Origin of the sequence: Pseudomonas fluorescens, from assembly GCF_902497875.1 — a bacterium.
GTDB classification, from domain to species: Bacteria; Pseudomonadota; Gammaproteobacteria; order Pseudomonadales; family Pseudomonadaceae; genus Aquipseudomonas; species Aquipseudomonas fluorescens_BR.
The window spans coordinates 1-57671 of sequence record NZ_CABVHY010000018.1 but is presented as its reverse complement, the minus strand read 5'-3'; the positions used below and the strand labels follow the sequence as shown (position 1 = coordinate 57671).

Here is a 57671-nt window from a genome sequence, read left to right as displayed (position 1 = left end):
AGCCACAATGCCAGTTGCGCCGGGGTTTCAGAAAAACCCCAAGGCGCAACCAGGCGACCGGCGCGCAAGTCCTCGGTCACCAGCGGCTCAGGGGCAATCGCCACCCCAAGCCCGGCCACCGCTGCTTCCAGCAAATAATACAAATGCTCGAAACCCTGACCGTACTTCAATGCGCCGGCAGAGAGGGCGCTTTGCCGTGCCCAACTGGGCCAGGCTTGCGGGCGCGAGGTGGTGTGCAATAACGCCTCACTCAACAACGCCTCGGCCGGTGCCTCGCGCAGCCGTTCATAACCGGCGAAACGCGGGCTCATGACCGGGCCGATGCGCTCGCTGGCCAGTTCATACACCTGCATGTCCGCCGGCCACGGTGGCTCGGCGAACACCAGCAAGGCGTCCAGCCCCGGTCGCCGAGGATCGAGATCACCTTCCCCCGCCGACAGGTGCAGGCGCAGGTCCGGCAAGTCGGCATTCAAGCGCCCCAGGCGCGGGATAAACCAGCGCGCCAGCAAGCTGCCCGAACAGCCGAGCACGAATGGCGCGTCAGCCGTGCTTTGCGTCAGTTCGGCGCACACCGTGCGTAAACGCTCGAAAGCTTCAGTGCTGGCATCGCGTAGTCGCACGCCGGAATCTGTGAGTTTAAGGCCGCGCCCGTCCTTGATGAAAAGGCTCACGCCCAAGTGTTCTTCCAGCACTTTCAACTGCCGGCTAACCGCACCATGGGTCACGTGCAGTTGTTCAGCCGCTTGGCTAACACTGTTCAGCCGGGCCGTGGCTTCAAAGGCGCGCAAGGCATTCAGCGGAGGGAGGTCATGGCTCATTTGATCTGTGAGTTTTCCTGACAGGTTGTGGCGATCTTATCGGTTTTCAGGTTCGTACGTCAGGGGTAGAGTGAACGCCATTGCCTTTCCATGAATTCAGCTGGAGCGCCCCATGACCCAGACTACGACCCCATCCAATCTGCGCAACGGCCCCGATGCCAACGGCCTGTTTGGCGCGTTCGGCGGCCGTTACGTCGCCGAAACCCTGATGCCGCTGGTCCTCGACCTGGCCCGCGAATACGAAGCGGCCAAGGAAGATCCGGCTTTCCTCAAGGAACTGGCCTACTTTCAGCGCGACTATGTCGGCCGTCCAAGCCCATTGTATTACGCCGAGCGTCTGACCGAATTCTGCAGCGGGGCGAAGATCTACCTCAAGCGTGAAGAGCTGAACCACACCGGCGCGCACAAGATCAACAACTGCATTGGCCAGATCCTGCTGGCGCGGCGCATGGGCAAGAAACGCATCATCGCCGAAACCGGCGCCGGCATGCACGGCGTGGCCACTGCCACCGTGGCTGCGCGTTTCGGCCTCGATTGCGTGATCTACATGGGCACCACCGACATCGAGCGCCAGCAAGCCAACGTGTTCCGCATGAAGCTGCTGGGCGCTGAAGTGATTCCAGTTGTCGCCGGCACCGGCACCCTGAAAGACGCGATGAACGAAGCCCTGCGCGACTGGGTGACCAACGTCGACAGTACCTTCTACCTGATCGGCACCGTGGCCGGCCCGCACCCGTACCCTGCGATGGTTCGCGACTTCCAGGCGGTGATCGGCAAGGAAACCCGCGACCAACTCCAGGCGCAAGAAGGCCGTCTGCCCGACAGCCTGGTGGCATGTATCGGTGGCGGTTCCAACGCCATGGGCCTGTTCCACCCGTTCCTTGATGACACCAGCGTGCAGATCATCGGCGTTGAAGCGGCCGGCCACGGCATCGAAACCGGCAAGCACGCCGCCAGCCTCAATGGCGGGGAGCCGGGCGTGTTGCACGGCAACCGGACTTTCCTCCTGCAGGACGACGACGGCCAGATCATCGACGCCCACTCGATTTCCGCCGGCCTCGACTACCCCGGCATCGGCCCTGAACACGCCTGGTTGCACGATATCGGCCGCGTCGAATACACCTCGGTGACCGATAACGAAGCGCTCGATGCGTTCCACAAATGCTGCCGCCTGGAAGGCATCATCCCGGCCCTGGAAAGTGCCCACGCCCTGGCCGAAGTGTTCAAACGCGCGCCGACCCTGCCTAAAGATCACCTGATGGTGGTCAACCTGTCCGGTCGTGGCGACAAAGACATGCAAACCGTGATGCACCACATGGAACAGTCCCAGCAGGAGAAACACTGATGAGCCGCCTGCAAACGCGTTTTGCCGAACTCAAAGAACAGAACCGCGCCGCCCTGGTGACCTTCGTCACTGCCGGCGACCCGAGCTATGACACCTCGCTGGCGATCCTCAAAGGTTTGCCGGCGGCTGGCGCCGACGTGATCGAACTGGGCATGCCCTTCACCGATCCGATGGCTGATGGCCCGGCGATTCAGCTGGCCAACATCCGTGCATTGGGTGCCAGGCAAAACCTGGCAAAAACCCTGCAAATGGTCCGCGAGTTCCGCGTCGACAACAGCGACACTCCGCTGGTGCTGATGGGTTACTTCAACCCGATCCACCACTATGGTGTGCCGCGCTTCATCGCCGAAGCCAAAGAAGCTGGCGTCGATGGCCTGATCGTGGTCGACCTGCCGCCGGAACATAACAGCGAACTCTGCGACCCGGCCCAGGCCGCGGGCCTGGACTTCATCCGCCTGACCACGCCGACCACCGATGACGCGCGTCTGCCGACCGTCCTCAACGGCAGCTCCGGTTTCGTTTACTACGTGTCGGTAGCCGGTGTGACCGGTGCCGGCGCGGCAACCCTGGAACATGTCGAAGAAGCCGTTGCGCGCTTGCGTCGTCATACCGACCTGCCGATCAGCATCGGTTTCGGCATCCGCACTCCGGAGCAAGCGGCGGCCATCGCTCGCCTGGCCGACGGTGTGGTGGTGGGTTCGGCGCTGATCGACCACATCGCCAATGCCACTACGTCCGAGCAGGCCGTGGATGGTGTGCTGAGCTTGTGCGCGGCGTTGGCTGAAGGGGTGCGGGGTGCTCGCGTTGGCTAAGTAAGCCAGGTCATGGAGAAGGGGGTTCCGACTGAATGTCTGAACCCCTTTTTTTGGTTTGGGTTTTTGTGTTGCCTGGGCTGGCGCTATCGCGAGCAAGCTCGCTCCCACATTTGATCGGGGTAAAACCACCATCGTGTAATCGACTCGGACCCTGTGGGAGCGAGCTTGCTCGCGATGAACGGTAACGCGGTCCGTCAGTGCACCGGGTTTTCCAGGTCCAACGCCCGGTTCACCAGCAACTGACCCAACTCGACCATTTGCTGGATCGCCAACGCCACATGGCGGCGCGAACCTTCGAGGTCAAAGGCCAGATCACCGGCCATGACACTGGCCGAAGTGAGGGTCTCGTAGGCGTTGGCCAGCAAGGTTTCGTTGCTGGCGTCGGGGGATACGCTGAAGAGGGCGCTTGGGCGGGTGTCGGCGAAGCGTTGGGGGTCGGGTTTAGGGCCCAGATGATGATCAAGGGCGCGCTCGGCGGCTTCGTTGAGCCTGGTTGGGTCGAGGGCGTCGTAAGGGGAAATGCTGGGGGTTGCGGGGGGATTGGGTGATAACTTGAACATTTTTTGGTGGCCTTTACTAAAGGGCTGACACCATTCACTTGCACGCAAAGAGGGTGGCAGCCATGCGCGAGTGTGCAAGACCGGGGGAGGCACACCAAAAACCCGGCAGATCTCTCTTTCGAAAAATCTCCCGCGCACAGCCGCCATAAAACAATCATCGAGCTTAAGAAATGCTCGTTGAATGGTTGATGGCATTTGCCGGTGACCTTTTACCCGGACTTGCACGTCCGTGTCACCGATTTTGCGGTGACGGATGCAGATTAGTGCGCGAATTGGGGCTCCACAAGTTCATGCATGGCGCTAGAAGTTGAAGGAAATATCCGAGGGCTTAGCCGTATTACGGTGGTGTTCGGTCTGACGCTATCGCGAGCAAGCTCGCTCCCACATGGGATCTGGATCAGCCCACCATGGTGTGATCGACTCGGACCCTGTGGGAGCGAGCTTGCTCGCGATGAGGCCCTGACTGTCACCACAGAATTTGAACCCTGCTCAAAACATCGACACATCCAACGGCCGCACCGCCCCCATCCAGATCGCATGCTCGGTATGGTCGACCAGGTCATCCCCGGTATCCGGGTGCACAAACACCACCAGGCCTTTGCGATTCAGTGCCAGCCACGGCACGACCACGCCGAACTGTTCGGGCTCGAAGGCTAGCTGGCAGCTCCAGTCCGGGTGCGGGCCCACTGGCCGCTCATGCACACGTCCCATCTTCAGCGGGAACAGCTGAGCGGCTTGCTCGCACAGGGCCCGGGCCTGGTCGAGGGTATTGGCGTCAAAGTAGACATGGGCGTGGTAGCCCTTGATAGGTTGCATCTGAAACCCTCGCGACACGGTCGAACCCTTGCGCCTGCCCATGGGTCAAAATGGATATACGCAGGCAATAAGGAAGTTTCGCCATGAAAAACGCCGAAACGCCGGTGGTCAAACTGGTGCTCTATGGTGCCATGAGTAGCCTTGGCAGTGCGCTGATGGCTGAGATGCTGCGGCGCCAACATGAAGTCATCGCGATTCTCGATGACCTGACGGCCCTGGCGCCACGTCCCGGTTTACGTACCAAAAGCGGAAACCTGTTCGATGCCGAACGGGTCAAGCAAAGCGTTGCCGGTTGCTCTGCGGTGATCTGCCTGCTGGATGCGCCGGGGCTGCCGATGAACCATGAGCATGTGGAAAAAGCCCTGGTTCCCGGGCCTGTCGAGCAAGTCCTTGCCGTCGACGCGTTGATCGCCGGCATGCAGGCGATGGGCATCCATCGGCTGTTTCTGGTGGGTGATTTTGCCGTGCTCGATGAGCCCGAAGTCGAGGACCGTCTGCAATGCCACGCCGCCGAAGAAATCCTCGATGCCCTGCAAACCAGCACCTTGCACTGGACCCTGGTCAACGCGCCGCATAGCATTGCCGGGCTGACCATCGAGCATTTCAGCCATGTCAGCAGCAGCCTTGAAGCGGGTCTGGCCGAGGTGCTTGAGCGGCTCAATCGCGTCGCGGTCGGGATTGCCGATGAGCTGCGGCTGAACCTGCACATCGGTCAGCACGTCACTTTTGTCGCGACGGACCCTACACCGCAATAGAGGGGAGAGGGACACCGATCAGCGATTCAGCACTGCTGGCCTGCTCGGCCATCAGCCAGTCGACGAATTGCTGAATCAACGGACCGCGGCGCTTGCGCTGAGGCAACACCACGTAATAACCGAAGCCCGACATCGCCGTTTCGGCGATCGGACGACAGAGCCAGCCCTGCTCCAACAAGTTATCCACAAGGTGCCGCCAGCCGATGGCCACGCCCTGGCCGGCAATCGCCGCTTGAATCAACAGCGTGTAGTTGTCGAAGCGCACAGGCCCCGGGGCGGGCGCCGATGCAATACCCAGTTGGCGAAACACCCCTGTCCAGTCAAACCAATGGCTGCTGTTTTCTCCGCGCAAATGCAGCAAGGGAAACTCCAGCAGCGAATGAGCTGGCAAGGGCGTCGGACGATCCTTCAGCAGCTGCGGGCTGCACACCGGGAACACTTCTTCGCTGAACAACCAGTGGCTTTCACCCTGTTTGAAGCGGCCATCACCGAACCACACGGCAACGTCGATATCGGGGCGCAGCATGTTGTGGTTGCGCTCGCTGGTCACCAGGCTGACGTCGACCTGTGGGTTCGCTGCGTGAAAGCGGTGCAGGCGCGGCATCAACCAGTAAGCCGCAAAGGCGAAGTCGGTGGCGACCTGCAACACCTCATGCTGATGCTGAGTGCTGATCGCAATCAAACCGGCATCCATGCTCTGCAATCCAGCCTGCACCTGTTCGAACAGAATCATCCCGGCTTCGGTCAGTTCAATACCGCGGTAAATCCGGTCAAACAAGCGCGTGCCCAGCTGCTCCTCGAGCCGTTTGATCTGCTGGCTGACAGCCGGCTGGGTGGTCCCGAGCTCTACCGCCGCCGCAGTAAAGCTGCGGTGGCGGCCGGCGGCTTCGAAAGCGCGGAACAGGTCGAGGGATAAATCACCAAGAGCGTCATACATAAGCTGTGCTTATCCTAGTCATTGCCGTGCATGGGCTTTACCACCCGCTTCGTGGGCTCCATTCTCGATCACAGCACTTTCGCATAAATATTCACTATGGAATGCCGCGATCACATGAAGCGCAAGAACATTCTTTTTATCATGGCCGATCAAATGGCCGCGCCAATGTTGCCTTTCTACGGCCCATCGCCCATCAAATTGCCCAACCTGAGCCGCCTCGCCGCTGAAGGCGTGGTGTTCGATGCCGCCTACTGCAACAGCCCGCTCTGTGCGCCTTCGCGCTTTACCCTGGTCAGTGGCCAGTTACCGAGCAAGATCGGCGCCTACGACAACGCCGCCGATTTCCCCGCCGATGTACCGACTTATGCCCACTACCTGCGGCGCCTCGGCTACCGCACCGCGCTGTCGGGCAAGATGCACTTCTGCGGCCCGGATCAGTTGCACGGTTATGAAGAACGCCTGACCAGCGACATCTACCCGGCCGATTACGGCTGGTCGGTGAACTGGGACGAGCCGGACGTGCGCCCGACCTGGTATCACAACATGTCCTCGGTGCTGCAGGCCGGGCCGTGTGTGCGCACCAACCAGCTGGATTTCGATGAAGAGGTGGTGTTCAAGGCCCAGCAGTACTTGTTCGATCACATCCGCGAAGACAGCGATCAGCCGTTCTGCCTGACCGTCTCGATGACCCATCCCCACGACCCCTACACCATTCCCAAAGCGTTCTGGGACCTGTACCAGGATGAGGATATTCCGCTGCCGCAGACACCCGCGCAGAGTGATCTCGATCCGCACTCCCAGCGTTTGCTCAAGGTCTATGACCTGTGGGACAAGCCGCTGCCTGTGGATAAAATTCGCGACGCCCGCCGCGCCTATTTCGGAGCGTGCAGCTATATCGACAGTAACGTCGGCAAACTCCTGCAAACACTCGAGGATACCGGGCTGATCGACAACACCATCATTGTCTTCTCCGGCGACCATGGCGATATGCTTGGCGAACGCGGGCTCTGGTACAAAATGCACTGGTTCGAAATGGCCGCCCGCGTGCCCTTGCTGATCAGCGCGCCGGGGCAGTTCGGCGCAGGCCGGGTCAGCGCCGCAGTCTCCACCGCCGACCTCTTGCCAACCTTCGTGGAACTGGCCGGCGGCGAACTGGAACCGGGTCTGCCCCTGGACGGTCGCTCGCTGGTTTCGCACCTGCAGGGGCAGGGCGGTCACGACGAAGTCTTTGGCGAATACATGGCCGAAGGCACCATCAGCCCGCTGATGATGATTCGCCGTGGCAACTACAAATTCATCTACAGCGAAGACGACCCGTGCCTGCTCTTCGACGTCCACAACGACCCCCGCGAGCAGGAAGAACTCAGCCAGTCGCCGCAGCATCGGCAGCTGTTTGAAGACTTCCTGGCGCAAGCCCGGGCGAAATGGGATATCCCGGCGATCCACCAACAGGTGCTCGCCAGCCAGCGGCGCCGGCGTTTTGTCGCCGAGTCGCTGGCCATTGGCAAGCTGAAGAGCTGGGACCACCAGCCGCTGGTCGACGCCAGTCAGCAGTACATGCGCAACCACATCGACCTCGACGATCTGGAGCGCAAAGCACGTTATCCACAACCCTGCCAAAACTAATAATGTAAGGGGAAGAGCATGCAAAGGTTATCCACAGTACTGACCGCAGGGCTATTGGCTCTGGGCAGCGGGTCGGCTTACGCCGAACAAAGCTGCAACACCGTGAAAATGGCGGACCCGGGCTGGAGCGATATTGCCGCGACCAATGCCGTCACCGGTTTTCTGTTGGACGGCATGGGCTACAAGGCCAAGGTCGATACCTTGGCGGTACCGATTACCTTTGGCGGGCTCAAGGACGGCCAGGTGGATGTCTTCCTTGGCAACTGGATGCCCGCACAGCAAGGCTTCTACGACAAGTTCGTGGCCAGCGGCGATGTCACCCAACTGGCGAAGAACCTGGACGGCACCGAATTCACTCTGGCAGTGCCGGACTATGTCTGGGACGCGGGTGTGCGTAACTTTTCCGACTTGAACAAATACGCTGACAAGTTTGATAAAAAGATCTTTGGCATCGGCTCTGGCGCGCCGGCAAACATCTCGTTGCAAGACATCATCAAGAAAAACGACTTCGAACTGGGCCAGTGGAAACTGATCGAGTCCAGCGAACAGGCGATGCTGGCTGAAGTGTCCCGGGCGGTGAAGAAACAGAAGTTCGTGACCTTCCTCGGCTGGACTCCGCACCCCATGAACGTGCAGCTGAAAATGCACTATCTGAAAGGCGGCGAGAAATATTTCGGCGACACCGGCAGCGTCTACACCCTGACCCGCAAAGGTTATGCACAGGCCTGCCCGAACGTCGGCAAGCTGCTGACCAACCTGAGTTTCACCCAGGACATGGAGAACAGCATCATGGCCGAGGTGGTGAACAACAAAGTCAGCAACGCCGACGCCGCCAAAGCCTGGATCAAGGCTAACCCGGCGGTGCTGGATAAGTGGCTGGACGGGGTGAAGACGGTGGACGGGAAGGATGCTTTGGCGGCGGTGAAGGCGAAGTTGTAAGGCCTGTAGCGAGGGAGTTAGCTCCCGCCGGCCGGCCTGCGCTCGGGCGAAGCAGTCGCAAATCCGGCTGATGCGTTGTGTCTGACCACACGCGATTGCAGATTTGAGGACCGCTACGCGGTCCAGCGGGAGCAAGCTCCCTCGCCACAATGGTTGCGCGACCTTGCGCCGACCGTGCTGAAACCCCACCCTTACGCTTTTTCCACATTCCAACCGAGAGGACCCATGGCCTGGCCCAATCGCCATAAACTCTTTCCCTTCCTGAGCTGGCTGCCCCGGCAAACCCGCGCCAGCGTCGGCCGCGATCTGATCGTCGGCTTGAGCGGGGCGATTCTGGCGTTGCCGCAGTCCATTGCCTACGCGCTGATTGCTGGCTTGCCGCCCGAGTACGGTTTGTATGCGGCGATTGTTCCGGTGCTGATTGCCTGTCTTTGGGGCTCATCCTGGCACCTGATCTGCGGTCCGACGGCGGCCATTTCCATTGTGCTGTACGCCAGTGTCAGTCCGTTGGCCGTCCCCGGCTCCCAGGACTACATCACGCTGATCCTGTTGCTGACCTTTCTTGCCGGGATTTTCCAGTGGCTGCTGGGTATGTTGCGCTTCGGCGCGCTGGTGAATTTCGTCTCCCACTCGGTGGTGCTGGGCTTCACCCTTGGCGCCGCGGTGGTGATCGCCCTTGGGCAATTGCCCAATCTGCTGGGGCTGGATCTGCCGAGCCAGGCCACCGCCCTGAACAGCTTGCTCTCGCTGATCAACCATATCGGCGCTCTGGATAAACCTTCGCTGGCCTTGGGAGTTGGCACTCTGGTGCTGGGCATCATCCTTAAACTCCTGCTGCCCCGCTGGCCGACCCTGTTGATTACCTTGACGCTGAGCGGCCTGTTGGTCTGGTTGTGGCCGGCGATGTTCGGCCATGTGAAGCTGGTCAGTTCATTCGTCGGCAAGCTGCCGCCCTTCAGCCCGCTGCCACTGGATCTGGAGCTGGTGCTGCGTCTGCTACCCAGCGCAGTCGCGGTGGGGATGCTTGGGCTGGTCACCAGTCTGTCGATTGCCCGCTCGTTGTCTGCACGTTCGCAGCAATTGCTCGACGCCAACCAGGAAGTTCGCAGCCAGGGGCTATCGAATATCGTCGGTAGTTTTTTCTCGGGCTCACTGTCGGCCGGCTCTTTTACCCGTTCTGGCCTCAGCTATGAAGCCGGTGCCTGCTCGCCGTTGGCCGGGGTATTTTCGGCATTATGGGTGGCGTTGTTTGCCGTGACCGGCGCGACGCTGATCGCCCACATCCCGATCCCGGCGATGGCTGGCAGTATTCTGCTGATCTGTTGGGGGCTGGTTGACCATCGCGGTATCCGGTCGTTGTTCCGGGTCAGCCGCTCCGAGTTCGCAGTCATGGCGCTGACCTGCGTCGCTACCCTGTTGCTGGAACTGCAAACGGCGATCTATGCCGGGGTGCTGGCATCGCTGTTCTTCTACCTCAAGCGCACCTCGCAACCGCGGGTGCAGCAGTGGCGCGACGGAGACGAAGACATTCTGCGAGTCGGCGGCTCGATCTTCTTCGGCGCCAGCCATTACCTGCAGGTGCGTTTGCAACGCATGCACGGTGAACGGGTAGTGATCGATGCGCAGCAGATCAACTTCATCGACTATTCCGGGGTGGAAATGCTCCATCAGGAAGCGCGACGGCTGTTGCAGCAGGACCGTAGCCTGACCCTGCGCCGGGCACGGCCGCAGGTGGTGGAAGAGTTGAGGAAGCTCGAAGGCGCGGAGAAGTGTCCGATTCGGTTTGAGGATTAACCACGGCGCGACCGAAAAGATCGTCCGAACGCGGCCCGAACCTGCGGCAGCTCCTACGGGATGTGTGTCTACCTGCGAAATTGCAGGTATATAGGGTCGGCGTAGGAGCTGCCGCAGGCTGCGATCTTTTTGCGGCCAACTCGTATTACAACGCCAACTGCCTACGCAACTCCGCCAGCACCGGCGCAGTATCCGGCCGCACGCCGCGCCACAGGAAGAAGGCTTCGGCGGCCTGTTCCGCGAGCATTCCCAGACCATCCATTGCCACCGCGGCGCCGTGCTCACTGGCCCAGCGGCAGAAGGCGGTCGGTTCCTTGCTGTACATCATGTCGTAGCACAGGGTCTTGCCCGGCTCGATCAGGCTGCCGGCAATCGGCGGCACATCGCCTGTCAGGCTCGCCGACGTCGCATTGATGATCAGATCCACCGATTCTTGCAGCCAGCCAAAACCGCTGGCGGACACCGGGCCTAAATCGTCAAACAGCCCAGCCAGCAATTCCGCCTTTTCCACTGTGCGGTTGGCGATGACCACCGACGACGGGTGCTCGGCCAGTAACGGCTCCAGTGCACCGCGCACCGCGCCGCCGGCACCCAGCAGCAGAATGCGTTTGCCCTTGAGGCTGAACCCGGCATTGACCGTCAGATCCCGCACCAGCCCGGCGCCATCGGTGTTATCCCCCAGCAGGCTGCCATCCGCGAGTTTGCTCAGGGTGTTGACCGCCCCGGCCCGCTGCGCCCGGGCCGTCAGGCTGTCGGCGAGGCGATAGGCGTCTTCCTTGAACGGCACCGTGACGTTGGCGCCCCGGCCCTCGAGAAAAAATGCCCTGGCGCAGCCGGAAAAGTCGTCGAGCGGCGCCAGCAAGGCGCTGTAGTCCAGTTGCTGAGCGGTCTGCTCGGCAAACAGGCGATGGATCAGCGGCGATTTACTGTGGCCAATCGGGTTACCGAATACGACGTAACGGTCCATCAACATTCCTCATTCGTGTAGGAGTTGCCCTGACGACGCAGAACTCAAACAGTCCATCAGCCCTTCGCCAACCAGTCACGGTCCTGCAGGAAGTAGTCGGTCAGGCGCGCTTCTTCACTGCCCGGCTCGGCTTTCCAATCGTAGCTCCAACGCACTTGCGGTGGCAGCGACATCAGGATCGATTCGGTACGCCCGCCCGACTGCAAGCCGAACAAGGTGCCACGGTCGTAAACCAGGTTGAATTCGACGTAGCGACCCCGGCGAAACTCCTGGAATTCCCGTTGTTTCTCGGTGTACGCATCCGCTTTGCGACGCTGGACGATCGGCAGGTAGGCTTCGATGTAGGCATCACCGATGGCGCGAATAAACGCAAAGCAGGTGTCGAAGTCCCACTCGTTCAGGTCATCGAAGAACAGGCCGCCAATACCCCGCGGCTCGTTGCGATGCTTGATGTAGAAATAGCTGTCGCACCAGGCTTTGTAACGCGGGTAGACATCCGGCCCGAACGGCGCACAGGCTTTTTCGGCGACCCGATGCCAGTGTACGCAGTCTTCTTCGACGCCGTAGTAGGGGGTCAGGTCGAAACCGCCGCCGAACCACCAGACCGGTTCTTCGCCTTCTTTCTCGGCGATGAAAAATCGCACGTTGGCGTGGGACGTCGGCACATGAGGGTTGTGCGGGTGAATCACCAGCGACACGCCAAGGGCTTCAAAACCGCGACCGGACAATTCTGGGCGATGAGCACTGGCGGACGGTGGTAAACCGCTACCAAAGACGTGGGAAAAGTTGACGCCGCCCTTTTCGATGAGCTGACCGTTCTCGATCACCCGGGTGCGACCGCCACCACCGGCAGGCCGGGTCCAGGCGTCTTCGACGAAGCGAGCGCTGCCGTCTTCGGCTTCCAGAGCAGTGCAGATACGGTCTTGCAGGTCGAGCAGGTAGGCTTTTACGGCCTCGGTGCGGGTAGTCATGGCATCACCTTGAATCGGGCAAAGCTACGCGGCACTTCGAACGGAGCGTGAGGCCGGCGCAAATGGGCGCGTAGCATAACACCGCAACCAGCACCCTCGCAGTTGACGAAGGTCAAGCTTAGGAGTCCGATAGGGCCTTTCGCGCAAAGACCCAAGGAGATTGCAGATGGCCAAACGAATCCAGTTCCGTGCCCATGGCGGCCCCGAAGTACTTGAGTATGTCGATTACCAACCGGCAGCGCCGGGTCCGCAACAGGTTCGCGTCAGCAACAAGGCCATCGGCCTGAATTTCATCGACACCTATTTGCGCAGCGGCCTCTATGCGCCGCCGACCTTGCCCTCGGGACTGGGTGCCGAAGGCGCCGGCGTGGTCGAGGCGGTCGGCAGTGAAGTCACTCAATTCAAAGTCGGCGACCGTGTCGCTTATGGCAGCGGTCCGCTGGGCGCCTACAGTGATGTGCATGTGTTGCCGGCGGCCAATCTGGTGCATCTGCCCGACGCCATCAGCTTCGAACAAGCGGCGGGCGTGATGCTTAAAGGCCTGACAGTGCAGTATCTGCTGCGTCAGACCTATGAGCTCAAGGGTGGCGAAACCATTTTGTTCCACGCCGCTGCTGGCGGTGTCGGCTCCCTTGCCTGCCAATGGGCCAAGTCGCTGGGGGTAAAGTTGATCGGTACGGTCAGCTCGCCTGAAAAAGCCGCCCTCGCCAAATCCCTTGGCGCGTGGGAGACCATCGATTACAGCAAGGAAAACGTCGCCCAGCGGGTGCTGGAATTGACTGACGGCAACAAGTGCCCGGTGGTCTACGACGGCGTCGGCAAAGACACCTGGCTCACCTCGCTGGACAGCGTGGCGCCACGCGGCCTGGTGGTGAGCTTCGGCAACGCCTCGGGCGCGGTCGACGGGGTAAACCTGGGGATTCTGGCGGCCAAGGGCTCGTTGTACGTGACCCGACCGACTCTGGCGACTTACGCCAACAACGCCGAGAACCTGCAACGCATGGCCGATGAGCTGTTCGGGATGATCATCAGCGGCAAGATAAAGGTGGATATCAACCAGCGTTATCCATTGGCTGAGGCGGCCAAGGCGCAGACTGAGTTGTCGGCGCGGCGCACAACGGGGTCGACGATTTTGTTGCCGTAAGGCTGAACAAATGAGGTGTCTGTAAGGATGCCATCGCGAGCAAAATCGCTCCCACAAGGGATTTGCGTCGATCACAGATCCAATGTGGGAGCAGCCGGTCGACGCTCGATTGCTCGCGATGAAGTTCACACCGAACTCACGCCGGACGCACGATTTTCCCGCTCGCCAGATCACGAATCAGGCTCGGGTTCTTGCGCCCGCCCAGGTTGCCGCCGAGTACCAGGTCGATCTGCCCGCGGAAGTATTGCTCGACGCGAATCCGGGTGCGCGCCGCCGGCCGGCCCTGGGGGTTGGCCGAGGTCGACACCAGCGGGCCTACCAGTGCGCATAACTCGCGGACTTGCGGGTGATCACTGACCCGCAAGGCCACGGTGTCGTGAACCCCGGTGATCCACTCCGGCAGCATGCCCTGGTGTGGCACCAGCCAGGTATTGGGCCCCGGCCAGGTACTGGCCATGCGGTCCATCCAGCTTTGCGGGAAGTCTTCGAAAAGAAAATCGAATTGCCGGATGTTGTCCGCGATAAGGATCAGACCTTTATCCACAGACCGCGACTTGATCGCCAGCAGGCGATCCACCGCTTCTTCGTTCCATGGATCGCACCCCAGGCCCCAAACGGCTTCGGTTGGATAGGCAATTACCGCCCCTGCGCGAATTTCTCGTGCGGCTTGTTGCACACGCCAACTGCTGACCATTGCTGACTCTCCGGAATAAGGCTGAGGCCAGTTTACCGCTGTTCATTATAAAACCTAGGGTGTGCTCTCAATAGATGGCGGATCGCGTGGGGGCGCCCCCTAACTTACCCGTGCAAACCAGCGCCCGCTTTCACAGACTGCCCGGCCGTCCATCTCCAGCTCCGTCAGCGCCGCCAGGACCTTGGGCAAGGCCCAGCCGCTGGCGCCAGCCAGGGCTTCACTGGTATGCGGCGCGGCATGCAACAAGCGCAACAAAGGATGATCGGCCTTCGCTGGCGCAGCCACTGCGGCAGGTGGCAGCCTTTGCCAGCCGCGCAAGGCTTCGAGGATATGTTCGATGGTCTCGACCAGCACCGCGCCATCGCGGATCAACTGATGGCAACCGCGGGCGCCGGGATGATGGATGGATCCTGGAATCGCATACACCTCGCGGCCTTGCTCTGCTGCCAGCCGCGCGGTGATCAACGATCCGCTGGCCACACTGGCCTCGACCACCAGCACTCCCAGGGACAAACCACTGATGATTCGATTGCGCCGAGGGAAGTTGCTGGGGTGCGGCCCGGCGTCCAGCGGGAACTCGGAAACCACGGCGCTGCCCTGGGCAATCATCGCCTCGGCCAGCTGGCGATTGCGCTGTGGATAAAAATTTTCCAGCCCGGTGCCCAACACGCCGACCGTCTGCCCGCCAATGTCCAGAGCGGCCTGATGCGCGGCGCTGTCGATCCCCAGCGCCAGGCCGCTGGTAATCACAAAACCAGCGCCGGCAAGGCTGCGGGAAAATGCCGCGGCAGTATCCATTCCAGGACGCGAGGCCCGACGGCTACCGACCATCGCCAGCTGCGGTTTTTCCAGAATGCCCGGATCACCCGCCACGAATAATAACGGCGGGGCGTCGTCCAGTTCCGCCAGCAGCGCCGGGTAGCCGGGCTGGTCCAGCATCAGTAAATGCTGGCCCGGGCGCTCAAGCCAAGCCAATGCATGGCTAGCGCCATCACGGATCTCGGCACTGCGTCGGGCCTCTGCACACGCAGCCGGCAAGCCCAATGCGCGCCAGGCACTGGCCGGCGCGCTGATGGCTGCCGAGGCCGAACCAAAGGCTTCGAGCAACTTTTGAAAACGTCGAGGGCCGAGTTCCGGCAGACGATGCAAACGCAAACGGGCTTCCAGTTCCGCAGGCGAAACCTGGGCAATAGCAGACAGCGACATAGATCATCCTTGATCGTTATAAGGCCTGTCGAAACAGGAATAAGCTGTGGATAAGTCTGTTGGTAACTTGTTGAGAATTACCGTCTTTTCTATGGGTTTCGGACCTTGTCCAGCACCGCCAGAGAGCGCGATGCATTCAGCACCAGACCATAACTGAGCTTTTCGTAAGTGCGGAACACCATCAGCAACCCGGCGCGCTCATCGGGGATTTTCACTTCGCTGCCGGTCACCCGGTCACGCACGGTTTCCCCGGTTTTCATCACCGCCAGCACGTTGCCTTCGGCCAAGCCATCACGTCGGCCCTTGTTCAGGGTTACCACGTCGAGCACGCCGATCTGCGTCACCCCGCGTGGCACATCGATGATCAAGCCGTTGATCTCGGTGTGTGGCGAACTGGGCATGAAGGTCGAGTTGATCGCCCGTTCCTCGCTGCTGAACAACCGGTCGCCGAGACGCACCTCTTGGGTGGTGCGTTGCAGCGCCAGCGTAGCGACATCACCTTCGGTGGCAACGATTTCCCCGCCGCCGATATCGTCGGCATTGATCCCGAGGAACTCCTTGCTCTGCGGGTCGGTGTAGACCTTGCCCTGCCGGAAGATGCCGTAGACCGACTGGTCCGCGGCGAACGTACCGCGAGCGTAGATGCGATCACCCGTGCCACTGAGCACCCGCTCGGCTTCGCCGGCGACGATGTACGGTGCCTTGTCGAAATCCTCGACCTTGTCGACGATGCGGTTACTCAGCAAGAAACTGTTGATCGCTTGCAGCGGAATGCTCGGGATGGCATCGGCCACTGGCGTGCTGCGGATTCGTGGCGACAGTTTGATGGTGCCCCGCGAGGCCCCGCGATTGAGAGTCAGGCGTGGCTGGCCGTTGACGTAGACCAGCGACAGCGAGTCGCCCGGGTAGATGAGATTGGGGTTTTCGATGTGCGGGTTGACCTGCCAGATTTCCGGCCACTTCCAGGGCTCCCGGAGGAATTTCCCGGAAATGTCCCACAGTGTGTCGCCCGCCACCACGGTGTAATGCTGTGGAAAACCGTCCCTGAGTTGCACTTGCGCGTGCGCGATACCAACCGAGGCCAACAGCAGCAGGGCGAGTAGTGATTTCCTCATCCAGTGAATCCCTTTATTATGTACGTTCGCGTGAAACGCCAGAGTCCCTGCGGCTCGCTCCCTTCCAGGAGAACGTTTTGCAACGGTGGCCTGACCTGTCCGGCAACCGACCCTGACTTTACCTCACACGTGCAGCAATTACGCTTATGGCCATTTTAGACATCCTCGAATTCCCTGACCCGCGCCTGCGCACTATCGCCAAACCTGTGGCCGTAGTGGACGACGAAGTGCGTCAGTTGGTCGATGACATGTTTGAAACAATGTATGAAGCACCTGGCATCGGCCTGGCTGCGACCCAGGTCGACGTGCACAAACGCATCGTGGTCATGGACCTCTCTGAAGACCGCAGCGAACCACGGGTGTTCATCAACCCCGAGTTTGAAGTCCTGACCGACGAGATGGGCCAGTATCAGGAAGGTTGCCTCTCGGTACCGGGCTTCTACGAAAACGTCGATCGACCGCAGCGCGTGAAGATCAACGCGCTGGACCGTGACGGCCAGCCCTATGAGCTGATCGCCGAAGGCCTGCTGGCGGTGTGCATTCAACATGAATGCGACCACCTTAATGGCAAATTGTTCGTCGATTACCTGTCCACGCTCAAACGTGACCGGATCAAGAAGAAGCTGGAAAAACTGCATCGCCAGCACGCTTGATTCCCTTCTTCCAAAGGCTTGCTGTAGCAAGCCTTTTTCTTTTCCGAGTGCTTTCAACCGAGAATCCCCATGACTGAGCCATTGCGCATCGTCTTTGCCGGCACCCCCGAATTCGCCGCCGAACACCTCAAGGCCTTGCTCGACAGCCCGTATGAGATCGTGGCGGTCTACACCCAGCCGGATCGTCCGGCGGGGCGCGGGCAAAAGCTGATGCCGAGCCCGGTCAAGCAACTCGCCGAGCAGCACACCATCAGCGTTCTGCAGCCACCGACCCTGCGAGACGCAGCGGCCCAGGCGGAACTGGCAGCGCTCAAACCCGACTTGCTGGTGGTGGTGGCCTACGGCTTGATCCTGCCGCAAGCGGTGCTGGATATTCCGCGCCTGGGCTGCATCAACAGCCATGCTTCGTTGTTGCCGCGCTGGCGCGGTGCAGCACCGATCCAGCGCGCCGTCGAAGCGGGTGACGCCGAAAGCGGTGTGACGGTGATGCGCATGGAACTGGGTCTGGATACCGGGCCGATGCTGCTGAAAGTCACGACCCCGATCAGCGCCGACGACACTGGCGGCAGCCTCCACGACCGTCTCGCCGAAATGGGGCCGCCTGCCGTGGTCCAGGCCATTGCCGGTCTGGCGGCAGGAACCCTCGAAGGCGAAGTGCAGGATGACAGCCTCGCCACCTACGCCCACAAGCTGAACAAGGACGAAGCCCGCATCGACTGGAGCCGCCCGGCCGTCGAGCTGGAACGCCTGGTCCGCGCGTTCAATCCATGGCCGATCTGCCACAGCACCCTCAATGGCGAAGCGCTGAAGGTCCTCGCCGCGAACCTCGCCGATGGCCAGGGCGCTCCGGGTGAAGTGCTCAGCGCCAGCAAGGACGGTCTGATCGTCGCTTGCGGTGAGCAGGCCTTGTGCCTGACCCGTCTGCAATTGCCTGGCGGCAAGGCGCTGAACTTCAGCGACTTGTTCAACAGCCGCCGCGAGAAATTCGCCGTCGGCACGGTGCTGGGTCAAGCGATGGACGCACAATGAATCCGCGTCTGGCCGCCGCCAAGGCCCTGGCTGCAGTACTCAACGGTAAAGCCTCGCTCAACAGTTCATTGCCGACGCAGCTGGATAAGGTCGAGCTGCGTGATCGTGGTTTCACCCAGGATCTGGCCTTCGGCACTGCCCGTTGGCAGCCGCGGTTGTCAGCGCTGGCGGCCAAGCTGCTGCAAAAACCCTTCAAAGCAGCCGACGCCGATGTCGAAGCGTTGCTGTTGGTCGGTCTCTACCAGCTGCTCTACACCCGCGTACCGGCCCACGCCGCCATCGGCGAAACTGTCGGTTGCGCCGAGAAGCTGAAAAAGCCTTGGGCCAAGGCCTTGCTCAACGCCGTGCTGCGCCGTGCCCAGCGGGAAAGCGAAGCGTTGCTCAGCGAGCTGGAACACGACCCGGTGGTCCGTACCGCGCATCCGCGCTGGCTGCAAAAATCCCTCAAGGCATTCTGGCCTGATCAGTGGGAAGCCATCTGCGCGGCGAATAATGCCCATCCGCCGATGATCCTGCGGGTCAATCGCCGCCACCATGCTCGTGATGCTTACCTGAAATTGCTGAGCGATGCCGGTGTGGCGGGCAATGCTTGTGTCTACAGCCAGGACGGCATCGTGCTTGACGAGCCGGGCGATGTACGCAACCTGCCAGGCTTCGCCGAAGGCTGGATCAGCGTGCAGGACGAAGCCGCACAACTGGCCGCCGACCTGCTGGATCTGGCGCCGGGGCAACGGGTGCTCGACGCCTGCTGCGCGCCGGGCGGCAAGACCTGCCACATTATGGAGGTCGAGCCGGCACTGGCCGGCGTGGTCGCGGTGGACCTGGAAGCCAAGCGGCTGGTGCGGGTACGGGAAAATCTCCAGCGGCTTGGCCTGAGCGCCGAACTGATCGCCGCCGATGGCCGCGATACTGCCACCTGGTGGGACGGCCAGCCGTTCCAGCGGATCCTGCTGGACGCGCCATGCTCGGCCACCGGGGTCATCCGCCGTCATCCGGACATCAAACTGACTCGCCAGCCCGACGACATTGCCGCCCTGGCCGTGCTGCAGGGTGAACTGCTGGACGCCCTGTGGCCGACCCTCGAAGTCGGCGGCATCCTGCTGTATGCCACGTGTTCGACCTTGCCGACCGAGAACACCGAAGTCATCGAAGCCTTTCTGGCCCGGACGCCAGGCGCCCGCGAGCTCGACATTGCCGGTCAGCTCGGGCAGCCTGCGGCCGGGATCAAGCAAGCTCATGGCCGCCAGTTACTGGCCCAGGAGGGCGGGCATGACGGTTTCTACTACGCCAAGTTGATCAAGATCGCCGCCGCGCGCGGTTAACCGGTTTTAAGGGAGTGACTGGATGAAAATCATCATCCTCGGCGCAGGGCAGGTCGGCGGTTCGCTGGCGGAACACCTGGCCAGTGAAGCCAATGACATCACGGTGGTCGACACTGACGGCGAACGTCTGCGCGATCTCGGCGACCGGCTCGATATTCGCACCGTTCAAGGCCGCGGCTCGCTCCCGACCGTGCTGCGTCAGGCCGGCGCGGACGATGCGGACATGCTGGTGGCGGTCACCAACAGTGACGAAACCAACATGGTTGCCTGTCAGGTCGCCCACACCCTGTTCCACACCCCGACCAAGATCGCCCGTGTGCGCGAAGCGGCTTATCTGACCCGCGCCGGCCTGTTCGACAACGATGCGATTCCGGTCGATGTGCTGATCAGCCCGGAACAGGTGGTCACCAACTACATCAAGCGCCTGATCGAACACCCCGGTGCCTTGCAGGTGATCGACTTCGCCGAAGGCAAAGCCCAGCTGGTAGCAATCAAGGCTTACTACGGCGGGCCGCTGGTGGGTCATCAATTGCGGCAGTTGCGCGAGCACATGCCGAATGTCGAGACCCGCGTTGCCGCCATCTTCCGCCGCGACCGACCGATCCTGCCCAAAGGCGATACGGTGATCGAAGCCGACGATGAAGTGTTTTTCATCGCTGCCAAAGCGAACATTCGTGCAGTGATGAGCGAAATGCGCCGCCTCGATGAAAGCTACAAGCGCGTAGTGATCGCCGGTGGCGGGCAGATCGGCGAGCGCCTGGCCGAAGCCATCGAAAGCCGCTACCAGGTAAAGATCATCGAGATGAACCCGGCGCGTTGCCGCTATCTTTCGGACAACCTCGACAGCACCGTGGTATTGCAGGGCAGTGCGTCAGACCGCGACCTGCTGATGGAGGAAAACATCGCCGACGCCGATATTTTCCTGGCGCTGACCAACGACGACGAAGCCAACATCATGTCCTCGCTGCTGGCCAAACGCCTGGGCGCGAAGAAGGTCATGACTATCATCAACAATCCAGCCTATGTCGATCTGATCCAGGGCGGTGACATCGATATCGCCATCAGCCCGCAGCTGGCGACCATCGGCACCTTGCTGGCCCACGTGCGACGCGGCGATATTGTCAGCGTGCACTCGTTGCGCCGCGGCGCAGCGGAGGCCATCGAGGCGATTGCCCATGGTGATGCGAAATCGAGCAAAGTGATCGGCCGCTCCATCGAAGACATCGGCCTGCCACCGGGCACGACGATCGGGGCGATCATCCGTGATGAAGAAGTGATCATCGCCCACGATGACACAGTGATCATGGCGGGTGACCACGTGATTCTGTTCCTTGTGGATAAAAAGCATATTCGGGATGTGGAGAAGCTGTTTCATGTGGGGTTGAGCTTCTTCTGATCCAGAACATTGCCAAGATCGCAGCCTGCGGCAGCTCCTACGCCGACCTGTGTAGGAGCTGCCGCAGGCTGCGATCTTTTGATCTTCGACTCAACATCCTGAAAGGAATCCACCGATGCTCGAATCCCTGGAAAAAATGCTCGCCAAGGGTGTGGATAACTCGCTGCTGCGCTTCGGCCTGGGCAAGGGTTATCTGGATCTGGGCGAGAACGCCAAGGCGGCGGAGCATTTTCAACGCTGTGTCGATTTCGATCCGAAGTATTCCGCGGCCTGGAAGCTGCTCGGCAAGGCGCATCTGGCGCTGGCTGACTATCCGGCTGCCCGCCATGCCTGGGAGCAGGGGCTCGAAGCGGCACGCGGGCATGGTGACAAGCAGGCGGAAAAGGAAATGACAGTGTTTCTGAAGAAGCTGGATCGTCAGGCTAATTGACCTGTTGCACCCTTGATTGAACGGTTGTGAATAACCCTGTAGGCGCAGGCTGCGATCTTTTGATCTTTTTTCCAGGGTTATCCACAGGCATGCTTCAGTACCAGCGCTCCTCGCCCGGCGGACGTTTCTTGAAACGCTTCATGCTCCACATGTACTGGCTCGGATAAGCGCGCACATATTTCTCGACGACCTGGCTCATTGCCGCACATGAAGTCTCGGTATCGGTGCTGTACATCGCCTCTGGCGCGGCTTCGAGGATCACTTTGTAACCCGAACCGTCAGGCAGGCGCAGGGCATGCAGGAACACCCCGACGGCTTTGCCGCCGGCGAGCATGTTCGGTACGAATTTGCTGGTCAGGGCTTTGGTGGCAAAGAACGGCACGAAAATCCCGGCCGATTCGGACGGTTCCGGGTCAGCCGGGATACCCACTGCCCCCCCTTTGCGCACTTCCTTGATGACACTGAGAATGCCTTCCTTGGTGGATGCGGCGACGCGGTTACCCAATTGCACCCGCTGCTTGCGCAACAAATCGTCCACCGCCTTGAGCTTGGGCGGACGATAGAAAATGATCGGTTTGCACTGGCTGCAATAGAAGTGGTTCAACACTTCCCAGTTGCCGAGGTGACTGGTGATGCCGACAACCCCTTTACCGGAGGCCAACGCGTCCTTGAGCACGTCCAGACCTTCGACTTCCCGCACCAGGTCGATGGAGCGCTGGGCCGGCCAGATCCAGGCGCAGGCACTTTCGGTCAGCGACTTGCCGATATCCATCAGGCTCTTCCCGACCAGACGCTCGCGCTCGGCGGCGTCCATTTCAGGAAAGCATTTCGCCAGGTTGATTCGCACCACATCGCGGGAGCGGTTGGGCAATTTCCACATCATCCAGCCGATGGCCGAACCCACCACTTGCACCGCGCGCCAGGGCAGCAGGGCAAACAACCGCAGAGCGCCTACCAGCAAGGCGCCTTTCAACTTATCCACAGGTCACTCCTGATCTAAACCGACGTCATGAACCTTGTCGCGAGCCCGCTATTCTAACCGCCCGCTGCGCAAGATGGCGTAGCGATCACAATCGGTGGTGTGATCCATGACCATCCCGGATGCTTGCATCAAGGCATAACAGATGGTCGGGCCAACGAAAGTGAAGCCGGCCTTCTTCAAACCTTTGCTCATTGCCGCGGCCTCGGGTGTTATTGCCGGCACCTCGCTGCGATCCTTGAAATGATTGATCCTGGGCTGGCCGCCGACGAACGACCACAGCAACGCCACCGGATCCTCCAGTGCCAGCCAGGCCTGGGCATTGCGCCGGGCGGCGTTGAGTTTCAGGCGATTACGGATGATCCCCGGATCGAGCATCAAATCGTCGATTTCGGCATCGCTCATCTGTGCCACGCGCTGTACGTCGAAACCAAACAGCACCTCACGATAACGCTCGCGTTTCCTTAGCACAGTGATCCACGATAGGCCGGCCTGGAACCCTTCAAGCAAAAGCAACTCGAACAAGCGCTGCGCATCGCGTAGCGGCACGCCCCACTCCTGATCGTGATAGGCCATGTACAGCGGATCTTCGGAACACCAAAAGCAGCGTGGCATAAGGCTCCAGGGGGTGGAGGCGCGACCGAATCGGGTATACTCCCGCTCTTTAAATCGCAGCCCAAGAAACAGGTGAATTTCGTGAGCCAGCCTACGCCAGCCGTGCGTACCTTCCAAGACTTGATCCTCGCCCTCCAGCAATACTGGGCCGAGCAAGGTTGTGTGGTACTTCAGCCCTACGATATGGAAGTAGGCGCCGGCACCTTTCATACCGCCACGTTTCTGCGCGCCATCGGCCCGGAAACCTGGAACGCCGCTTATGTGCAGCCCAGTCGTCGCCCGACTGACGGCCGCTACGGCGAAAACCCGAACCGTTTGCAGCACTACTACCAGTTCCAGGTGGTATTGAAGCCAAACCCGGACAACTTCCAGGAACTGTACCTGGGCTCGCTCAAGCACGTCGGTCTCGACCCGCTGGTGCACGACATCCGCTTCGTCGAAGACAACTGGGAATCGCCGACCCTCGGTGCCTGGGGTCTGGGCTGGGAAGTCTGGCTCAACGGCATGGAAGTGACTCAGTTCACTTACTTCCAGCAGGCGGGCGGCATCGAGTGCTACCCGGTGACCGGCGAGATCACTTACGGTCTCGAGCGTCTGGCCATGTACCTGCAGGGCGTGGATTCGGTCTACGACCTGGTCTGGGCTGACGGCCCGTTCGGCAAAGTGACCTACGGCGACGTGTTCCACCAGAACGAAGTGGAGCAGTCGACCTACAACTTCGAACAGGCCAACGTCGAGAAGCTCTTCGAGCTGTTCGACTTCTATGAAAGCGAAGCCAAGCGTCTGATCGAACTCGACCAGCCGCTGCCATTGCCAAGCTACGAAATGGTGTTGAAGGCCTCCCATACCTTCAACCTGCTGGATGCTCGCCGGGCGATCTCGGTCACTGCGCGTCAGCAATACATTCTGCGTGTACGCACCCTGGCGCGTTCCGTCGCCCAAGCCTATCTGCTGGCTCGCGCCAAGCTGGGCTTCCCGATGGCGGCTCCGGATTTGCGTGATGAAGTGTTGGCTAAGCTGGAGGCTGCACAATGAGTGCTCAAGATTTTCTGGTCGAACTGGGCACCGAAGAACTGCCACCCAAAGCCCTGAATACTCTGGCTGAGGCGTTCCTTGCCGGTATCGACAAAGGCCTGCAAGCCGCTGGCCTGAACTACGAGACCAAAACCGTCTACGCCGCGCCGCGTCGTCTGGCCGTGCTGATCACTGCATTGGCCACTCACCAGCCGGATCGCAGCATCAACCTCGACGGCCCGCCGCGTCAGGCCGCGTTCGATGCCGAAGGCAATCCGACTCAGGCCGCCCTGGGTTTCGCCAAGAAGTGCGGCGTTGATCTGAGCGAAATCGATCAGAGCGGCGCGAAACTGCGTTACAGCCAAAGCATCGCTGGCAAACCGACCGCCAGTTTGCTGCCGACCATCGTCGAAGATTCCTTGAATGACTTGCCGATTCCCAAGCGCATGCGCTGGGGCGCGCGCAAGGAAGAGTTCGTGCGCCCGACCCAGTGGCTGGTCATGCTGCTCGGTGACCAGGTCATCGATTGCACCATCCTCGCCCAGAAAGCCGGTCGCGACTCCCGTGGTCACCGTTTCCATCACCCGGAAAGCGTGCGCATCACCGCGCCGGCCAACTACCTGCAAGACCTGCGCGCGGCTTACGTGCTGGCGGACTCCAACGAGCGTCGCGAGCTGATCAGCAAGCGCACTGCCGAGTTGGCGGCGCTGCAGGAAGGTACGGCGATTGTTCCACCGAGCCTGCTCGACGAAGTCACGGCGCTGGTGGAATGGCCGGTGCCGCTGGTCTGCTCGTTCGAAGAGCGGTTCCTCGAGGTGCCGCAGGAAGCCCTGATCACCACCATGCAGGACAACCAGAAGTATTTCTGCCTGCTCGATGCCGACGGCAAGTTGCTGCCACGCTTCATCACCGTGGCCAACATCGAAAGCAAAGACCCGCAGCAGATCATCTCGGGTAACGAGAAGGTGGTCCGTCCACGCCTGACCGACGCCGAGTTCTTCTTCAAGCAAGACAAGAAGCAGAAACTCGAAAGCTTCAACCTGCGCCTGCAGAACGTGGTGTTCCAGGAAAAGCTGGGCAGTGTCTTCGACAAAGCCGAGCGGGTTTCCAGACTGGCAGCGTTCATCGCTCAACGCATCGGCGGCGATACATCCCGTGCAGCTCGCGCCGGCCTGCTGTCCAAATGCGACCTGGCGACCGAGATGGTCGGTGAGTTCCCGGAGATGCAAGGCGTCGCCGGTTACTACTACGCCCTCAACGACGGCGAGCCGCAAGACGTGGCCCTGGCGCTGAACGAACAATACATGCCACGCGGTGCCGGCGCTGAACTGCCGACCACTGTAACCGGCGCGGCCGTAGCGATCGCCGACAAGCTCGACACCCTGGTGGGTATTTTCGGTATCGGCATGCTGCCGACCGGGAGCAAAGACCCTTATGCCTTGCGCCGTGCTGCCCTTGGCATACTACGGATCCTGATCGACAAGAAACTCGATCTGGACCTGACCGATGCGGTGGCATTCGCCGTCAACGCATTCGGCGCCAAGGTCAAGGCGGCCGGTCTGGCCGACCTTGTACTGGAGTTCATCTTCGACCGTCTGCGTGCACGTTACGAAGACGAAGGCGTGGATGTGGGCACCTACCTGTCGGTTCGCGCCCTGAAACCGGGTTCGGCACTGGACTTCGATCAACGCGTGCAAGCCGTCGAGGCATTCCGCAAATTGCCGGAAGCCGCGGCCCTGGCGGCGGTGAACAAGCGTGTATCGAACCTGCTGAGCAAGGCCGAAGGCACGATCCCGAGCATCGTCGAAGCCAAGTACTTCGACAATGCCAACGAGTTCTCGCTGTACTCGGCGATCCAGCAGGCTGATCAGGCGGTCCAGCCAATGGCTGCGGCGCGTCAGTACCGCGAATCGCTGGCCCGTCTGGCAGCGCTGCGCGAGCCGGTCGATGCGTTCTTTGAAGCGGTGATGGTCAACGCTGAGGATGCCAAGGTACGTGCCAACCGTTATGCGTTGCTGGCGCGTCTGCGTGGGCTGTTCCTCGGTGTCGCCGATATTTCGCTGCTGAGCTGATTGGTTTAAGGGGCGGAGTGTGAAACTGCTGATTCTCGATCGGGACGGGGTGATCAATTACGACTCCGACGCTTACATCAAGTCGGTGGAGGAGTGGATTCCGCTCCCTGGCTCGATCGAAGCCATCGCGCGGTTGAGCAAGGCCGGCTGGACGGTAGCGGTCGCTACCAACCAGTCCGGTATCGCTCGCGGCTACTACGATGTCGCGACCCTGGACGCCATGCACGAGCGCCTGCGCTCGCTGGTGGCGGAGCAGGGTGGCGAGCTCGGGCTGATCGTCCATTGCCCCCACGGACCCGATGATGGCTGCGATTGCCGCAAGCCCAAACCCGGCATGCTGAAAACCATTGCCGCGCATTACGACGTGGCGCTGACCCATCTATGGTTTGTCGGCGACACGCTCGGTGACCTGGAAGCCGCAAAAGCCGTCGACTGTCAGCCAGTTTTGGTAAAAACCGGTAAAGGCGAAAAGACTCTGGGTAAAACCCTACCGGTAGGCACCTTGATTTTTGACGATCTGGCGGCAGTTGCCGCTGAACTTATCCACAATTAGAGCGCTTCTGACGACATCCTGACCAAGGACAGTTCGGGAGTGCGCTTTTAATAGGCAAATGCCGCTATGTCGATCTTGCAGGCAATCAGGACCTTTCTCTTTTACCTGCTGCTGGGCACCACCTCGTTGCTCTGGTGCAGCCTGAGCTTTTTTATTGCGCCTTTTTTACCGTTCAAGGCCCGTTATCGTTTTATCAACGTGTACTGGTGCCATTGCGCGCTGTGGCTGAGCAAAGTGTTCCTCGGTATCCGTTATGAAGTGCAGGGCGCCGAGAACGTACCTGAACAGCCCTGTGTGATTCTGTCGAACCACCAGAGCACGTGGGAGACATTCTTTCTCTCGGCCTACTTCGAGCCGTTGAGCCAGGTGCTCAAGCGCGAACTGCTCTATGTGCCGTTCTTCGGTTGGGCAATGGCCATGCTGCGACCGATCGCCATTGATCGTGACAACCCCAAGGCGGCGCTCAAGCATGTGGCGAAGAAGGGCGATGAACTGCTCAAGGACGGCGTCTGGGTATTGATCTTCCCGGAGGGCACTCGGGTTCCTTTTGGCAAGGTCGGCAAGTTCTCCCGAGGCGGTACCGCACTGGCGGTCAACGCCGCGCTGCCGGTACTGCCGATTGCCCACAACGCCGGCAAGTTTTGGCCGAAGGCTGGCTGGGGCAAAAAGCCCGGCACCATCACCGTGGTGATCGGCGCGCCGATGTTTGCCGAAGGCACCGGACCGCGTGCCATCGCGGAGCTCAATGACCGGGTTGCCGCCTGGAACGAGCAAGCTCAGCGGGACATGGGTTCATTGCCGCCCATCACTGCGGAACCGGAAAAAGTGGCGATCTGAGATTCTGTGGATAACCTGTGTGCAATTTCATTCAAAACCGTCAAATATCCTATGTAAGCTTATGATTTATATATATATTTCTTAAAGCCATAAAATAACAAAAACCGTGCATAAGTTTTTTATGACGATAAAAAAACCGGCCTTTATAGCCGGTTTTTTTCTGCCTGTTGAAAAGAGCTGGAGCAAGGTAAAAGATCAAAAGATCGCAGCCTTCGGCAGCTCCTACAGGAACCGAGCACGCCACACATTTCGCGACTACCGTCTCCCCGTAGGCTGCGATCCTGGCGTACAGATAGACACCCCATACGTCTGCAAATATTGAACAAAAAAAGGCCAACGCTTAGCGTTGGCCTTTTTTATTTCAGCAGGTCACACCCGATCAGAAGTCCAGGTTGGACACCGCCAGAGCGTTGGTCTCAATGAACTCACGACGTGGCTCGACCGCATCACCCATCAGGGTGTTGAAGATCTGGTCGGCACCGATGGCGTCTTCGATCGTTACTTTGAGCATCCGGCGTACGCTTGGGTCCATGGTGGTTTCCCAGAGCTGGTCCGGGTTCATCTCACCGAGACCTTTGTAGCGCTGGATGGTGTGGCGCTTGGTGCTTTCGGCCATCAACCATTCAAGGGCTTCCTTGAACTCGGTGACGGGCTTCTTGCGCTCGCCGCGTTGAATGTAAGCGCCTTCGTCCAGCAAGGTGCTCAATTGAGCGCCAAGGGTGACGACGGTCTTGTAGTCATTGCTGCCGAAGAAGTCGCGGTTGAAGGTGATGTAGTTCGACAGGCCGTGAGAGATCAGTTCGACCTCCGGCAGCCAGACGTTACGTTCACGGTCTTCACGCAGGCTGGCTTTGTAGACCAGGCCGGATTTTTCCACGAGACGCAGGCGGGCTTCGTACTGGGCCAGCCAATCCTGCATCGCTACGTGATCGGACAGCTGTTCCATGCTGACGGCAGGCAGGTAGATGAAGTGCTCGGTCAGTTCCTGTGGATACAGGCGCGACAAACGCTTGAGGGTCTTCATCACCATGCGGAAGTCATTTACCAGACGTTCCAGCGCCTCACCGGAAATACCCGGGGCTTCATCGTTCAGGTGCAGGCTTGCATCTTCAAGGGCCGACTGCGTCATGTACTCTTCCATGGCGTCGTCGTCTTTGATGTATTGCTCTTGCTTGCCTTTTTTCACTTTGTACAGCGGAGGCTGAGCGATGTAGATGTAGCCGCGCTCGATCAGCTCAGGCAGCTGACGGAAGAAGAAGGTCAGCAACAAGGTACGGATGTGCGAACCGTCGACGTCAGCATCGGTCATGATGATGATGTTGTGATAACGCAGCTTGTCGATGTTGTATTCGTCGCGACCGATGCCGCAGCCCAGCGCAGTGATCAAGGTGCCAACCTCTTGCGAGGAAATCATCTTGTCGAAGCGGGCTTTCTCAACGTTAAGGATTTTACCTTTCAGTGGCAGAATCGCTTGAGTCTTGCGGTTACGTCCCTGCTTGGCGGAACCGCCAGCAGAGTCACCTTCCACCAGGTACAGTTCGGAAAGGGCAGGGTCTTTTTCCTGGCAGTCCGCCAGTTTGCCCGGCAGGCCGGCAATATCCAGCGCGCCTTTACGACGGGTCATCTCACGGGCTTTACGCGCTGCTTCACGAGCCCGCGCAGCGTCGATCATCTTGCCGACGACCAGCTTGGCTTCGTTCGGGTTTTCCAGCAGGAAGTCGGAGAAGTACTTGCCCATTTCCTGTTCGACAGCGGTCTTCACTTCGGAAGACACCAGCTTGTCTTTAGTCTGGGAGCTGAACTTCGGATCCGGCACCTTCACCGAAATGATCGCCGTCAGACCTTCACGGGCATCGTCACCGGTGGTCGCGACTTTATGCTTCTTCGCCAGACCTTCCGCTTCGATGTAGGTGTTCAGGTTACGCGTCAGCGCCGAACGGAAGCCCACCAGGTGAGTACCGCCGTCACGCTGCGGGATGTTGTTGGTGAAGCACAACAGGTTCTCGTTGAAGCTGTCGTTCCACTGCAGAGCGATTTCTACGCCAATGCCGTCTTCGCGCTGGACGTTGAAGTGGAACACCTGGTTGACCGGAGTCTTGTTGGTGTTCAAGTATTCAACGAACGCACGCAGGCCACCTTCGTACTTGAACAGTTCTTCCTTGCCGCTGCGCTCGTCCTTGAGGACGATACCGACACCGGAGTTGAGGAAGGACAGTTCACGAATCCGCTTGGCCAGGATGTCCCAGCTGAAGTGGATATTCTTGAAGGTCAGGTCGGACGGTTTGAAGTGAATCTGGGTACCGGTGGTTTCAGTCTCACCGACGATTTTCATCGGTTCCTGAGGAACACCGTGGACGTAGGTCTGTTCCCAGACCTTGCCGCTACGACGAACCGTCAACACCAGTAACTCGGACAGCGCGTTCACTACCGACACGCCTACACCGTGCAAACCACCGGAGACTTTGTAGGAGTTGTCATCGAACTTACCGCCAGCGTGCAGCACGGTCATGATGACCTCGGCAGCGGAAACGCCTTCTTCTTTGTGTACGTCTACCGGAATGCCGCGACCGTTGTCGCGCACGGTGATGGATTCATCCGGGTGGATGATGATACTGATGTCGTCGCAATGGCCAGCCAAAGCTTCGTCGATCGAGTTATCAACCACCTCGAATACCATGTGGTGCAGACCGCTGCCATCGTCGGTGTCACCAATGTACATACCGGGACGTTTGCGTACGGCATCCAGGCCTTTCAGCACTTTGATGCTGGTTGAGTCGTACGTATATTCTTCGCTCATGCCTTCACTCCCGATGGTCGTGGGTCTGGGTGATACGGCCCTGTTCCACGTGGAACAAAGCGACTGGCGTTTCCGTCTGCCAGCCTTCCCTCAATAATTCGTGATCTACACAGGTGATAAACACCTGGCAGCGTAAGTCTTCCAACAAGCGGCAAAGTGCGCGGCGGTGCTGCTCGTCCAGTTCGGACGGCAAGTCATCCACTAGATAAATACACTGGCCACGCCGGGCTTGGCTGACCAGATGCCCTTGGGCGATCCGCAATGCACAGACCACTAACTTCTGCTGACCGCGGGACAAGATGTCCGCGGCATTGTGTGCACCTAATCTAAGACGCAAATCAGCACGTTGTGGTCCGGCCTGGGTATGGCCCATTTGCTGATCCCGGTGAAGGGACGTGGCGAGCACTGCACTCAGCTCTCGCTCTTTATCCCAACCCCGGTAATAGCTAAGCGTTAAGCCTTCAAGCTCAACCAATTCGCTCAGGGTCTGTTCAAAGACTGGTTTCAAGGCTTTGATATAAGCGCGGCGGTATTCATCAATTTCAGCGCTGGCTTGACACAGTTCCCTGTCCCAAACCGCTTGCGAAACGGCGTCAAGTGTACCATGCCGAAGCCATGAGTTCCGCTGCCTAAGGGCCTTCTGCAGCCGCTGCCACGTGGACATGAAACGGGGTTCCACGTGGAACACACCCCAGTCCAGAAACTGTCGACGGATTTTCGGAGCACCTTCCAGCAATCGGAAGCTGTCGGGGTTGATCAGTTGCAGGGGCAGTATTTCGGCCAACTGCGCCGCGCTCCGGGCGTTCTGCCCATCAATGCGAATCTGAAACTCCCCCTGGCGATCCCGTGAGATCCCCAAAGCGCTGTGTCCGCCTTGCGCCAGTTCAACCTGGCCGAATACGGTACATGCCAATTGCTCGTACTGAATGACCGGTAATAAGCGGGCACTGCGAAACGAACGGGCAAGCCCCAGCAGGTGGATGGCTTCCAGAACACTGGTTTTGCCGCTGCCGTTGGCGCCGTACAGGATATTGATGCGAGGAGAAGGGGAGAAGGTCACCGGGTGCAAATTGCGCACCGCGGTGACTGAGACGCGACTGAGGGACATCTAGCTTCTGCTGAGCATGTTTACAGGCGCATCGGCATTACAACGTAAGCCGAATCGTCGTTGTCTGACTCCTGCACCAATGCGCTGCTGTTGGAGTCGGACAGAATCAGGCGGACCTGTTCGGTAGTCATCACGCCCAGCACATCGAGCAAGTAGCTTACGTTGAAGCCAATCTCCAGCGGGCCGCCGTTGTATTCGACTCCCACTTCTTCTTCGGCTTCTTCCTGTTCCGGGTTATTCGCCTGGATCTTCAGCTGACCGTTGGCCAGTTGCAGACGAATGCCACGGTACTTCTCGTTGGAGAGAATAGCGGTACGGCTGAAGGCTTCGCGCAGCGCCTGACGATCGCCGAGTACCAGCTTGTCGCCGCCTTTAGGCAGCACGCGCTCGTAATCCGGGAACTTGCCGTCAACCAGTTTGGAGGTAAAGGTGAACTCGCCGGTGGTGGCACGGATGTGATGCTGCCCCAGGACGATGCTGACCTGACCGTCTGGCTCGGTCAGCAGGCGTGCCAGCTCCAGGATACCTTTGCGCGGCACGATGACCTGATGACGGTCCGGCTGGCCGATATCGGCCTGCATCGAGCACATTGCCAGGCGGTGGCCATCGGTGGCTACCGCGCGGATGATGCCAGCAGACACTTCCAGCAGCATGCCGTTGAGGTAGTAGCGCACGTCCTGCTGAGCCATGGCGAAGCTGGTGCGTTCGATCAAACGACGCAGTTTGCTTTGCGCAAGCGTGCAGGTCAGCGAACCCGGGCCTTCCTCGACCGTCGGGAAATCGTTGGCGGGCAAGGTGGACAAGGTGAAGCGGCTACGGCCGGCTTTCACCACCAGCTTCTGCTCATCGACCTTGATGTCGATCAGGGCATCGTTTGGCAGGCTCTTGCAGATGTCCATCAGCTTGCGCGCCGGAACAGTGATTTCGCCTGGCTCGGCAGGCTCTTCGAGTTGCACACGACCGACCAGCTCGACTTCCAGGTCAGTACCGGTCAGCGACAATTGCTGGCCCTCGACAACCAACAGCACGTTGGAAAGCACCGGCAAGGTCTGGCGGCGCTCGACGACGCCTGCGACCAGTTGCAGGGGTTTCAACAGGGCTTCGCGTTGAATGGTGAAATGCATGGTCTCGTCCCTTGCCTTAATAAGCTGCGCTGGTGTTCATCAAGTGGTCAGTGTACGCAGCAGGTTCTTGTAGTCCTCGCGGATGTCCGCGTCGGATTCCTTGAGCTCGTTGATCTTGCGGCATGCGTGCAAGACCGTGGTGTGATCTCGGCCACCAAACACATCGCCGATTTCCGGCAGGCTGTGGTTGGTCAGCTCTTTGGACAATGCCATCGCTACCTGACGTGGACGGGCGACCGAGCGCGAACGGCGCTTGGACAGCAAGTCGGAAATCTTGATCTTGTAGTACTCGGCGACCGTGCGCTGAATGTTATCCACAGAGACCAGTTTATCCTGCAGTGCCAGCAGGTCCTTCAGGGATTCGCGGATCAACTCGATGGTGATGTCGCGGCCCATGAAGTGCGAGTGGGCGATAACACGTTTAAGTGCACCTTCGAGCTCACGCACGTTGGAGCGAATACGTTGGGCAATGAAGAACGCCGCATCATGGGGCAGATCGACTTTGGCCTGGTCTGCCTTCTTCATCAGAATCGCAACCCGGGTTTCAAGTTCCGGCGGCTCGACGGCGACCGTCAGGCCCCAGCCAAAGCGGGATTTGAGGCGCTCTTCAAGGCCTTCGATTTCTTTCGGATAGCGGTCACTGGTGAGAATGACCTGCTGGCCACCTTCAAGCAGAGCGTTGAACGTGTGGAAGAACTCTTCCTGGGAACGTTCCTTACGGGCGAAGAACTGAATGTCATCGATCAGCAGCGCGTCGACCGAACGGTAGAAGCGCTTGAATTCATTGATCGCATTGAGCTGCAACGCTTTGACCATGTCCGCCACGAAGCGCTCGGAATGCAGGTACACGACCTTGGCATTCGGATTCTTCTTTAATAGGTGGTTACCCACAGCGTGCATCAAGTGAGTCTTACCCAGGCCAACCCCACCATAAAGGAACAGCGGGTTGTAACCATGCTTGGGATTGTCGGCCACCTGCCAGGCCGCAGCCCGGGCCAACTGGTTCGACTTACCTTCGACGAAGTTCTCGAAGGTGAAGGTGCGGTTCAGGTAGCTGGTGTGCTTGAGCGCGCCCTCAACCTGCACGGTGCGCTGCTCAGCGCGTACCGGGGCCTGTTGCGAGCTGGCGCCGGCCATGGGGTCGAAACTGTCGCGAGAGGGCTCTTCGCTGACCTCGGCGGCCTTTTGCGTGGCCCGTTTGGCAGGCGCACTCGGTGCCGGCGCATTGGCCACGGGTGCAGCAGCCGCCTGCGCTTGAGAAGCCGCGGCGGCCAAAGGCGCATTAGGTGCAGCACGAGGTGCCGAACTGCGCTTGCTGCCTATTAATAAGGAAAGCGAAGGCGCCAGGCCGTTGCCGTGCTCATCGAGCAACTCGAGCACGCGGCCCAGGTATTTTTCGTTGACCCAATCGAGAACAAAACGATTCGGTGCGTAAACACGCAACTCGTCGCCCTCGGCTTCGACCTGTAGTGGACGGATCCAAGTGTTGAATTGCTGGGCAGGCAGCTCATCGCGCAGAAGCTCCACGCACTGCTGCCAAAGTTCCACTGACACGGATATCCCCTAAGTTGAAAGCCGGTGAGGCAAAAACAGCCGCCATTGTAGCGACCGAGCGTCCACTTATCCACATGTAGGTTGTTCAGGGAGCACGAAGAATCAACGCCTTAACTGAAAAAAACACGACCAATGGTATGTGGATAAGCCCTGTGGATAAGCCTACCTAAGCTCATTGTACAAGTGGGGGGTAAACTCGGTGGATAACCTGCCTGTGGATAACCTGCCATTCCACGCACAGCTTATCCGATAGCGCAGCACAGGCTGACCACCGTTTTCCACCATGGTTGTCATTCTCTGTACAGCGCGGATTAGAAGGTCTAAAGGCACTTATCCACAGAAGATGCCGACCCTAGCTTTTATAAGCATTACAGAAAAGCTTTAAATAATTCCCTTCTTTATTTCTATATCTAGCGATCCCGTGTCCGACGGCAAAACCCCTCAGATATCTAATTGAAGGAAAAGCTGGTTGGAAATTGACCTAGAGGCGTGCTTTCTCTAGAATCGCCGGTCTCTTAAAACGGGGGCCATTCCGGCCCGTTGTGGACGAACCAGGTAACACGACATGAAACGTACTTTCCAACCAAGCACCATCAAACGCGCCCGTACTCACGGCTTCCGTGCTCGCATGGCTACCAAAAACGGCCGCGCAGTCCTGTCGCGTCGTCGCGCCAAAGGTCGTGCGCGTCTGGCAGTTTGATAATCCGGTACTGGTGGTGAGTCAGGACTTCAGTCGGGAAAAGCGTTTGCTGACTCCCCGGCATTTCAAGGCAGTCTTTGACTCCCCCACCGGCAAGGTTCCGGGGAAAAATCTCCTGCTCCTTGCGCGAAACAACGATCTTGATCACCCCCGATTGGGGTTAGTGATCGGGAAAAAGAGCGTAAAGCTCTCCGTTGAGCGCAATCGCCTCAAACGTCTGATGCGCGAATCGTTTCGCCTCCACCAGGATTCTCTGGTCGGTTGGGACATCGTTATCGTCGCGCGCAAAGGTTTGGGTGACGTAGAAAACCCCGAATTGATTCAGCATTTCGGCAAACTCTGGAAGCGTCTGGCACGCAGCACGCCAGTACCAGCAGTCAAAACCGAAACTGTAGGGGTAGACAGTCCCGATGCGTAAACTGGCACTCGTTCCGATCCAGTTTTATCGCTATGCCATTAGTCCTCTGATGGCCAGTCACTGTCGTTTCTACCCCAGTTGTTCCTGCTACGCGTATGAAGCCATAGAAAATCATGGCCTTCTGCGCGGTGGCTGGCTGGCCTTTCGTCGTTTAGGTCGCTGTCATCCGTGGAATCCCGGTGGTTATGACCCGGTTCCATCTATCCCTACCTCCCGTTCTTCTTCGATGGCCGAGTAATCATGGATATTAAACGCACGATCCTGATCGTCGCCCTGGCAATCGTGACCTACGTTATGGTCCTTAAATGGAACCAGGACTATGGCCAGGCTGCCCTGCCGACTCAGAATGTTGCCGCCAGCTCTACCGCTCCGGGCCTACCGGAAACGGCGACTGGTAAAAGCGCTTCCGTCAGTGACGACATTCCTCGCGCGGCAAGCGATACCAGTGCCCCCGCCGAAGCACCGGTCGCCGTAAGCAAAGATCTCATCCAGATCAAAACGGATGTGCTCGATCTGGGTGTCGATCCACAAGGTGGTGATATCGCCCAGCTGAAGCTGCCGCTTTATCCTCGTCGTCAGGATCACCCGGAAATTCCATTCCAGCTGTTCGACAACGGCAATGAACGGACCTACCTTGCGCAAAGCGGTCTGATCGGCACCAATGGACCGGATGCCAGTCCAGCGGGTCGCCCGGTATTCTCGTCCGAGAAGAAGACTTATCAACTGGCTGACGGTCAGGACCAATTGGTCGTGGACCTGAAGTTCAGCAAGGACGGCGTCAACTACATCAAGCGTTTCACCTTGCAACGCGGTAATTACGATGTAGGTGTTTCCTACATCATCGACAACCAGAGCGCTCAGCCCTGGTCCGGTGCAATGTTCGCGCAATTGAAGCGCGACGCCAGTTCCGATCCTTCTTCCAGCACTGCCACCGGCACCGCGACTTACCTGGGCGCCGCCCTGTGGACAAGTAACGAGCCGTACAAGAAAGTGTCGATGGGTGACATGGACAAGGCCGCGCTGAAAGAAACCGTTCAAGGTGGCTGGGTTGCCTGGTTGCAACACTACTTCGTGACTGCGTGGATTCCGGCGAAGGGCGAAAACAATCTCGTCCAGACCCGTAAAGACAGCAAAGGCAATTACATCATTGGTTACACCGGCCCGGCGTTGACCATCGCGCCAGGTGCCAAGGCTGAAACCACTGCTACGCTTTATGCCGGTCCGAAAAGCCAGGACATACTCAAAGAGTTGTCCCCAGGTCTGGAACTGACCGTCGACTACGGCATTCTGTGGTTCATTGCCCAGCCGATCTTCTGGTTGCTGCAAAATATCCACGCGCTGGTGGGTAACTGGGGCTGGTCGATCATCTTCCTGACCATGCTGATCAAAGGGATCTTCTTCCCGCTGTCGGCAGCCAGTTACAAATCCATGGCTCGCATGCGTGCAGTAGCGCCGAAACTGGCGGCTCTGAAAGAGCAACATGGCGACGATCGGCAGAAAATGTCGCAGTCGATGATGGAGCTGTACAAGAAAGAGAAGATCAACCCGCTGGGTGGATGCTTGCCGATTCTTGTGCAAATGCCGGTTTTCCTCTCGCTGTACTGGGTTCTCCTGGAAAGCGTGGAAATGCGTCAGGCCCCGTTCATGCTGTGGATTACTGACCTGTCGATCAAGGATCCGTTCTTCATTCTGCCGATCATCATGGGTGCAACCATGTTCATCCAGCAGCAGCTGAACCCGACTCCTCCGGATCCGATGCAGGCGAAGGTCATGAAAATGATGCCAATCATCTTCACCTTCTTCTTCCTGTGGTTCCCGGCTGGTCTGGTGCTGTACTGGGTAGTGAACAACGTTTTGTCGATCGCCCAACAGTGGTACATCACCCGTAAGGTCGAAGCCGCTACCAAAAATGCCGCTGCGTAACTTACTCTGTTGATAACCACTCAAAACGCCCCCTAGTGGGGCGTTTTGCTATCTGTCACTTTTGTCTGGATATTGGTTTATGAATGTCCCTCGTGAAACCATCGCCGCCGTTGCTACTGCTCAAGGTCGCGGCGGCGTGGGCATCGTCCGTATCTCCGGGCCGCTCGCAAGTATCGCAGCGAAAGCCATCAGCGGCCGTGAACTGAAACCGCGTTATGCCCATTACGGTCCGTTTTTCAGTGAGCACAATGAAGTCCTCGATGAGGGGATTGCCCTGTATTTCCCGGGGCCGAATTCATTTACCGGCGAAGATGTACTCGAACTTCAGGGCCACGGTGGTCCGATCGTGCTCGACATGTTGCTGCAGCGTTGTCTGCAATTGGGCTGTCGACTGGCACGCCCGGGGGAATTCAGCGAGCGTGCGTTCCTCAACGATAAACTCGACCTGGCTCAGGCCGAAGCCATTGCCGACCTGATTGAAGCCAGTTCGGCACAGGCAGCGCGCAATGCGCTGCGCTCGCTGCAAGGGGCTTTTTCCCAGCGTGTGCATAACCTGACCGAGAAACTCATCAGTCTGCGCATCTATGTCGAGGCGGCAATCGACTTTCCGGAGGAAGAAATCGACTTCCTGGCGGATGGGCATGTTCTGAATATGCTCGATAACGTGCGCGAAGAGTTATCCACCGTGTTGCGTGAAGCCGGGCAGGGGGCATTGCTCCGTGACGGCATGACCGTGGTGATCGCCGGTCGGCCGAATGCCGGCAAGTCCAGTCTGCTCAACGCCCTGGCCGGTCGTGAGGCAGCCATTGTTACGGAAATTGCCGGGACTACCCGGGATATCCTCCGTGAACATATCCACATCGACGGCATGCCGTTGCACGTGGTCGACACCGCAGGCTTGCGCGATACCGATGATCAGGTCGAAAAGATTGGTGTAGAACGGGCGCTCAAGGCCATTGGCGAGGCTGATCGGGTCTTGCTGGTGGTCGACGCAACGGCACCTGAAGCCCTGGATCCGTTTGCCCTGTGGCCGGAATTCCTCGAACAGCGACCGGATCCAGCCAAAGTGACCCTGATCCGCAACAAGGCTGACCTTACCGGCGAAGCAATCGCCCTGGAAGTCAGTGAGGATGGCCACGTGACGATCAGCCTCAGTGCCAGGTCCGCCGGCGAAGGCCTGGAGTTGCTGCGCGACCACCTCAAAGCCTGCATGGGATATGAACAGACCTCGGAAAGCAGCTTCAGCGCTCGCCGACGCCACCTGGAAGCCCTGCGCCATGCCAGTACCTCACTCGAGCACGGTCGTGCGCAATTGACCCTTGCCGGCGCTGGTGAGCTGCTGGCCGAGGATTTGCGTCAGGCGCAGCAGTCTTTGGGCGAGATTACCGGCGCATTCAGCTCCGATGATCTGCTTGGACGGATCTTTTCCAGCTTCTGCATCGGTAAGTAACCCCTCTGTTGTCCACAGACAGGCCGTTGGCGCCTGTCTGTTCTCCTTCTTCCTGAGCCTTTTTCTGAACTGCCTGGTGGAATTTATCGACCTCGGCGGATTTTCTGTGGTCGGGATTTGCCTTGCCAGCGGTTTTTCTGTGAATTAAGCCCTGTGAATAACTACCCTTAGGCCCAGTTGATAACAGGGCCTCAAAACTGAGGAAAACCCCGCCTGTGGATAAGCACCTCTTTTACCCACAGGCTTAAACCGGTTATCCAACGGCCTCATACCCACATGACCACAGACTTTTGAACCTCTGTACACATTGTATATAAAGGCCTGTAGCAATCTATCCACAGAAATGTGCCTCAGTAGAAATAAACATAAAAACAAAGATTTAATACTTTTCTCTCTTTTAATTTCTATTATCCGTGATTATCCACAGCTGGTTAAATTTTGTGCAAAGGGTTCTTTAGGAGAGGCGAAGTCCCTATACTTGCCGCCTAGCCCAATAACCCATCCCTTTTTACCCATTCAGAAGCAGGCACGAGGTGCGTGGTGGATTTCCCTTCCCGTTTTGAAGTGATCGTCATCGGCGGCGGTCATGCCGGTACCGAGGCAGCACTAGCGTCAGCACGCATGGGGGTGAAAACCCTGCTGCTTACGCATAACGTGGAAACCCTCGGGCAAATGAGCTGCAACCCGGCGATTGGCGGCATTGGCAAAAGTCATCTGGTCAAGGAAATCGACGCCCTTGGCGGCGCGATGGCCATGGCGACCGACAAGGGTGGTATTCAGTTTCGCGTACTGAACAGCCGCAAAGGCCCAGCCGTGCGCGCTACCCGTGCTCAGGCCGACCGGGTTCTCTACAAGGCGGCTGTTCGCGAAATCCTCGAGAACCAGCCCAACCTGTGGATATTTCAACAAGCCTGCGATGACCTGATCGTTGAACAGGATCAAGTCCGCGGCGTTGTGACCCAGATGGGCCTGCGAATCCTTGCCGACTCGGTGGTATTGACTACCGGGACTTTCCTCGGTGGACTTATCCACATCGGGATGCAGAACTATTCCGGTGGCCGAGCGGGTGATCCACCCTCGATTGCCCTGGCACAACGTCTGCGTGAACTGCCTTTGCGGGTCGGACGCCTGAAAACCGGCACCCCGCCGCGAATTGATGGTCGTTCTGTGGATTTCTCGGTGATGACCGAGCAACCGGGCGACACGCCGATTCCAGTGATGTCGTTCCTCGGTTCCAAGGAACAGCATCCCGCGCAAGTCAGCTGCTGGATTACCCATACCAATGCCCGAACCCACGAAATCATTGCCGCGAACCTCGATCGTTCGCCGATGTATTCCGGGGTCATCGAAGGTATCGGCCCGCGTTACTGCCCTTCGATCGAAGACAAGATCCACCGCTTTGCCGACAAGGAAAGCCATCAGGTCTTCATCGAACCGGAAGGTCTGACGACCCACGAGCTGTACCCGAACGGGATTTCCACTTCGTTGCCGTTCGATGTGCAGATCCAGATCGTGCAGTCGATTCGCGGGATGGAAAACGCGCATATCGTTCGTCCTGGCTACGCCATCGAATACGATTACTTCGATCCGCGGGATCTGAAGTACAGCCTGGAAACCAAAGTGATCGGTGGTTTGTTCTTTGCCGGACAAATCAACGGCACCACCGGTTACGAAGAAGCCGGCGCCCAGGGTTTGCTCGCCGGAACCAACGCCGCACTGCGTGCACAAGGCAAAGACAGCTGGTGTCCGCGTCGGGATGAAGCGTACATCGGGGTGTTGGTCGACGACCTGATTACCCTCGGGACTCAAGAACCGTACCGGATGTTCACTTCCCGCGCCGAGTACCGGCTGATCCTGCGCGAAGACAACGCTGACCTGCGTCTGACCGAAAAAGGTCGTGAACTGGGCTTGGTGGATGACGCGCGTTGGGCAGCTTTCTGTACCAAACGCGAAAGCATCGAGCGGGAAGAACAGCGTCTGAAAAGTACCTGGGTTCGCCCGGGCACCGAGCAGGGCGATGCGATTGCCGAAAAATTCGGCACGCCCCTGACTCACGAATACAACCTGCTGAACCTGCTGACGCGTCCGGAAATTGACTACGCCGGGCTGATCGCGATCACCGGTAACGGCGCAATCGATCCACAGGTGGCCGAACAGGTCGAAATCAAAACCAAGTATGCCGGTTACATTGATCGTCAGCAGGACGAGATCGCTCGCCTGCGGGCCAGTGAAGACACCAAATTGCCTGTGGATATCGATTACACGAATATCTCCGGTCTCTCGAAAGAAATTCAGAGCAAGTTGGGGATAACTCGACCTGAGACGCTGGGTCAGGCTTCGCGGATCCCTGGGGTCACGCCGGCGGCGATTTCCCTGTTGATGATTCATTTGAAAAAACGCGGCGCGGGCCGTCAGTTGGAGCAAAGCGCTTGAGTTCGTTGGTCACCTCGCAACATGCCGAAGAGTTATCCACAGGTGCTCGCCAGCTCGGTGTCACCCTGACAGAAAGCCAGCATGCTCAACTGCTGGCGTATCTGGCCCTGTTGATCAAATGGAATAAGGCGTACAACCCCACGGCGGTGCGCGACCCGGACGAAATGGTTTCGCGGCATTTGCTCGACAGCCTGAGTGTCATGTCCTTCATCGAGAATGGTCGTTGGCTGGATGTTGGCAGCGGTGGCGGGATGCCGGGGATTCCCTTGGCGATCCTGTTCCCCGAGTCGCAAGTGACGGTTCTGGACAGCAACGGCAAGAAAACCCGCTTCCTGACCCAGGTCAAACTCGAACTCAAGCTGGATAACCTGCAAGTTATCCACAGTCGTGTCGAAGCCTTCCATCCTGAACTACCCTTCACCGGGATCGTCTCCCGAGCGTTCAGCAGTCTGGAAGATTTCTCCAACTGGACGCGGCATCTGGGCGACCTCGATACACGTTGGTTGGCAATGAAAGGCCTGCATCCGGCGGATGAACTGGTAGCATTGCCGGCAGACTTCCACCTCGATAGCGCGCACGCGTTGGCCGTACCCGGTTGCCAAGGCCAACGCCATCTGCTGATACTGCGCCGCACGGCATGATTGGGAACACAAGCAAGAATGGCTAAGGTATTCGCGATTGCGAACCAAAAGGGTGGTGTGGGCAAGACCACCACCTGTATCAACCTCGCAGCATCGCTGGTCGCTACCAAGCGTCGGGTGCTGTTGATCGATCTTGATCCACAAGGCAACGCCACCATGGGTAGCGGTGTGGATAAACACAACCTGGAAAATTCGGTCTATGACCTGCTGATCGGCGAATGCGATCTGGCCCAGGCCATGCACTATTCCGAGCATGGCGGTTATCAACTGCTGCCAGCCAACCGCGATCTGACGGCGGCAGAAGTCGTTCTGCTGGAAATGCAGATGAAAGAAAGCCGTCTGCGCAGCGCTCTGGCGCCGATTCGTGAAAACTACGATTACATTTTGATCGATTGTCCACCGTCGCTGTCGATGCTTACGCTCAACGCGCTGGTCGCTGCCGACGGGGTAATTATCCCCATGCAGTGCGAGTACTTCGCACTCGAAGGTTTGAGCGACCTTGTGGACAACATCAAGCGCATCGCTGAACTGCTGAACCCGAACCTGAAAGTCGAAGGCCTGCTGCGGACTATGTACGACCCGCGGCTGAGTCTGATGAACGACGTTTCGGCGCAGCTCAAGGAACACTTCGGTGAGCAATTGTATGACACCGTGATTCCGCGCAACATCCGTTTGGCCGAAGCACCCAGTTATGGCATGCCGGCGTTGGCCTACGACAAGTCATCGCGGGGCGCTATTGCCTATCTGGCATTGGCGGGCGAGCTGGTTCGTCGTCAACGTCGCAACTCACGCACCGCCGCCGCTCAGGCAACTTAAGGAATCCCCATGGCCGTCAAGAAACGAGGTCTCGGACGTGGACTGGATGCACTGCTGAGTGGTCCGACCGTCAGCTCGCTGGAAGAGCAAGCGGTGCAGGCCAATGAGCGTGAGCTGCAGCACCTGCCACTGGACCTGATTCAACGTGGCAAGTACCAGCCACGACGGGACATGGACCCACAGGCGCTCGAAGAGCTCGCTCAGTCGATCAAGGCCCAGGGGGTGATGCAACCGATCGTGGTTCGTCCGATCGGCGGGGGGCGCTTTGAGATCATTGCCGGTGAACGCCGCTGGCGTGCCAGCCAGCAGGCTGGCCAGGAAACCATCCCGGCGATGGTTCGCGATGTGCCGGATGAAACCGCCATTGCCATGGCGCTGATCGAGAACATTCAGCGCGAAGACCTCAATCCGATCGAGGAAGCGGTGGCGCTGCAGCGCTTGCAGCAGGAATTCCAGCTGACTCAGCAGCAGGTTGCCGAAGCCGTGGGTAAATCCCGGGTGACCGTGGCCAACTTGCTGCGCCTGATTGCGTTACCTGAAGTCATCAAAACCATGCTGTCTCACGGTGACCTGGAAATGGGTCACGCACGTGCATTGCTCGGTTTGCCGGAAAATCAACAAGTCGAAGGGGCGCGACACGTTGTCGCACGAGGTTTGACTGTGCGCCAGACTGAAGCCCTGGTTCGCCAGTGGTTGAGTGGCAAACATGAGCCCGCCGAACCCACCAAACCCGACCCGGATATTGCCCGTCTCGAACAGCGTCTGGCCGAGCGCCTGGGCTCTGCGGTGCAGATCCGCCACGGGAAGAAGGGCAAAGGGCAGTTGGTCATTGGTTATAACTCCCTGGATGAATTGCAGGGCGTTCTTGCGCACATCCGCTGAAACAATTCCATATGTAGCAGCAGTCAAAAAACACTACCTGGCAGTTGAATAGGGGCGGAACCGCCCCTATACTCTGCGCGCATTTTGTCGGCACAAATTATGCCAATTTATAGCGTTCTGGCAGCCGATTCTTGGGGAGCAATATCGATGGAGAGCCGCATGCCAAACCGCTTGCCGTTCCATCGCCTGGCCGTATTTCCGGTGCTACTGGCTCAATTTGTCGTTTTGGTACTGGCCGCTTTGGCGCTCTGGTACTGGCATGGAGTCGTAGCCGGATACTCGGGTCTCTGCGGAGGCCTGATAGCCTTGCTGCCCAACGCGTATTTTGCTCATCGGGCATTTCGGTTTTCCGGCGCCCGGGCAGCTCAAGCCATCGTCCGGTCATTTTATGCCGGCGAGGCAGGCAAACTGATTTTGACGGCAGTGCTCTTTGCATTGACGTTCGCAGGTGTGAAGCCATTGGCGCCGCTAGCTGTATTCGGCGTCTTCGTGCTGACCCAACTGGTCAGCTGGTTCGCTCCCCTGCTGATGAGAACAAGACTTTCGAGACCTTAGGGCGTTTGAGGCAAACATGGCAGAAACCACCGCTTCGGGCTATATCCAGCATCACTTGCAGAACCTGACCTTCGGGCAGCTACCTAACGGCGGCTGGGGCTTTGCCCACACCGCAGCAGAGGCCAAAGAAATGGGCTTCTGGGCATTCCACGTCGATACCCTCGGCTGGTCTGTTGCGTTGGGTCTGATTTTCGTTCTGATTTTCCGCATGGCGGCGAAGAAGGCGACTTCAGGTCAACCTGGTGCTTTGCAGAACTTCGTTGAAGTCTTGGTCGAATTCGTCGATGGCAGCGTGAAAGACAGCTTCCATGGCCGAAGCCCGGTGATTGCACCACTGGCACTGACCATCTTCGTCTGGGTCTTCCTGATGAACGCCGTCGACCTGATACCGGTCGACTGGATTCCTCAGCTGGCCATCCTGATCACTGGTGATTCGCACATTCCATTCCGTGCGGTGTCGACCACTGACCCGAACGCGACCCTGGGCATGGCCCTGTCGGTGTTCGCGCTGATCATTTTCTACAGCATCAAGGTCAAGGGTATCGGCGGTTTCATCGGCGAACTGACCCTGCACCCGTTCGGCAGCAAGAACATCTTCCTTCAGGCTCTGCTGATTCCGGTGAACTTCCTGCTGGAGTTCGTGACGCTGATTGCCAAGCCGATCTCGCTGGCCCTGCGTCTGTTCGGCAACATGTATGCCGGCGAACTGGTCTTCATTCTGATCGCCGTGATGTTCGGCAGCGGTCTGCTCTGGCTTAGCGGCCTGGGCATAGTTCTGCAGTGGGCGTGGGCTGTGTTCCACATCCTGATCATCACCCTGCAGGCGTTTATCTTCATGATGCTGACCATCGTCTACCTGTCGATGGCGCACGAAGAGAACCATTAAGACCAGTCTCGACTGGTCTGATGTCCCTCTCGGTCAAACGAGAGGGTGCCCGAACAGGGCTATGAAACGATTTGTTTTACCGCTTTAAAAATTAAAAAACCTAAACCATACGACGTAAAAGTCGGGAGGAAAGATGGAAACTGTAGTTGGTCTAACCGCTATCGCTGTTGCACTGTTGATCGGCCTGGGCGCACTGGGTACCGCAATTGGTTTCGGCCTGTTGGGTGGCAAGTTCCTGGAAGGCGCAGCGCGTCAGCCAGAGATGGTTCCAATGCTGCAAGTCAAAATGTTCATCGTTGCCGGTCTGCTCGACGCCGTAACCATGATCGGCGTTGGTATCGCTCTGTTCTTCACCTTCGCGAACCCCTTCGTTGGTCAACTCGCTGGCTAATCACTCGAATTTTCGAGTTGATTAGGGTGATGGACAACGAACGAGCGAGGTGTTGGCGTGAACATTAATGCAACCCTGATTGGCCAGTCCGTTGCGTTCTTCATTTTTGTACTGTTTTGCATGAAGTTCGTGTGGCCTCCGGTCATCGCGGCTTTGCACGAACGTCAGAAGAAGATCGCGGATGGACTGGACGCTGCCAGCCGTGCAGCTCGCGACCTGGAGTTGGCCCAAGAGAAAGCGGGTCATCAACTGCGCGATGCTAAAGCACAGGCAGCTGAAATCATTGAGCAAGCCAAGAAACGCGGTGCTCAGATCGTCGATGAAGCCCGAGATCAGGCTCGCGTCGAAGCTGAACGTGTGAAGGCTCAGGCTCAGGCCGAGATCGAACAGGAACTGAACAGCGTCAAAGACGCCTTGCGTGCCCAACTGGGTAGCCTGGCTGTCAACGGCGCAGAGAAGATCCTGGGTGCCACAATCGATCAAAACGCGCACGCGGAGCTGGTTAACAAACTGGCTGCTGAAATTTAAGCGAGGGCGATCATGGCAGAATTGACCACGTTGGCCCGACCTTACGCTAAGGCAGCCTTCGAGCACGCCCAGTCCCACAAGCAGCTGGCCTCTTGGTCAGCCATGCTCGGCCTGGCTGCAGCAGTGTCGCAAGACGACACTATGCAGAGCGTGCTCAAGGCCCCGCGACTGACGAGCGCAAACAAGGCCACCACGTTTATCGACGTGTGTGGCGACAAGTTTGATGAGAAAGCAAAGAATTTCATTCACGTCGTTGCTGAAAACGACCGTCTCCCGCTGATGCCGGAGATCGCCGCTCTGTTTGACCTGTACAAGGCCGAACAAGAGAAATCGGTAGACGTGGACGTAACCAGTGCTTTCGCATTGAACCAAGAACAGCAAGACAAACTCGCCAAGGTTCTCAGTGCACGGCTCGGCCGGGAAGTGCGCCTGCACGCGTCGGAGGATGCCAGCCTTATTGGTGGCGTCGTAATCCGCGCCGGCGACCTGGTTATCGATGGCTCGATTCGCGGCAAACTCGCGAACCTTGCCGAAGCATTGAAATCTTGAGTTTGAAGGGGCAGCAGAGCAATGCAGCAACTCAATCCTTCCGAAATAAGTGAAATTATCAAGGGCCGCATCGACAAGCTCGATGTGACCTCCCAAGCCCGTAACGAAGGCACTGTCGTCAGCGTATCTGACGGCATCGTGCGGATTCACGGTCTGGCCGACGTCATGTACGGCGAGATGATCGAGTTTCCGGGCGGCGTCTTCGGTATGGCCCTCAACCTTGAGCAAGACTCTGTAGGCGCCGTTGTATTGGGCTCCTATCAGTCTCTGGCTGAAGGCATGAGCGCCAAGTGCACCGGCCGCATCCTCGAAGTTCCGGTTGGTAAGGAACTGCTGGGTCGCGTAGTCGACGCACTGGGTAACCCAGTTGACGGCAAAGGTCCGCTGAACAACACCGAGACCGATGCGGTCGAGAAAGTTGCTCCAGGCGTGATCTGGCGTAAGTCGGTAGACCAGCCTGTACAGACTGGCTACAAGGCTGTCGATGCCATGATCCCTGTCGGCCGTGGCCAGCGTGAGTTGATCATCGGTGACCGTCAGATCGGTAAAACCGCTCTGGCGATCGACGCGATCATCAACCAGAAGAACAGCGGCATTTTCTGTGTATACGTAGCGATCGGTCAGAAGCAATCGACTATCGCCAACGTGGTTCGCAAGCTGGAAGAAAACGGCGCGTTGGCTAACACCATCGTCGTTGCTGCCAGTGCTTCCGAATCCGCAGCGCTGCAGTTCCTGGCACCGTACTCCGGTTGCACCATGGGCGAATACTTCCGCGACCGCGGTGAAGACGCGCTGATCGTTTATGACGATCTGTCCAAGCAAGCAGTGGCTTACCGCCAGATTTCCCTGCTGCTGCGCCGTCCACCAGGCCGTGAAGCTTACCCAGGCGACGTGTTCTATCTCCACTCCCGTCTGCTGGAGCGCGCATCCCGCGTTTCGGAAGAATACGTAGAGAAGTTCACCAACGGCGCAGTGACCGGCAAAACCGGTTCCCTGACCGCACTGCCGATCATCGAAACCCAGGCTGGCGACGTTTCCGCGTTCGTTCCGACCAACGTGATTTCCATCACCGACGGTCAGATCTTCCTGGAATCGGCCATGTTCAACTCCGGGATCCGTCCTGCAGTGAACGCCGGTGTTTCGGTATCCCGTGTGGGTGGTGCCGCTCAGACCAAGATCATCAAGAAGCTCTCCGGTGGTATCCGTACCGCTCTGGCTCAGTACCGTGAACTGGCAGCATTTGCCCAGTTCGCTTCTGACCTGGACGAAGCGACCCGTAAGCAACTTGAGCATGGTCAGCGCGTTACCGAGCTGATGAAGCAGAAGCAATACGCACCAATGTCGATCGCTGACATGGCGCTGTCGCTGTATGCCGCTGAGCGTGGGTTCCTGACTGACATTGAAATCGCCAAGATCGGCAGCTTCGAACAAGCGCTGATTGCTTTCTTCAACCGCGATCACGCCGAATTGATGGCGAAGATCAACGTGAAGGGTGACTTCAATGACGAAATCGATGCTGGCATGAAAGCCGGTCTCGAGAAGTTCAAGGCCACCCAAACCTGGTAAGCCGCAGCGGGAGCCGCAAGGCTCCCGCTTGCTAACCTGATAGGTGTTACATGGCAGGCGCAAAAGAGATTCGCAGTAAGATTGCGAGCATCAAAAGCACGCAAAAGATCACCAGCGCCATGGAAAAAGTGGCGGTCAGCAAAATGCGCAGGGCACAAATGCGCATGGCTGCTAGCCGTCCTTACGCGGAGCGCATCCGCCAGGTTATCGGTCATCTGGCCAACGCCAACCCGGAATATCGCCACCCCTTCATGATCGAGCGCGAAATCAAGCGCGTCGGTTATGTCGTCGTGAGCAGTGACCGTGGTTTGTGCGGTGGTTTGAATACCAACCTGTTCAAGGCCTTGGTCAAGGACATGGCGTTAAACCGCGATCGCGGCGTAGAGATCGATCTGTGCGTGATAGGCAGCAAAGGTGCGGCATTTTTCCGCAACTTCGGCGGTAACGTCGTTGCTGCTATCAGCCACTTGGGCGAAGAGCCGTCGATCAATGATCTGATCGGCAGCGTCAAGGTGATGCTGGATGCCTACCTGGACGGCCGTATTGACCGCCTGTCCGTGGTATCCAACAAGTTCATCAACACCATGACGCAACAGCCTACGGTGGAACAGTTGATTCCGCTGGTGGCGACCCAGGATCAGAAGCTCAAGCACCACTGGGACTATCTCTACGAACCGGATGCCAAGGAGCTGCTTGACGGCTTGATGGTCCGCTACGTGGAGTCGCAGGTGTACCAGGCGGTGGTCGAGAACAACGCGGCTGAACAGGCTGCGCGGATGATCGCAATGAAGAACGCTACCGATAACGCCGGTGACTTGATCAGCGATTTGCAGCTGATCTACAACAAGGCGCGTCAGGCTGCGATCACCCAAGAGATCTCGGAAATCGTTGGCGGCGCTGCCGCGGTTTAACGGTTCAAATATTCAGAGGATCCAGCTATGAGTAGCGGACGTATCGTTCAAATCATCGGCGCCGTTATCGACGTGGAATTTCCACGCGACAGCGTACCGAGCATCTACAACGCGCTGTTGGTACAAAGCGCGGCCGGGACCACCCTCGAAGTTCAGCAGCAGCTGGGCGACGGCGTGGTTCGTACCATTGCGATGGGTTCCACCGAAGGCTTGAAGCGCGGTCTGGAAGTCAAAGACTCCGGCGCAGCCATCTCCGTACCGGTCGGTAAAGCGACCCTGGGCCGGATCATGGACGTTCTGGGCAACCCGATCGACGAAGCTGGCCCGATCGACACCGAAGAGCGCTGGGGCATTCACCGTCCTGCGCCAACCTTCGCTGAACAAGCTGGTGGCAACGACCTGCTGGAAACCGGCATCAAGGTTATCGACCTGGTTTGCCCGTTTGCCAAAGGCGGTAAAGTCGGTCTGTTCGGTGGTGCCGGTGTAGGCAAAACCGTAAACATGATGGAACTGATCCGTAACATCGCCATCGAGCACAGCGGTTATTCCGTGTTCGCCGGTGTGGGTGAGCGTACTCGTGAGGGTAACGACTTCTACCACGAGATGAAGGACTCCAACGTTCTGGACAAAGTGGCACTGGTATACGGTCAGATGAACGAGCCGCCGGGTAACCGTCTGCGCGTAGCACTGACCGGCCTGACCATGGCCGAGAAGTTCCGTGACGAAGGTAACGACGTACTGTTGTTCGTTGACAACATCTACCGTTACACCCTCGCCGGTACTGAAGTATCCGCACTGCTGGGCCGTATGCCTTCTGCAGTAGGTTACCAGCCGACTCTGGCTGAAGAGATGGGTACTCTGCAAGAGCGCATCACTTCGACCAAAAACGGTTCGATCACCTCGATCCAGGCGGTATACGTACCGGCGGATGACTTGACTGACCCGTCGCCTGCGACCACCTTCGCCCACTTGGACGCCACCGTCGTACTGTCCCGTGACATCGCCTCCCTGGGTATCTACCCAGCGGTCGATCCACTGGACTCGACTTCGCGCCAGCTGGACCCGATGGTTATCGGCCAGGAACACTACGACACCGCTCGCGGCGTACAGTATGTGTTGCAGCGCTACAAAGAGCTGAAGGACATCATTGCGATCCTGGGTATGGACGAGCTGTCGGAAGCCGACAAACAGTTGGTAAACCGTGCTCGTAAGATCCAGCGCTTCTTGTCGCAACCGTTCTTCGTGGCTGAAGTCTTCACGGGTGCCTCGGGTAAATACGTTTCCCTGAAAGACACCATTGCCGGCTTCAAAGGCATCCTCAACGGTGACTACGACCACTTGCCAGAACAAGCGTTCTACATGGTCGGCGGCATCGAAGAAGCGGTCGAGAAAGCCAAAAAACTGTAATCCCGGCGCCCGGCAACGGGCGCTAATCAGGTTGAGGCAAGCAGATGGCTATGACAGTCCATTGCGATATCGTCAGCGCGGAAGGAGAAATCTTTTCCGGTCTGGTCGAGATGGTGGTCGCACACGGCAGCCTGGGTGATCTTGGTATCGCTCTAGGTCACGCTCCGCTGATTACTGAACTCAAGCCGGGCCCGATCCGCCTGATCAAGCAGGGTGGGGAAGCCGAGGTGTTCTACATCTCCGGTGGTTACCTCGAGGTTCAGCCGAACATGGTCAAGGTTCTTGCCGACACCGTGCAACGTGCTGCCGACCTGGACGAAGCCTCCGCTCAGGAAGCCGTCAAGGCTGCTGAGAAGGCCTTGCATGACAGAGGCGCCGAGTTCGACTACGGTTCCGCTGCCGCACGTTTGGCCGAGGCTACAGCTCAGCTGCGCACCGTCCAGCAGATCCGCAAGAAGTTTGGCGGCTAAGCCAGGTTTTTTGTGTGATTGATTAAAAAGGGTAGCCTCGGCTACCCTTTTTCTTTTTCCGCCGTTCAATTTTTGGTCGCAGCCGCTGACCACCCAGGATTGGTAGCCAGTTATGTCTCTTGAAATCGTAATTCTCGCTGCCGGTCAAGGCACTCGCATGCGTTCGGCACTGCCAAAAGTGCTTCACCCGGTGGCGGGCAACTCCATGCTCGGCCATGTTATCCACAGCGCCCGGAAACTTGATCCGCAGCGTATCCACGTGGTGATCGGCCACGGTGCCGAAGTGGTGCGTGAGCGCCTGGCAGCCGATGACCTGAACTTCGTCCTGCAGGACAAACAACTCGGCACCGGCCACGCCGTGGCTCAGGCCTTGCCGTTTCTGACGGCTGAAAACGTACTGATCCTCTACGGTGATGTGCCACTGATTGAAGTCGAGACGCTTCAGCGCCTGCTGAAGAAAGTGACCCCTGAACAACTCGGTCTGTTGACCGTAACCCTGGCCGACCCTACCGGTTACGGCCGGATCGTTCGCGATGCTGACGGCAAAGTCGCTGCCATCGTCGAACACAAGGACGCCACTGACGCCCAGAAGGCCATCTGCGAAGGCAATACCGGGATTCTCGCGGTGCCTGGCGCACGGTTGGCCGATTGGCTGGGCCGCTTGTCGAACAACAACGTCCAGGGCGAGTACTACCTGACCGACGTGATCGAAATGGCGGTCAAGGAAGGTCTGGTGGTGGCCACCGAACAACCCCATGACGCCATGGAAGTGCAGGGCGCCAACGACCGCAAGCAGCTTGCCGAGCTGGAGCGTCACTACCAATTGCGCGAAGGCCGTCGTCTGATGGCACTGGGCGTCACCCTGCGTGACCCGGCCCGTTTCGATGTGCGCGGTGAAGTCAGTGTCGGTCGAGACGTGCTGATCGACATCAATGTGATACTCGAAGGCCGGGTGGTTATCGAAGACGACGTCGTCATCGGCCCGAACTGCGTGATCAAGGACAGCACCTTGCGCAAAGGCGCGGTGATCAAGGCCAACAGTCATATCGACGGCGCAGTGCTGGGCGAAGGCAGCGATGCCGGCCCGTTTGCACGGCTGCGGCCGGGGACCGTACTGGAAGCCCGCGCCCATGTGGGTAACTTTGTCGAGTTGAAGAATGCCCACCTGGGTGAAGGCGCGAAGGCGGGTCACCTGACCTATCTGGGTGATGCCGAAGTCGGTGCGCGCACCAACATTGGCGCGGGTACCATCACTTGCAACTACGATGGCGCCAACAAGTGGAAGACCGTGCTGGGTGAAGACGTGTTCATCGGCTCCAACAACTCGTTGGTGGCGCCTGTGGAGCTCGGCAACGGTGCGACTACCGCTGCGGGTTCGACCATCACTTCTGAGGTAGGCGCCGATCAATTGGCAGTCGGCCGCGCTCGCCAGCGCAATATCGATGGCTGGAAGCGGCCGGTGAAAATCAAGAAGAGCTGAGTTATCCATAGCTGCGAAAATCGTTAAAAGATCGCAGCCTGCGGCAGCTCCTACAGGGATTTGCGTTCATTCAGGGTGAGCGTGGAGCCTTTGTAGGAGCTGCCGCAGGCTGCGATCTTTTGGTTTATCCACAGATATTTTTTATCTATGAACTTGACGATTTTCGGCTAATAGGTTTTGATTGCCTTCGTTATCTTTCGAAACGAAACTTATAAGCCCATGTCGAAACGAAATACACCACAACGTCGCCACAATATCCTCGCCTTGCTCAATGAGAAGGGCGAAGTCAGCGTGGATGAGTTGGCTAAGCGTTTCGAAACCTCGGAGGTCACGATTCGCAAGGATCTGGCCGCTCTGGAGAGCAATGGTCTGTTGCTGCGCCGTTATGGTGGTGCGATCACCATGCCGCAAGAGCTGGTGAGCGATGTTGGGCAGCCCGTTTCGAAATACAAGCAGGCCATCGCCCGTGCCGCCGTGACGCGGATTCGCGAACATGCGCGGATCATCATCGACAGCGGCAGCACCACCGCTGCAATGATTCCGGAGCTCGGCCAGCAGCCGGGTCTGGTGGTGATGACCAACTCGCTGCACGTTGCCAATGCCCTGAGCGAACTGGAGCACGAACCGGTGCTGTTGATGACTGGTGGCACGTGGGACCCGCATTCCGAATCTTTCCAGGGGCAGGTCGCTGAGCAAGTACTACGCTCTTATGATTTCGACCAGCTGTTCATTGGTGCCGATGGCATTGATCTGACCCGCGGCACCACGACCTTCAACGAACTGCTCGGTCTTAGCCGGGTGATGGCGCAAGTGGCTCGTGAGGTGATCGTGATGGTCGAGGCCGACAAGATCGGCCGCAAGATTCCCAACCTGGAACTGCCCTGGAGCAGCGTCCATACCCTAATTACCGATGATCGCTTGCCACTCGAGGCACGCGAGCACATTCAGGCCCGCGGCATCACCTTGATATGCGCGGCAGTCAACCAGGAGAAATAGCATGTGTGGAATTGTTGGCGCGGTCGCTGAACGGAATATCACTGCCATCCTGCTCGAGGGCCTCAAACGCCTTGAATACCGCGGCTACGACAGCGCCGGCGTGGCAGTTTTCACCAATGCCGGCAAGCTTGAGCGCATGCGCCGCCCAGGCAAGGTCAGCGAGCTGGAACAAGCTCTGGCCGGTGAACCTATGGCCGGTCGCCTCGGGATCGCCCACACCCGTTGGGCAACTCATGGTGCGCCGTGCGAGCGCAATGCCCACCCGCATTTCTCCGGTGATCTGGCGGTGGTGCACAACGGTATCATCGAGAACCATGAAGCCCTGCGTGCACAGTTGAAAGCCCAGGGTTATGTGTTCACCTCCGACACTGACACCGAAGTCATCGCCCACCTGCTCAACCACAAACTCAAAGACTTGCGCGATCTGACCGTTGCGCTCAAGGCCACCGTGAAAGAACTGCACGGCGCCTACGGCCTGGCGGTCGTCAGCGCCCATCAGCCGGATCGTTTGGTGGCGGCCCGCAGTGGCAGCCCGCTGGTCATTGGCCTGGGTCTGGGCGAGAACTTCCTGGCTTCCGACCAGTTGGCGTTGCGTCAGGTCACCGACCGTTTCATGTACCTGGAAGAAGGCGACATCGCCGAGATCCGCCGCGACAACGTGCAGGTCTGGGATGTCGACGGTCAGTCCGTCGAACGTGAAGCCGTGCAATACCGTGATGGTGCCGAAGCCGCCGAAAAAGGCGAGTTCCGCCACTTCATGCTCAAGGAAATCCACGAGCAACCGTCTGTGGTCCAGCGCACCCTGGAAGGCCGCCTCAGCCAGAACCAGGTGCTGGTCCAGGCCTTCGGTCCACAAGCGGCTGAGCTGTTCGCCAAGGTCCGCAATGTGCAGATCGTCGCCTGTGGCACCAGCTACCACGCGGGTATGGTTGCCCGTTACTGGCTCGAAGAGTTGGCCGGGATTCCGTGCCAGGTCGAAGTCGCCAGTGAGTTCCGCTACCGCAAAGTAGTGGTTCAGCCGGACACGCTGTTCGTGACCATCTCGCAATCCGGCGAAACCGCCGACACCTTGGCGGCGCTGCGCAACGCCAAGGAGCGTTCCAAAGAAGAAGGGGGTTACCTCGCCAGCCTGGCGATCTGCAACGTGGGCATCAGCTCGCTGGTGCGTGAGTCAGAGCTGACCCTGTTGACCCAGGCCGGTCGCGAAATCGGCGTGGCCTCGACCAAAGCGTTCACCACTCAGTTGGTCGGGCTGTTGCTGCTGACCCTGTCCCTGGGTCAGGTCCGCGGTACATTGGCCAAGGGCGTCGAAGCCGAACTGGTCGCAGAACTGCGCCGTTTGCCGGCTCGCCTGGGTGAAGCCCTGGCCATGGACAGCATCATCGAGAAGACCGCCGAGCTGTTCGCCGAGAAGAAGCACACGCTGTTCCTCGGCCGTGGCGCGCAATTCCCGGTAGCGATGGAAGGTGCGCTCAAACTCAAGGAAATCTCTTACATTCACGCTGAAGCCTACCCGGCCGGTGAGCTGAAGCACGGCCCGCTGGCGCTGGTCGACGCCGACATGCCGGTAGTGACCGTGGCGCCGAATAACGAGCTGTTGGAGAAACTCAAATCCAACCTGCAGGAAGTTCGCGCCCGTGGCGGTGAACTGGTGGTCTTTGCCGATGAACAGGCTGCCATGACCAATGGCGAAGGCACTCACGTCATCAACATGCCGCACATCCACGACATCCTGTCGCCGATCCTCTACACCATCCCGCTGCAACTGCTGTCGTATTACGTCGCCGTGCTTAAAGGTACCGACGTTGATCAGCCGCGCAACCTGGCGAAATCCGTCACGGTGGAGTGAGTTATCCACAGCCCGGGGAATGTTGGTTTTAGAGAATTAAAACTGTCGCTGGTGAATTAAATCTGTCGCAGGTAGCTGATTGCTCGGATCAGTACCTATGACAGACATGCCCAGTGCATATTCCCTGGACGCGGCTGCTTTGCTCCGATTTCTATATTGTTCCGAAAATTGAGTGGATTCAGACAAAAGAATCTGGCCATTCAAAATTGCAATACATTAGAGGCCATGAGGTCTCCACAGATGTTCCTCATCTACATTGGAACCGGCTCGGTAATTGGATGACGTGCAAAAGCTTTAAATTTGGTTACCGCATATATTTAAATGCGCCTTTCCATGATCAGTCGGTCACATAACAATTCTAGGTTCTCACGGGCCATTATGCTTCTTAAAATACAACAAGATGAATCTTTACGGTCATACATAGAAAGAAATATCTATTTGGGATTTAAAGAACGACATGTGGATGTATTTAAAAAAATCCCTAAGTACTCTATCGGTTCAAACTATGTTAGAGCTATAGCATCTGAACTTGGGTGGAAAGGCTGCTACGGATTTAATCGATTGATTCACTATCACACCGAAAACTGTCTTCGAGTAGTGTTCTGTGATTTTAAGGATCCTTCGTATTCAGGGAAAAGTTATATTCTCAACGGCGATAATTACAGTCCTAGCAGCAAAACAATAGGATTTTGTCCGAAATGCGTCAACGAGGATCTCAATAGGCTTGGATTTTCCTATTGGCGCAGGTTTCATTGCGATGGAGCGAAGGTATGTGCGAAGCATAACGTTATTTTATTAAAAAAATGCCCATTTTGCGGTGATTGTTTTTCGTTGGACGGGCATGGTCTTAACGTGATGTGGGCTACATGTGGAGGGCGCCACCTTAGCGATTGCGCGTCGACGCCAAATTGCGACTCAATGGATTTGAAAAGGGCAGAATTTTCGGAAGCCGTTAGTAAATTTAATTATCAAATATGTGAAAGGACGGCGTCAGATTTTCTGTTGAGAAAAATATACAATTCGGATTGCTTTAGAACCCTTCGGATTGAGGGAAGTAACATCTCAAAGGGTCCAACCATTTATGAATTTGTGCGCCATTCACAAGATATGAAAAATGGTGCTGAATATTACAAGACTGATAGCAGTTTGCTCTTTGATTTAGCTGTGGGTTTATACAGTAGATTCGAAGATTTTGTAGTCGATCTACAATCTGTAAATTGTGAATTTCGTTATATTGAGTCTGGGTGGGCGACATTTAAGGCAGCCGGAAATGAGTCCCCACATTATGTTGAGGAGAACTACGCGCTGGGCGTGGCGCAATGGAGCTGCCCCTATCCATCGGAAGATTCAAGAAAGCGGTCAAGCACTGATGAGTACTGGAGCAGAAAACCGATTATTTATCGCTGCTGCAATTTTGTTTCAGATTGCAGCAAAGACCTTAACTTGAAAAGCGTACGCGTTCGCCTTGCGCCACCTGCTGTTCCTCGTTTAGGGATGAACGGAAAGTTCGGTGTTGCTGGAAGGACAGATATAAATTCAGTTGGCTAGGGAAAACCGTTTGGAAGCATTGAAGTTGCGATGTACCGTGAAAATACTTCGAAACTTACTGTCGAGGTGCAGGGACGCGAAATTTTGCCTGGGGTCTAGTTTATAAAGACATAGGCTCCCCAATCCCGATTCTCCAGATGAACAAGGTAAGCTCTGCACCGGAAGCTTTGCCTTGCCTTGGACTGACGATCTCACTCGTGGAGGATTAAATGACGATGCCATTTGAACGGACCAGGTCCGTAGCACAAACTCACGCGTTCCTGACGGAGCTTGCTCGCGACACAGAAGTGCCCGAACGCATTAGACAAAACGCTCATTTCCTTTTACGTCACTTTCCCACTAAGCAGGATGTTCTGTAAGCGCTCCATGAACCCCACATTTTAAAGATGGGGATCTATGGCTATCTTGGAATTTGCGGCGTGCAGTTCCACGGCAGCAAAGCCTCGAAGTCTTCTACGCTCGAGGCTTGTGGCAGGCGCTCAAGTGCGTGGCGCAGCCACGCATAGGGCTCTTGGCCGTTGGCTTTAGCCGTCTCGACCAAACTGTAAAGTTGAGCGCTGGCCATCGCGCCTTTGGGCGTGTCGCTGAACAGCCAGTTCTTGCGCCCGATAACGAAGGGCCTGATCGCGCGCTCTGCCGCATTGTTGTCGATCGGCAAGTAACCGGCTTCGGTGTAGCGCACCAACTTGATCCAGTTGCTGGCCAGGTAGCTGATGGCTTTACCCAGTGCATTTTGCGTCGTCACTTGTGGCTGGGTTTTCTCCAGCCATGTTTGCAACTGCGCCAACACCGGCAGGCTGTTTTGCTGTCGGCTTTCGTGGCGATGTTCATCGCCGACTTCTTTTAAATCTCGCTCGATACCGTACAGCTTGTTGATCAGATTCAGGGCGATATCGGCACGCCCGGTTTTGCCTTTAGGCTGCACCTTTTGCGCCTCGACAAACTTGCGTCGCGCATGCGCCCAACAGCCTAAACGTTCGACACCGGATTGCCCGCCCAAGGCGTTATAACCCGCGTAATCATCAGTCATCAGGTAGCCGCGATAACCTTCGAGCAGGCGCGATGGAACCTCCTGCGCCCGGCTGGTCGAGTAGTCAAAAAGGATCACAGGCTGATCCGGCGGCCCGCCGGTTTGCACCCACATCCAGGATTGGCTGGTGGGCTCTCGATCTGGCTCTTTCATCACCTGTACACGTGTTTCGTCGCAGTGGATGACGCGACTTTCCAGCAGTCGATCCCGCATCAAGTTGAGCAAGGGTTGCAGGTGTTCGCCGCACTGGATAACCC

At 58.3% G+C, this 57671-nt stretch carries 55 protein-coding genes (1 of these 55 running past the window's edge); 39 read left to right on the top strand and 16 right to left on the bottom strand.

Annotated features, from left to right (window positions below):
- Nucleotides 1-818, bottom strand: partial view of a LysR family transcriptional regulator gene (locus F8N85_RS18780; protein WP_150805034.1) — the 5' portion only. It extends 76 nt beyond the left edge of the window; 818 of the gene's 894 nt are visible here — the first part of the coding sequence; its start codon is at nt 816-818; its stop codon lies off the left edge, out of view.
- Between the two features lie 112 nt (nt 819-930).
- Here F8N85_RS18780 and trpB point away from each other — a divergent pair, with 112 nt between their 5' ends.
- Nucleotides 931-2163, top strand: coding sequence for a tryptophan synthase subunit beta (trpB, locus tag F8N85_RS18775; protein ID WP_150805033.1), 1233 nt, complete (start codon nt 931-933; stop codon nt 2161-2163).
- Nucleotides 2163-2975 carry a tryptophan synthase subunit alpha gene (gene trpA / locus F8N85_RS18770; RefSeq protein ID WP_150805032.1) on the top strand — a complete coding sequence of 271 codons (813 nt, stop codon included), beginning with the start codon at nt 2163-2165 and terminating at the stop codon, nt 2973-2975. Before trpB ends, trpA begins: the two co-directional genes overlap by 1 nt.
- 197 nt (nt 2976-3172) lie before the next feature.
- On the opposite strand, the gene F8N85_RS18765 is transcribed toward trpA, so the two are convergent.
- A complete protein-coding gene (locus F8N85_RS18765; protein ID WP_150805031.1) occupies nt 3173-3538 on the bottom strand; it encodes a DUF6124 family protein in 366 nt (121 codons plus the stop codon).
- A 489-nt stretch (nt 3539-4027) separates the two neighbouring features.
- A complete protein-coding gene (locus tag F8N85_RS18760) occupies nt 4028-4354 on the bottom strand; it encodes a DOPA 4,5-dioxygenase family protein (protein ID WP_150805030.1) in 327 nt (108 codons plus the stop codon).
- An 83-nt stretch (nt 4355-4437) separates the two neighbouring features.
- Here F8N85_RS18760 and F8N85_RS18755 point away from each other — a divergent pair, with 83 nt between their 5' ends.
- Nucleotides 4438-5109: an NAD(P)-dependent oxidoreductase gene (locus F8N85_RS18755; RefSeq protein WP_150805029.1), complete on the top strand. Its 672-nt coding sequence runs from the start codon at nt 4438-4440 to the stop codon at nt 5107-5109.
- On the opposite strand, the gene F8N85_RS18750 is transcribed toward F8N85_RS18755, so the two are convergent.
- The gene (locus F8N85_RS18750; protein ID WP_150805028.1) at nt 5096-6046 is read right to left on the bottom strand and encodes a choline sulfate utilization transcriptional regulator; all 951 of its coding nucleotides are present in this window, start codon (nt 6044-6046) and stop codon (nt 5096-5098) included. The two genes, F8N85_RS18755 and F8N85_RS18750, sit on opposite strands and share 14 nt — an antisense overlap.
- Before the next feature lie 114 nt (nt 6047-6160).
- On the opposite strand from F8N85_RS18750, the gene betC reads away from it, so the two are divergent.
- The 3 genes from betC to F8N85_RS18735 all read left to right on the top strand — a co-directional run bounded on the left by betC (nt 6161) and on the right by F8N85_RS18735 (nt 10405).
- On the top strand, nt 6161-7672 hold the full coding sequence (betC, locus tag F8N85_RS18745; RefSeq protein WP_150805027.1) for a choline-sulfatase: 1512 nt from the start codon (nt 6161-6163) through the stop codon (nt 7670-7672).
- Nucleotides 7673-7690: 18 nt separating this feature from the next.
- Complete coding sequence (gene choX, locus F8N85_RS18740; RefSeq protein ID WP_150805026.1) at nt 7691-8611, top strand: choline ABC transporter substrate-binding protein; 921 nt, start codon at nt 7691-7693, stop codon at nt 8609-8611.
- 225 nt (nt 8612-8836) lie between these two features.
- Entirely contained in the window at nt 8837-10405 is a 1569-nt protein-coding gene (locus tag F8N85_RS18735; protein WP_150805025.1) for a SulP family inorganic anion transporter, read from the top strand.
- Between the two features lie 145 nt (nt 10406-10550).
- On the opposite strand, the gene aroE is transcribed toward F8N85_RS18735, so the two are convergent.
- Together aroE and hemF are read right to left on the bottom strand one after the other, a co-directional pair.
- Nucleotides 10551-11372, bottom strand: a complete 822-nt coding sequence (gene aroE / locus F8N85_RS18730; RefSeq protein ID WP_150805024.1) for a shikimate dehydrogenase — start codon at nt 11370-11372, stop codon at nt 10551-10553.
- A gap of 56 nt (nt 11373-11428) precedes the next feature.
- Entirely contained in the window at nt 11429-12343 is a 915-nt protein-coding gene (gene hemF, locus F8N85_RS18725; protein WP_150805023.1) for an oxygen-dependent coproporphyrinogen oxidase, read from the bottom strand.
- Nucleotides 12344-12509: 166 nt separating this feature from the next.
- Between hemF and F8N85_RS18720 the strand changes: the two genes are divergently transcribed.
- Nucleotides 12510-13487, top strand: coding sequence for an NADPH:quinone reductase (locus F8N85_RS18720; RefSeq protein ID WP_150805022.1), 978 nt, complete (start codon nt 12510-12512; stop codon nt 13485-13487).
- A gap of 136 nt (nt 13488-13623) precedes the next feature.
- On the opposite strand, the gene F8N85_RS18715 is transcribed toward F8N85_RS18720, so the two are convergent.
- From F8N85_RS18715 to F8N85_RS18705, 3 genes are all read right to left on the bottom strand, one after another.
- The gene (locus F8N85_RS18715; protein WP_150805021.1) at nt 13624-14181 is read right to left on the bottom strand and encodes an L-threonylcarbamoyladenylate synthase; all 558 of its coding nucleotides are present in this window, start codon (nt 14179-14181) and stop codon (nt 13624-13626) included.
- 99 nt (nt 14182-14280) lie between these two features.
- On the bottom strand, nt 14281-15387 hold the full coding sequence (gene dprA, locus F8N85_RS18710) for a DNA-processing protein DprA (RefSeq protein WP_150805020.1): 1107 nt from the start codon (nt 15385-15387) through the stop codon (nt 14281-14283).
- A gap of 89 nt (nt 15388-15476) precedes the next feature.
- A complete protein-coding gene (locus F8N85_RS18705) occupies nt 15477-16502 on the bottom strand; it encodes a LysM peptidoglycan-binding domain-containing protein (RefSeq protein ID WP_150805019.1) in 1026 nt (341 codons plus the stop codon).
- A 146-nt stretch (nt 16503-16648) separates the two neighbouring features.
- Between F8N85_RS18705 and def the strand changes: the two genes are divergently transcribed.
- From def to F8N85_RS18680, 5 genes are all read left to right on the top strand, one after another.
- Entirely contained in the window at nt 16649-17155 is a 507-nt protein-coding gene (gene def / locus F8N85_RS18700) for a peptide deformylase (RefSeq protein WP_150805018.1), read from the top strand.
- Between the two features lie 69 nt (nt 17156-17224).
- Complete coding sequence (gene fmt / locus F8N85_RS18695; protein WP_150805017.1) at nt 17225-18184, top strand: methionyl-tRNA formyltransferase; 960 nt, start codon at nt 17225-17227, stop codon at nt 18182-18184.
- Entirely contained in the window at nt 18181-19506 is a 1326-nt protein-coding gene (rsmB, locus tag F8N85_RS18690) for a 16S rRNA (cytosine(967)-C(5))-methyltransferase RsmB (RefSeq protein WP_150805016.1), read from the top strand. The genes fmt and rsmB overlap by 4 nt, the downstream gene beginning before the upstream one ends.
- Before the next feature lie 22 nt (nt 19507-19528).
- A complete protein-coding gene (gene trkA, locus F8N85_RS18685) occupies nt 19529-20902 on the top strand; it encodes a Trk system potassium transporter TrkA (protein WP_150805015.1) in 1374 nt (457 codons plus the stop codon).
- A 115-nt stretch (nt 20903-21017) separates the two neighbouring features.
- Nucleotides 21018-21332: a tetratricopeptide repeat protein gene (locus F8N85_RS18680; protein ID WP_150805014.1), complete on the top strand. Its 315-nt coding sequence runs from the start codon at nt 21018-21020 to the stop codon at nt 21330-21332.
- A 94-nt stretch (nt 21333-21426) separates the two neighbouring features.
- Here the strand turns inward: F8N85_RS18680 and F8N85_RS18675 are convergent, their stop codons facing one another.
- Both F8N85_RS18675 and tag read right to left on the bottom strand, forming a co-directional pair.
- Nucleotides 21427-22314, bottom strand: coding sequence for a lysophospholipid acyltransferase (locus tag F8N85_RS18675; protein ID WP_150805013.1), 888 nt, complete (start codon nt 22312-22314; stop codon nt 21427-21429).
- 48 nt (nt 22315-22362) lie between these two features.
- Nucleotides 22363-22926, bottom strand: coding sequence for a DNA-3-methyladenine glycosylase I (tag, locus tag F8N85_RS18670; protein ID WP_150805012.1), 564 nt, complete (start codon nt 22924-22926; stop codon nt 22363-22365).
- 81 nt (nt 22927-23007) lie between these two features.
- Between tag and glyQ the strand changes: the two genes are divergently transcribed.
- The 4 genes from glyQ (at nt 23008) to F8N85_RS18650 (ending at nt 27402) form a co-directional block, all read left to right on the top strand.
- On the top strand, nt 23008-23961 hold the full coding sequence (gene glyQ / locus F8N85_RS18665) for a glycine--tRNA ligase subunit alpha (protein ID WP_150805011.1): 954 nt from the start codon (nt 23008-23010) through the stop codon (nt 23959-23961).
- Nucleotides 23958-26012, top strand: coding sequence for a glycine--tRNA ligase subunit beta (gene glyS / locus F8N85_RS18660; RefSeq protein WP_150805010.1), 2055 nt, complete (start codon nt 23958-23960; stop codon nt 26010-26012). The genes glyQ and glyS overlap by 4 nt, the downstream gene beginning before the upstream one ends.
- Before the next feature lie 19 nt (nt 26013-26031).
- Nucleotides 26032-26565: a D-glycero-beta-D-manno-heptose 1,7-bisphosphate 7-phosphatase gene (gene gmhB / locus F8N85_RS18655; protein WP_150805009.1), complete on the top strand. Its 534-nt coding sequence runs from the start codon at nt 26032-26034 to the stop codon at nt 26563-26565.
- Between the two features lie 66 nt (nt 26566-26631).
- Complete coding sequence (locus F8N85_RS18650; RefSeq protein WP_150805008.1) at nt 26632-27402, top strand: lysophospholipid acyltransferase family protein; 771 nt, start codon at nt 26632-26634, stop codon at nt 27400-27402.
- A gap of 379 nt (nt 27403-27781) precedes the next feature.
- On the opposite strand, the gene gyrB is transcribed toward F8N85_RS18650, so the two are convergent.
- The 4 genes from gyrB to dnaA are packed head-to-tail and all read right to left on the bottom strand — an operon-like array spanning nt 27782 to nt 33985.
- Entirely contained in the window at nt 27782-30199 is a 2418-nt protein-coding gene (gene gyrB / locus F8N85_RS18645; RefSeq protein WP_150805007.1) for a DNA topoisomerase (ATP-hydrolyzing) subunit B, read from the bottom strand.
- 4 nt (nt 30200-30203) lie between these two features.
- Nucleotides 30204-31307, bottom strand: a complete 1104-nt coding sequence (gene recF, locus F8N85_RS18640; RefSeq protein ID WP_150805006.1) for a DNA replication/repair protein RecF — start codon at nt 31305-31307, stop codon at nt 30204-30206.
- Between the two features lie 20 nt (nt 31308-31327).
- On the bottom strand, nt 31328-32431 hold the full coding sequence (gene dnaN / locus F8N85_RS18635) for a DNA polymerase III subunit beta (protein ID WP_150805005.1): 1104 nt from the start codon (nt 32429-32431) through the stop codon (nt 31328-31330).
- Nucleotides 32432-32470: 39 nt separating this feature from the next.
- The gene (gene dnaA / locus F8N85_RS18630) at nt 32471-33985 is read right to left on the bottom strand and encodes a chromosomal replication initiator protein DnaA (RefSeq protein ID WP_150805004.1); all 1515 of its coding nucleotides are present in this window, start codon (nt 33983-33985) and stop codon (nt 32471-32473) included.
- A gap of 565 nt (nt 33986-34550) precedes the next feature.
- Between dnaA and rpmH the strand changes: the two genes are divergently transcribed.
- From rpmH to F8N85_RS35600, 23 genes are all read left to right on the top strand, one after another.
- On the top strand, nt 34551-34685 hold the full coding sequence (rpmH, locus tag F8N85_RS18625; protein WP_003213577.1) for a 50S ribosomal protein L34: 135 nt from the start codon (nt 34551-34553) through the stop codon (nt 34683-34685).
- A gap of 16 nt (nt 34686-34701) precedes the next feature.
- Nucleotides 34702-35103, top strand: coding sequence for a ribonuclease P protein component (rnpA, locus tag F8N85_RS18620; RefSeq protein ID WP_027926203.1), 402 nt, complete (start codon nt 34702-34704; stop codon nt 35101-35103).
- The gene (gene yidD / locus F8N85_RS18615) at nt 35096-35341 is read left to right on the top strand and encodes a membrane protein insertion efficiency factor YidD (protein ID WP_074872215.1); all 246 of its coding nucleotides are present in this window, start codon (nt 35096-35098) and stop codon (nt 35339-35341) included. Before rnpA ends, yidD begins: the two co-directional genes overlap by 8 nt.
- A 2-nt stretch (nt 35342-35343) precedes the next feature.
- Nucleotides 35344-37026 (top strand): membrane protein insertase YidC, encoded by a 1683-nt coding sequence (gene yidC / locus F8N85_RS18610; RefSeq protein WP_150805002.1) that lies wholly within the window; start codon nt 35344-35346, stop codon nt 37024-37026.
- 79 nt (nt 37027-37105) lie between these two features.
- Nucleotides 37106-38476 (top strand): tRNA uridine-5-carboxymethylaminomethyl(34) synthesis GTPase MnmE, encoded by a 1371-nt coding sequence (gene mnmE / locus F8N85_RS18605; protein ID WP_150805001.1) that lies wholly within the window; start codon nt 37106-37108, stop codon nt 38474-38476.
- A gap of 540 nt (nt 38477-39016) precedes the next feature.
- Nucleotides 39017-40909 (top strand): tRNA uridine-5-carboxymethylaminomethyl(34) synthesis enzyme MnmG, encoded by a 1893-nt coding sequence (gene mnmG, locus F8N85_RS18595; RefSeq protein WP_150805000.1) that lies wholly within the window; start codon nt 39017-39019, stop codon nt 40907-40909.
- Nucleotides 40906-41550, top strand: a complete 645-nt coding sequence (rsmG, locus tag F8N85_RS18590) for a 16S rRNA (guanine(527)-N(7))-methyltransferase RsmG (RefSeq protein WP_150804999.1) — start codon at nt 40906-40908, stop codon at nt 41548-41550. Before mnmG ends, rsmG begins: the two co-directional genes overlap by 4 nt.
- Nucleotides 41551-41568: 18 nt before the next feature.
- On the top strand, nt 41569-42366 hold the full coding sequence (locus F8N85_RS18585; protein WP_150804998.1) for a ParA family protein: 798 nt from the start codon (nt 41569-41571) through the stop codon (nt 42364-42366).
- A gap of 9 nt (nt 42367-42375) precedes the next feature.
- Nucleotides 42376-43248 carry a ParB/RepB/Spo0J family partition protein gene (locus tag F8N85_RS18580; protein WP_150804997.1) on the top strand — a complete coding sequence of 291 codons (873 nt, stop codon included), beginning with the start codon at nt 42376-42378 and terminating at the stop codon, nt 43246-43248.
- A 147-nt stretch (nt 43249-43395) separates the two neighbouring features.
- Entirely contained in the window at nt 43396-43803 is a 408-nt protein-coding gene (locus F8N85_RS18575; RefSeq protein WP_150804996.1) for a F0F1 ATP synthase subunit I, read from the top strand.
- A gap of 16 nt (nt 43804-43819) precedes the next feature.
- Nucleotides 43820-44689: a F0F1 ATP synthase subunit A gene (gene atpB / locus F8N85_RS18570; RefSeq protein ID WP_150804995.1), complete on the top strand. Its 870-nt coding sequence runs from the start codon at nt 43820-43822 to the stop codon at nt 44687-44689.
- A 133-nt stretch (nt 44690-44822) separates the two neighbouring features.
- Entirely contained in the window at nt 44823-45080 is a 258-nt protein-coding gene (atpE, locus tag F8N85_RS18565) for a F0F1 ATP synthase subunit C (RefSeq protein ID WP_002555987.1), read from the top strand.
- A 57-nt stretch (nt 45081-45137) separates the two neighbouring features.
- The gene (locus F8N85_RS18560) at nt 45138-45608 is read left to right on the top strand and encodes a F0F1 ATP synthase subunit B (RefSeq protein ID WP_150804994.1); all 471 of its coding nucleotides are present in this window, start codon (nt 45138-45140) and stop codon (nt 45606-45608) included.
- Between the two features lie 12 nt (nt 45609-45620).
- A complete protein-coding gene (locus F8N85_RS18555; protein ID WP_150804993.1) occupies nt 45621-46157 on the top strand; it encodes a F0F1 ATP synthase subunit delta in 537 nt (178 codons plus the stop codon).
- A gap of 21 nt (nt 46158-46178) precedes the next feature.
- Nucleotides 46179-47723: a F0F1 ATP synthase subunit alpha gene (gene atpA, locus F8N85_RS18550; RefSeq protein ID WP_150804992.1), complete on the top strand. Its 1545-nt coding sequence runs from the start codon at nt 46179-46181 to the stop codon at nt 47721-47723.
- A 50-nt stretch (nt 47724-47773) separates the two neighbouring features.
- Entirely contained in the window at nt 47774-48634 is an 861-nt protein-coding gene (gene atpG / locus F8N85_RS18545) for a F0F1 ATP synthase subunit gamma (RefSeq protein ID WP_150804991.1), read from the top strand.
- Nucleotides 48635-48661: 27 nt separating this feature from the next.
- Complete coding sequence (gene atpD, locus F8N85_RS18540) at nt 48662-50041, top strand: F0F1 ATP synthase subunit beta (protein WP_150642174.1); 1380 nt, start codon at nt 48662-48664, stop codon at nt 50039-50041.
- 44 nt (nt 50042-50085) lie between these two features.
- Nucleotides 50086-50511, top strand: coding sequence for a F0F1 ATP synthase subunit epsilon (locus F8N85_RS18535; protein WP_150804990.1), 426 nt, complete (start codon nt 50086-50088; stop codon nt 50509-50511).
- A gap of 112 nt (nt 50512-50623) precedes the next feature.
- Nucleotides 50624-51991, top strand: a complete 1368-nt coding sequence (gene glmU / locus F8N85_RS18530) for a bifunctional UDP-N-acetylglucosamine diphosphorylase/glucosamine-1-phosphate N-acetyltransferase GlmU (protein ID WP_150804989.1) — start codon at nt 50624-50626, stop codon at nt 51989-51991.
- A 219-nt stretch (nt 51992-52210) separates the two neighbouring features.
- The gene (locus F8N85_RS18525) at nt 52211-52987 is read left to right on the top strand and encodes a DeoR/GlpR family DNA-binding transcription regulator (RefSeq protein ID WP_150804988.1); all 777 of its coding nucleotides are present in this window, start codon (nt 52211-52213) and stop codon (nt 52985-52987) included.
- A 1-nt stretch (nt 52988) separates the two neighbouring features.
- On the top strand, nt 52989-54836 hold the full coding sequence (glmS, locus tag F8N85_RS18520; protein WP_150804987.1) for a glutamine--fructose-6-phosphate transaminase (isomerizing): 1848 nt from the start codon (nt 52989-52991) through the stop codon (nt 54834-54836).
- Between the two features lie 459 nt (nt 54837-55295).
- The gene (locus tag F8N85_RS18515; RefSeq protein WP_150804986.1) at nt 55296-56384 is read left to right on the top strand and encodes a hypothetical protein; all 1089 of its coding nucleotides are present in this window, start codon (nt 55296-55298) and stop codon (nt 56382-56384) included.
- A gap of 209 nt (nt 56385-56593) precedes the next feature.
- A complete protein-coding gene (locus tag F8N85_RS35600; RefSeq protein WP_318183225.1) occupies nt 56594-56743 on the top strand; it encodes a BPSL0761 family protein in 150 nt (49 codons plus the stop codon).
- 41 nt (nt 56744-56784) lie between these two features.
- On the opposite strand, the gene tnpC is transcribed toward F8N85_RS35600, so the two are convergent.
- Nucleotides 56785-57671: IS66 family transposase (gene tnpC / locus F8N85_RS18510; RefSeq protein ID WP_150804734.1), on the bottom strand; the 887-nt coding region annotated here is incomplete at its 5' end.

Coding starts and splice junctions, on each gene's coding strand:
- F8N85_RS18585 (WP_150804998.1), top strand. CDS start 41,569: ATGGCTAAGGTATTCGCGATTGCGAACCAAAAGGGTGGTGTGGGCAAG.
- F8N85_RS18525 (WP_150804988.1), top strand. CDS start 52,211: ATGTCGAAACGAAATACACCACAACGTCGCCACAATATCCTCGCCTTG.
- recF (WP_150805006.1), bottom strand. CDS start 31,307: ATGTCCCTCAGTCGCGTCTCAGTCACCGCGGTGCGCAATTTGCACCCG.
- atpB (WP_150804995.1), top strand. CDS start 43,820: ATGGCAGAAACCACCGCTTCGGGCTATATCCAGCATCACTTGCAGAAC.
- rsmB (WP_150805016.1), top strand. CDS start 18,181: ATGAATCCGCGTCTGGCCGCCGCCAAGGCCCTGGCTGCAGTACTCAAC.
- yidD (WP_074872215.1), top strand. CDS start 35,096: ATGCGTAAACTGGCACTCGTTCCGATCCAGTTTTATCGCTATGCCATT.
- aroE (WP_150805024.1), bottom strand. CDS start 11,372: ATGGACCGTTACGTCGTATTCGGTAACCCGATTGGCCACAGTAAATCG.
- F8N85_RS18735 (WP_150805025.1), top strand. CDS start 8,837: ATGGCCTGGCCCAATCGCCATAAACTCTTTCCCTTCCTGAGCTGGCTG.
- tag (WP_150805012.1), bottom strand. CDS start 22,926: ATGCCACGCTGCTTTTGGTGTTCCGAAGATCCGCTGTACATGGCCTAT.
- atpG (WP_150804991.1), top strand. CDS start 47,774: ATGGCAGGCGCAAAAGAGATTCGCAGTAAGATTGCGAGCATCAAAAGC.
- glmS (WP_150804987.1), top strand. CDS start 52,989: ATGTGTGGAATTGTTGGCGCGGTCGCTGAACGGAATATCACTGCCATC.
- rpmH (WP_003213577.1), top strand. CDS start 34,551: ATGAAACGTACTTTCCAACCAAGCACCATCAAACGCGCCCGTACTCAC.
- atpE (WP_002555987.1), top strand. CDS start 44,823: ATGGAAACTGTAGTTGGTCTAACCGCTATCGCTGTTGCACTGTTGATC.
- F8N85_RS18575 (WP_150804996.1), top strand. CDS start 43,396: ATGGAGAGCCGCATGCCAAACCGCTTGCCGTTCCATCGCCTGGCCGTA.
- trpA (WP_150805032.1), top strand. CDS start 2,163: ATGAGCCGCCTGCAAACGCGTTTTGCCGAACTCAAAGAACAGAACCGC.
- atpA (WP_150804992.1), top strand. CDS start 46,179: ATGCAGCAACTCAATCCTTCCGAAATAAGTGAAATTATCAAGGGCCGC.
- dprA (WP_150805020.1), bottom strand. CDS start 15,387: ATGTCGCTGTCTGCTATTGCCCAGGTTTCGCCTGCGGAACTGGAAGCC.
- F8N85_RS18765 (WP_150805031.1), bottom strand. CDS start 3,538: ATGTTCAAGTTATCACCCAATCCCCCCGCAACCCCCAGCATTTCCCCT.
- F8N85_RS18750 (WP_150805028.1), bottom strand. CDS start 6,046: ATGTATGACGCTCTTGGTGATTTATCCCTCGACCTGTTCCGCGCTTTC.
- glyS (WP_150805010.1), top strand. CDS start 23,958: ATGAGTGCTCAAGATTTTCTGGTCGAACTGGGCACCGAAGAACTGCCA.
- F8N85_RS18555 (WP_150804993.1), top strand. CDS start 45,621: ATGGCAGAATTGACCACGTTGGCCCGACCTTACGCTAAGGCAGCCTTC.
- trpB (WP_150805033.1), top strand. CDS start 931: ATGACCCAGACTACGACCCCATCCAATCTGCGCAACGGCCCCGATGCC.
- F8N85_RS18650 (WP_150805008.1), top strand. CDS start 26,632: ATGTCGATCTTGCAGGCAATCAGGACCTTTCTCTTTTACCTGCTGCTG.
- gyrB (WP_150805007.1), bottom strand. CDS start 30,199: ATGAGCGAAGAATATACGTACGACTCAACCAGCATCAAAGTGCTGAAA.
- F8N85_RS18535 (WP_150804990.1), top strand. CDS start 50,086: ATGGCTATGACAGTCCATTGCGATATCGTCAGCGCGGAAGGAGAAATC.
- F8N85_RS18720 (WP_150805022.1), top strand. CDS start 12,510: ATGGCCAAACGAATCCAGTTCCGTGCCCATGGCGGCCCCGAAGTACTT.
- betC (WP_150805027.1), top strand. CDS start 6,161: ATGAAGCGCAAGAACATTCTTTTTATCATGGCCGATCAAATGGCCGCG.
- F8N85_RS18705 (WP_150805019.1), bottom strand. CDS start 16,502: ATGAGGAAATCACTACTCGCCCTGCTGCTGTTGGCCTCGGTTGGTATC.
- F8N85_RS18760 (WP_150805030.1), bottom strand. CDS start 4,354: ATGCAACCTATCAAGGGCTACCACGCCCATGTCTACTTTGACGCCAAT.
- mnmE (WP_150805001.1), top strand. CDS start 37,106: ATGAATGTCCCTCGTGAAACCATCGCCGCCGTTGCTACTGCTCAAGGT.
- hemF (WP_150805023.1), bottom strand. CDS start 12,343: ATGACTACCCGCACCGAGGCCGTAAAAGCCTACCTGCTCGACCTGCAA.
- F8N85_RS35600 (WP_318183225.1), top strand. CDS start 56,594: ATGACGATGCCATTTGAACGGACCAGGTCCGTAGCACAAACTCACGCG.
- fmt (WP_150805017.1), top strand. CDS start 17,225: ATGACTGAGCCATTGCGCATCGTCTTTGCCGGCACCCCCGAATTCGCC.
- F8N85_RS18755 (WP_150805029.1), top strand. CDS start 4,438: ATGAAAAACGCCGAAACGCCGGTGGTCAAACTGGTGCTCTATGGTGCC.
- glmU (WP_150804989.1), top strand. CDS start 50,624: ATGTCTCTTGAAATCGTAATTCTCGCTGCCGGTCAAGGCACTCGCATG.
- def (WP_150805018.1), top strand. CDS start 16,649: ATGGCCATTTTAGACATCCTCGAATTCCCTGACCCGCGCCTGCGCACT.
- choX (WP_150805026.1), top strand. CDS start 7,691: ATGCAAAGGTTATCCACAGTACTGACCGCAGGGCTATTGGCTCTGGGC.
- F8N85_RS18580 (WP_150804997.1), top strand. CDS start 42,376: ATGGCCGTCAAGAAACGAGGTCTCGGACGTGGACTGGATGCACTGCTG.
- dnaN (WP_150805005.1), bottom strand. CDS start 32,431: ATGCATTTCACCATTCAACGCGAAGCCCTGTTGAAACCCCTGCAACTG.
- atpD (WP_150642174.1), top strand. CDS start 48,662: ATGAGTAGCGGACGTATCGTTCAAATCATCGGCGCCGTTATCGACGTG.
- yidC (WP_150805002.1), top strand. CDS start 35,344: ATGGATATTAAACGCACGATCCTGATCGTCGCCCTGGCAATCGTGACC.
- trkA (WP_150805015.1), top strand. CDS start 19,529: ATGAAAATCATCATCCTCGGCGCAGGGCAGGTCGGCGGTTCGCTGGCG.
- F8N85_RS18715 (WP_150805021.1), bottom strand. CDS start 14,181: ATGGTCAGCAGTTGGCGTGTGCAACAAGCCGCACGAGAAATTCGCGCA.
- F8N85_RS18680 (WP_150805014.1), top strand. CDS start 21,018: ATGCTCGAATCCCTGGAAAAAATGCTCGCCAAGGGTGTGGATAACTCG.